Origin of the sequence: Caballeronia cordobensis (assembly GCF_001544575.2) — a bacterium.
GTDB lineage: Bacteria > Pseudomonadota > Gammaproteobacteria > Burkholderiales > Burkholderiaceae > Caballeronia > Caballeronia cordobensis.
The window spans coordinates 283,462-339,773 of sequence record NZ_FCNY02000009.1; the positions used below are offsets into that span (position 1 = coordinate 283,462).

Annotated in this window: 49 protein-coding genes (1 of these 49 running past the window's edge); 28 read left to right on the top strand and 21 right to left on the bottom strand. The window is 65.2% G+C overall.

What is annotated here, in order from left to right:
- The 4 genes from AWB70_RS19515 to AWB70_RS19530 form a co-directional block, all read left to right on the top strand.
- Nucleotides 1-352, top strand: partial view of a LysR family transcriptional regulator gene (locus AWB70_RS19515; protein WP_053569484.1) — the 3' portion only. 566 nt of this gene lie to the left of the window's left edge; only the last 352 of its 918 coding nucleotides appear in the window; its start codon lies off the left edge, out of view; it ends in the stop codon at nt 350-352.
- 121 nt (nt 353-473) lie between these two features.
- Nucleotides 474-1,667, top strand: coding sequence for a CaiB/BaiF CoA transferase family protein (locus AWB70_RS19520; RefSeq protein WP_045454110.1), 1,194 nt, complete (start codon nt 474-476; stop codon nt 1,665-1,667).
- On the top strand, nt 1,664-2,608 hold the full coding sequence (locus tag AWB70_RS19525; protein ID WP_053569483.1) for a hydroxymethylglutaryl-CoA lyase: 945 nt from the start codon (nt 1,664-1,666) through the stop codon (nt 2,606-2,608). The genes AWB70_RS19520 and AWB70_RS19525 overlap by 4 nt, the downstream gene beginning before the upstream one ends.
- 33 nt (nt 2,609-2,641) lie before the next feature.
- Nucleotides 2,642-3,979 carry an MFS transporter gene (locus tag AWB70_RS19530; RefSeq protein WP_014250932.1) on the top strand — a complete coding sequence of 446 codons (1,338 nt, stop codon included), beginning with the start codon at nt 2,642-2,644 and terminating at the stop codon, nt 3,977-3,979.
- A gap of 70 nt (nt 3,980-4,049) precedes the next feature.
- Here the strand turns inward: AWB70_RS19530 and AWB70_RS19535 are convergent, their stop codons facing one another.
- Both AWB70_RS19535 and AWB70_RS19540 read right to left on the bottom strand, forming a co-directional pair.
- Nucleotides 4,050-6,449 (bottom strand): phosphoketolase family protein, encoded by a 2,400-nt coding sequence (locus AWB70_RS19535; RefSeq protein WP_053569482.1) that lies wholly within the window; start codon nt 6,447-6,449, stop codon nt 4,050-4,052.
- A gap of 187 nt (nt 6,450-6,636) precedes the next feature.
- Nucleotides 6,637-7,935, bottom strand: coding sequence for a glycosyltransferase family protein (locus AWB70_RS19540; protein WP_063786703.1), 1,299 nt, complete (start codon nt 7,933-7,935; stop codon nt 6,637-6,639).
- A gap of 165 nt (nt 7,936-8,100) precedes the next feature.
- Between AWB70_RS19540 and AWB70_RS19545 the strand changes: the two genes are divergently transcribed.
- Nucleotides 8,101-12,459 carry a DEAD/DEAH box helicase gene (locus AWB70_RS19545; protein WP_053569480.1) on the top strand — a complete coding sequence of 1,453 codons (4,359 nt, stop codon included), beginning with the start codon at nt 8,101-8,103 and terminating at the stop codon, nt 12,457-12,459.
- A gap of 7 nt (nt 12,460-12,466) precedes the next feature.
- Here the strand turns inward: AWB70_RS19545 and AWB70_RS19550 are convergent, their stop codons facing one another.
- Nucleotides 12,467-12,688, bottom strand: coding sequence for a hypothetical protein (locus tag AWB70_RS19550; RefSeq protein ID WP_014250928.1), 222 nt, complete (start codon nt 12,686-12,688; stop codon nt 12,467-12,469).
- A gap of 433 nt (nt 12,689-13,121) precedes the next feature.
- On the opposite strand from AWB70_RS19550, the gene AWB70_RS19555 reads away from it, so the two are divergent.
- Nucleotides 13,122-15,272 carry a serine/threonine protein kinase gene (locus AWB70_RS19555; RefSeq protein ID WP_053569479.1) on the top strand — a complete coding sequence of 717 codons (2,151 nt, stop codon included), beginning with the start codon at nt 13,122-13,124 and terminating at the stop codon, nt 15,270-15,272.
- A 7-nt stretch (nt 15,273-15,279) separates the two neighbouring features.
- Here the strand turns inward: AWB70_RS19555 and AWB70_RS19560 are convergent, their stop codons facing one another.
- Together AWB70_RS19560 and AWB70_RS19565 are read right to left on the bottom strand one after the other, a co-directional pair.
- Nucleotides 15,280-16,092, bottom strand: coding sequence for a class I SAM-dependent methyltransferase (locus tag AWB70_RS19560; protein WP_053569478.1), 813 nt, complete (start codon nt 16,090-16,092; stop codon nt 15,280-15,282).
- A gap of 71 nt (nt 16,093-16,163) precedes the next feature.
- Nucleotides 16,164-16,703: a phasin family protein gene (locus tag AWB70_RS19565; protein WP_232355443.1), complete on the bottom strand. Its 540-nt coding sequence runs from the start codon at nt 16,701-16,703 to the stop codon at nt 16,164-16,166.
- Between the two features lie 160 nt (nt 16,704-16,863).
- On the opposite strand from AWB70_RS19565, the gene AWB70_RS19570 reads away from it, so the two are divergent.
- Complete coding sequence (locus AWB70_RS19570; protein WP_014250924.1) at nt 16,864-17,055, top strand: DUF2964 family protein; 192 nt, start codon at nt 16,864-16,866, stop codon at nt 17,053-17,055.
- A 19-nt stretch (nt 17,056-17,074) separates the two neighbouring features.
- Here AWB70_RS19570 and AWB70_RS19575 read toward each other — a convergent pair whose 3' ends face one another.
- Nucleotides 17,075-17,449: a DUF3564 family protein gene (locus AWB70_RS19575; RefSeq protein WP_041732201.1), complete on the bottom strand. Its 375-nt coding sequence runs from the start codon at nt 17,447-17,449 to the stop codon at nt 17,075-17,077.
- A gap of 508 nt (nt 17,450-17,957) precedes the next feature.
- Between AWB70_RS19575 and AWB70_RS19580 the strand changes: the two genes are divergently transcribed.
- Nucleotides 17,958-18,953: a zinc-dependent alcohol dehydrogenase family protein gene (locus AWB70_RS19580; RefSeq protein WP_053569477.1), complete on the top strand. Its 996-nt coding sequence runs from the start codon at nt 17,958-17,960 to the stop codon at nt 18,951-18,953.
- 278 nt (nt 18,954-19,231) lie between these two features.
- Here AWB70_RS19580 and AWB70_RS19585 read toward each other — a convergent pair whose 3' ends face one another.
- The 4 genes from AWB70_RS19585 to AWB70_RS19600 are packed head-to-tail and all read right to left on the bottom strand — an operon-like array spanning nt 19,232 to nt 22,364.
- Nucleotides 19,232-19,933: a helix-turn-helix domain-containing protein gene (locus tag AWB70_RS19585; protein WP_041731710.1), complete on the bottom strand. Its 702-nt coding sequence runs from the start codon at nt 19,931-19,933 to the stop codon at nt 19,232-19,234.
- A gap of 59 nt (nt 19,934-19,992) precedes the next feature.
- Nucleotides 19,993-21,339, bottom strand: a complete 1,347-nt coding sequence (locus tag AWB70_RS19590) for an ATP-binding protein (RefSeq protein ID WP_053569476.1) — start codon at nt 21,337-21,339, stop codon at nt 19,993-19,995.
- Nucleotides 21,336-22,049 carry a response regulator gene (locus tag AWB70_RS19595; RefSeq protein WP_014250919.1) on the bottom strand — a complete coding sequence of 238 codons (714 nt, stop codon included), beginning with the start codon at nt 22,047-22,049 and terminating at the stop codon, nt 21,336-21,338. Before AWB70_RS19595 ends, AWB70_RS19590 begins: the two co-directional genes overlap by 4 nt.
- 12 nt (nt 22,050-22,061) lie before the next feature.
- Nucleotides 22,062-22,364, bottom strand: coding sequence for an EF-hand domain-containing protein (locus AWB70_RS19600; protein ID WP_045455698.1), 303 nt, complete (start codon nt 22,362-22,364; stop codon nt 22,062-22,064).
- Nucleotides 22,365-22,612: 248 nt separating this feature from the next.
- Between AWB70_RS19600 and AWB70_RS19605 the strand changes: the two genes are divergently transcribed.
- The 9 genes from AWB70_RS19605 (at nt 22,613) to AWB70_RS19645 (ending at nt 31,131) form a co-directional block, all read left to right on the top strand.
- Complete coding sequence (locus AWB70_RS19605) at nt 22,613-22,960, top strand: hypothetical protein (protein ID WP_045454087.1); 348 nt, start codon at nt 22,613-22,615, stop codon at nt 22,958-22,960.
- Nucleotides 22,961-23,184: 224 nt separating this feature from the next.
- Nucleotides 23,185-23,466, top strand: a complete 282-nt coding sequence (locus AWB70_RS19610) for a DUF3303 domain-containing protein (protein WP_014250916.1) — start codon at nt 23,185-23,187, stop codon at nt 23,464-23,466.
- 172 nt (nt 23,467-23,638) lie between these two features.
- The gene (locus AWB70_RS19615) at nt 23,639-24,475 is read left to right on the top strand and encodes a 3-oxoadipate:acetyl-CoA acetyltransferase (RefSeq protein ID WP_053569475.1); all 837 of its coding nucleotides are present in this window, start codon (nt 23,639-23,641) and stop codon (nt 24,473-24,475) included.
- A 341-nt stretch (nt 24,476-24,816) separates the two neighbouring features.
- Nucleotides 24,817-25,509: a FadR/GntR family transcriptional regulator gene (locus tag AWB70_RS19620; protein ID WP_053569474.1), complete on the top strand. Its 693-nt coding sequence runs from the start codon at nt 24,817-24,819 to the stop codon at nt 25,507-25,509.
- Nucleotides 25,510-26,115: 606 nt separating this feature from the next.
- Entirely contained in the window at nt 26,116-27,219 is a 1,104-nt protein-coding gene (locus tag AWB70_RS19625; RefSeq protein WP_374730245.1) for an ABC transporter substrate-binding protein, read from the top strand.
- A gap of 81 nt (nt 27,220-27,300) precedes the next feature.
- A complete protein-coding gene (locus tag AWB70_RS19630; protein WP_053569472.1) occupies nt 27,301-28,377 on the top strand; it encodes an ABC transporter ATP-binding protein in 1,077 nt (358 codons plus the stop codon).
- Complete coding sequence (locus tag AWB70_RS19635) at nt 28,374-29,237, top strand: ABC transporter permease (RefSeq protein ID WP_045454076.1); 864 nt, start codon at nt 28,374-28,376, stop codon at nt 29,235-29,237. The genes AWB70_RS19630 and AWB70_RS19635 overlap by 4 nt, the downstream gene beginning before the upstream one ends.
- Nucleotides 29,237-30,145 (top strand): ABC transporter permease, encoded by a 909-nt coding sequence (locus AWB70_RS19640; protein WP_053569471.1) that lies wholly within the window; start codon nt 29,237-29,239, stop codon nt 30,143-30,145. The genes AWB70_RS19635 and AWB70_RS19640 overlap by 1 nt, the downstream gene beginning before the upstream one ends.
- Nucleotides 30,146-30,195: 50 nt before the next feature.
- A complete protein-coding gene (locus AWB70_RS19645; RefSeq protein ID WP_053569849.1) occupies nt 30,196-31,131 on the top strand; it encodes an aldose epimerase family protein in 936 nt (311 codons plus the stop codon).
- 113 nt (nt 31,132-31,244) lie between these two features.
- On the opposite strand, the gene AWB70_RS19650 is transcribed toward AWB70_RS19645, so the two are convergent.
- Nucleotides 31,245-31,697 (bottom strand): response regulator, encoded by a 453-nt coding sequence (locus AWB70_RS19650; protein WP_014250908.1) that lies wholly within the window; start codon nt 31,695-31,697, stop codon nt 31,245-31,247.
- A 195-nt stretch (nt 31,698-31,892) separates the two neighbouring features.
- Between AWB70_RS19650 and AWB70_RS19655 the strand changes: the two genes are divergently transcribed.
- A complete protein-coding gene (locus AWB70_RS19655) occupies nt 31,893-32,588 on the top strand; it encodes a response regulator transcription factor (RefSeq protein WP_045454067.1) in 696 nt (231 codons plus the stop codon).
- Between the two features lie 159 nt (nt 32,589-32,747).
- A complete protein-coding gene (locus AWB70_RS19660; protein ID WP_053569470.1) occupies nt 32,748-33,269 on the top strand; it encodes a hypothetical protein in 522 nt (173 codons plus the stop codon).
- A gap of 22 nt (nt 33,270-33,291) precedes the next feature.
- Here AWB70_RS19660 and AWB70_RS19665 read toward each other — a convergent pair whose 3' ends face one another.
- Complete coding sequence (locus AWB70_RS19665) at nt 33,292-33,600, bottom strand: hypothetical protein (RefSeq protein WP_235024290.1); 309 nt, start codon at nt 33,598-33,600, stop codon at nt 33,292-33,294.
- A 449-nt stretch (nt 33,601-34,049) separates the two neighbouring features.
- Between AWB70_RS19665 and mprF the strand changes: the two genes are divergently transcribed.
- Both mprF and AWB70_RS19675 read left to right on the top strand, forming a co-directional pair.
- Nucleotides 34,050-36,644 carry a bifunctional lysylphosphatidylglycerol flippase/synthetase MprF gene (gene mprF, locus AWB70_RS19670; RefSeq protein ID WP_143281661.1) on the top strand — a complete coding sequence of 865 codons (2,595 nt, stop codon included), beginning with the start codon at nt 34,050-34,052 and terminating at the stop codon, nt 36,642-36,644.
- Nucleotides 36,641-37,978, top strand: coding sequence for a virulence factor family protein (locus AWB70_RS19675; protein ID WP_053569467.1), 1,338 nt, complete (start codon nt 36,641-36,643; stop codon nt 37,976-37,978). The genes mprF and AWB70_RS19675 overlap by 4 nt, the downstream gene beginning before the upstream one ends.
- Here the strand turns inward: AWB70_RS19675 and AWB70_RS19680 are convergent, their stop codons facing one another.
- The 4 genes from AWB70_RS19680 to AWB70_RS19695 all read right to left on the bottom strand — a co-directional run bounded on the left by AWB70_RS19680 (nt 37,979) and on the right by AWB70_RS19695 (nt 39,476).
- Nucleotides 37,979-38,293 (bottom strand): helix-turn-helix domain-containing protein, encoded by a 315-nt coding sequence (locus AWB70_RS19680; RefSeq protein ID WP_053569466.1) that lies wholly within the window; start codon nt 38,291-38,293, stop codon nt 37,979-37,981. It lies immediately after the preceding gene.
- Nucleotides 38,290-38,634 (bottom strand): toxin, encoded by a 345-nt coding sequence (locus AWB70_RS19685; protein WP_053569465.1) that lies wholly within the window; start codon nt 38,632-38,634, stop codon nt 38,290-38,292. The genes AWB70_RS19680 and AWB70_RS19685 overlap by 4 nt, the downstream gene beginning before the upstream one ends.
- A gap of 89 nt (nt 38,635-38,723) precedes the next feature.
- Complete coding sequence (locus AWB70_RS19690) at nt 38,724-39,233, bottom strand: DUF1993 domain-containing protein (protein ID WP_014250902.1); 510 nt, start codon at nt 39,231-39,233, stop codon at nt 38,724-38,726.
- Between the two features lie 75 nt (nt 39,234-39,308).
- Nucleotides 39,309-39,476 carry an oxidoreductase-like domain-containing protein gene (locus AWB70_RS19695; RefSeq protein ID WP_053569464.1) on the bottom strand — a complete coding sequence of 56 codons (168 nt, stop codon included), beginning with the start codon at nt 39,474-39,476 and terminating at the stop codon, nt 39,309-39,311.
- A gap of 159 nt (nt 39,477-39,635) precedes the next feature.
- Between AWB70_RS19695 and AWB70_RS19700 the strand changes: the two genes are divergently transcribed.
- The 3 genes from AWB70_RS19700 to AWB70_RS19710 all read left to right on the top strand — a co-directional run bounded on the left by AWB70_RS19700 (nt 39,636) and on the right by AWB70_RS19710 (nt 44,937).
- Nucleotides 39,636-42,095, top strand: a complete 2,460-nt coding sequence (locus tag AWB70_RS19700; RefSeq protein ID WP_053569463.1) for a penicillin acylase family protein — start codon at nt 39,636-39,638, stop codon at nt 42,093-42,095.
- Nucleotides 42,096-42,180: 85 nt separating this feature from the next.
- On the top strand, nt 42,181-43,650 hold the full coding sequence (locus AWB70_RS19705) for a M20 family metallopeptidase (protein ID WP_041731704.1): 1,470 nt from the start codon (nt 42,181-42,183) through the stop codon (nt 43,648-43,650).
- A 177-nt stretch (nt 43,651-43,827) separates the two neighbouring features.
- A complete protein-coding gene (locus tag AWB70_RS19710; RefSeq protein ID WP_053569462.1) occupies nt 43,828-44,937 on the top strand; it encodes a malate/lactate/ureidoglycolate dehydrogenase in 1,110 nt (369 codons plus the stop codon).
- Nucleotides 44,938-44,992: 55 nt separating this feature from the next.
- Here AWB70_RS19710 and AWB70_RS19715 read toward each other — a convergent pair whose 3' ends face one another.
- Nucleotides 44,993-45,889, bottom strand: coding sequence for an NAD-dependent epimerase/dehydratase family protein (locus AWB70_RS19715; RefSeq protein ID WP_053569461.1), 897 nt, complete (start codon nt 45,887-45,889; stop codon nt 44,993-44,995).
- A 108-nt stretch (nt 45,890-45,997) separates the two neighbouring features.
- Between AWB70_RS19715 and AWB70_RS19720 the strand changes: the two genes are divergently transcribed.
- Together AWB70_RS19720 and AWB70_RS19725 are read left to right on the top strand one after the other, a co-directional pair.
- On the top strand, nt 45,998-46,897 hold the full coding sequence (locus tag AWB70_RS19720; protein ID WP_053569460.1) for a LysR family transcriptional regulator: 900 nt from the start codon (nt 45,998-46,000) through the stop codon (nt 46,895-46,897).
- Nucleotides 46,898-46,941: 44 nt separating this feature from the next.
- The gene (locus tag AWB70_RS19725; protein ID WP_053569459.1) at nt 46,942-47,334 is read left to right on the top strand and encodes a RidA family protein; all 393 of its coding nucleotides are present in this window, start codon (nt 46,942-46,944) and stop codon (nt 47,332-47,334) included.
- A gap of 3 nt (nt 47,335-47,337) precedes the next feature.
- Here the strand turns inward: AWB70_RS19725 and AWB70_RS19730 are convergent, their stop codons facing one another.
- Nucleotides 47,338-49,041 (bottom strand): acid phosphatase, encoded by a 1,704-nt coding sequence (locus tag AWB70_RS19730; protein ID WP_053569458.1) that lies wholly within the window; start codon nt 49,039-49,041, stop codon nt 47,338-47,340.
- A 253-nt stretch (nt 49,042-49,294) separates the two neighbouring features.
- The gene (locus AWB70_RS19735; RefSeq protein WP_053569457.1) at nt 49,295-50,089 is read right to left on the bottom strand and encodes a sulfite exporter TauE/SafE family protein; all 795 of its coding nucleotides are present in this window, start codon (nt 50,087-50,089) and stop codon (nt 49,295-49,297) included.
- A 156-nt stretch (nt 50,090-50,245) separates the two neighbouring features.
- On the opposite strand from AWB70_RS19735, the gene AWB70_RS19740 reads away from it, so the two are divergent.
- Nucleotides 50,246-52,495, top strand: a complete 2,250-nt coding sequence (locus AWB70_RS19740; RefSeq protein WP_053569456.1) for an amylo-alpha-1,6-glucosidase — start codon at nt 50,246-50,248, stop codon at nt 52,493-52,495.
- 23 nt (nt 52,496-52,518) lie between these two features.
- On the opposite strand, the gene AWB70_RS19745 is transcribed toward AWB70_RS19740, so the two are convergent.
- Complete coding sequence (locus tag AWB70_RS19745) at nt 52,519-53,700, bottom strand: 4-hydroxybenzoate 3-monooxygenase (RefSeq protein WP_053569455.1); 1,182 nt, start codon at nt 53,698-53,700, stop codon at nt 52,519-52,521.
- Nucleotides 53,701-53,892: 192 nt separating this feature from the next.
- Nucleotides 53,893-54,945, bottom strand: a complete 1,053-nt coding sequence (locus AWB70_RS19750; RefSeq protein WP_053569454.1) for an aldo/keto reductase — start codon at nt 54,943-54,945, stop codon at nt 53,893-53,895.
- A 238-nt stretch (nt 54,946-55,183) separates the two neighbouring features.
- Between AWB70_RS19750 and AWB70_RS19755 the strand changes: the two genes are divergently transcribed.
- A complete protein-coding gene (locus AWB70_RS19755; protein ID WP_053569453.1) occupies nt 55,184-56,182 on the top strand; it encodes an AraC family transcriptional regulator in 999 nt (332 codons plus the stop codon).
- The last annotated feature ends 130 nt before the right edge of the window (nt 56,183-56,312 follow it).

Sequence of the window (56,312 nt, forward strand, 5' to 3'; positions counted from 1 at the left end):
CGTGGCGTTCGCCGACACGCTCGATTTCGATCACATCGGCCTGCACTCGGCCAGCTCCATCAACATGCGCACCCATCTCGCCGCACGACAGGCGGGGCGCGCGCTGCGGCTGCGCATCCACGTACCGGGTTTCGACGCCGTTTGCCGCATGGTGCAGGCCGGCATGGGCGTGGGCGTGCTGCCGCTGCAAGTGTTCGAAGCGATGGGCCGCCAGCTCGGAATTGCCGCCGTAGCGCTCGACGAGGAATGGGCCGCGCGCAGTCTCGTCATCGTCGTGCGCGATTCGGATGCGCTTTCGCCGGTGAGCCGGCTGCTGTTCGATCATCTGCGCACCGTCGAAGCGCGCGGCTAGCTTTCAAAATCCCCGCGAGCGTTCGCGTTTGGCGAACGGTGCTTGCCGAAATGCGGTTGGACGGGGCGTAGCGTTCGCCAATAAGCTTGTCTCACAGCACAAATTTCAGGAGACAAGCAGCATGAGCGGACCCCTTCAGGGCATTCGCGTCATCGAGATCGGCACGTTGATCGCCGCGCCTTTCGCGGCGCGCATGCTGGCCGAATTCGGCGCGGAAGTCATCAAGATCGAAACGCCCAACGGCGGCGATCCCCTTCGCAAATGGCGCAAGCTCCACGAGGGCACCTCGCTCTGGTGGTATCTGCAGTCGCGCAACAAGAAGTCGGTGTGCGTCAACCTCAAGTCGCCCGAAGGCGCCGGCGTCATCAAGCGGCTGGCGGCGGACGCGGACATCGTCATCGAAAACATGCGTCCCGGCGCGCTCGAAAAGCTCGGCCTCGGCTGGGACGTGCTGCACGCCATCAACCCGAAGCTGACGATGGTGCGCATCTCCGGTTACGGACAGACCGGTCCGTACCGCGATCGTCCGGGCTTCGGCGCGATCGGCGAAGCGATGGGCGGCATCCGCTACACGACCGGCGACGCCGAAGGGCTGCCCGCGCGCGTCGGCGTGAGCCTCGGCGATTCGCTCGCCTCGCTGCACGGCGTGATCGGCGCGCTGATGTCGGTACTGCGCGTGAAGACCGGCCAGGGCGACGGCCAGGTGGTCGATGTGTCGCTCGTCGAAAGCGTCTTCAACCTGATGGAAAGTCTCGTCCCCGAATACGACCTGCTCGGCCATGTGCGCGAGCGCAGCGGCGGGGCGCTGCCGGGCATCGCGCCGTCGAACACGTATCGCACGGAGGATGGCGGCTTCGTCGTGATCGCGGGCAACAGCGATCCGATCTACAAGCGCCTGATGCACGTGATCGGCCGCGCCGATCTCGCCGACGATCCCGCGCTCGCCCACAACGACGGCCGCGTGAAGCAGAGCGCGATGCTCGACGAAGCGATCACCGCATGGACTTCGCATCACTCGATGAACGAGGTGCTCGCGACGATGGAGCGCGAGGAAGTGCCGGCGGGCCGCATCTATTCGGTCGCGGACATCGTCGAGGATGCCCACTATCAAGCGCGCGACATGCTGTTGCAGGCGGACCTGCCGGGCGGCGTCGCGGTGAAGATGCCGGGCATCGTGCCGAAACTCTCCGACACGCCGGGCGAAGTGCGCTGGCAGGGTCCGGCGCTCGGCGAGCACACGGCGCCAGTGCTCGAAGCGCTCGGTTTCGATGCGGACGAAGTGGAGCGGCTGCGCGCCGCGGGAGCGGTGCAATGAATTACGAATGCAAAGAACCCTTGATCGTTCAGGAAGTCGCGCCGCGCGACGGCCTGCAGATCGAAAAGCAGTGGGTCGAGACCGAAGACAAGATCGCGCTGATCGACGGCCTTTCCGCGTGCGGCTTCACGCGCATCGAGGCGGGCTCGTTCGTGTCGCCGAAAGCGATTCCCGCATTGCGCGACGGCGACGCCGTGTTCAACGGCATCCGCCGTTCCTTGCGGACGATCTACGTCGCGCTCGTGCCGAACGCGAAGGGCGCGGAACGCGCGCTCGCCGCGCAGGCGGACGAGCTGAACCTCGTGATGTCCGCGAGCCAGACGCACAACCGCGCCAACATGCGCATGAGCTGCGAGGCTTCGCTGGCCGGTTTCGGCGATATCGTGAAGCGGGTTCAGGGCGACGCCGACGTGACGCTGAACGCCACCATTGCCACCGCGTTTGGCTGCCCGTTCGAAGGGCGCATCGATGAAGACCGTGTCGTGTCGATTGCGCGGACGTATCGCGAGATGGGCATCGCGGGCGTCACCCTCGCCGATACGACGGGCATGGCGAATCCGCGTCAGGTCGCTCGGCTCGTCGCCCGCGTGCTCGAACACGTGCCCGCCGCCGATCTGACGCTGCACTTTCACAACACGCGCGGCCTCGGCCTCGCCAACGTGCTCGCCGCCTACGACGTGGGCGCGCGCCGCTTCGACGCCGCGCTCGGCGGTCTCGGCGGCTGCCCGTTCGCGCCGGGCGCGTCGGGAAACATCTGCACCGAAGACCTCGTGAATCTGTGCGACGAAATGGAAATTCCGACGGGCGTCGATCTGCAGAAGCTGATCGCGCTGTCGCGCACGGTGCCCGCGCTCGTCGGCCATGAGGTGTCCGGCCAGGTCGCGAAGGCGGGACGCAACTGCGATCTGCATCCGGCGCCCGATTACGTGCGGGCCATCTGAATTCAAAAGACCAAAACATCATCGGAGACAAACATGAGCGATCTGAGCGTAGGCACGGCTAACGAGCCGCAAGCGACCGAAAACACCGCGGACATCATCCGCAAAGTGGCGTGGCGGCTCATGCCGCTCATCATGCTGTGTTATCTGTTCGCGTTTTTCGACCGCATCAACATCAGCTTCGCGAAGTTTCAGCTACAAAGCTCGCTAGGCTTTTCGGATACCGCTTACGGTCTCGGCGCGAGCCTTTTCGTGATCGGCTACGTGCTCTTCGAAGTGCCGAGCAACATGCTGCTCTACAAGGTCGGCGCGCGCCGCTGGATCGCGCGCATCATGATTTCGTGGGGCATCGCGACCGCGCTGATGGTCTTCGTGCAGACCGAATGGCAGTTCTACGGGCTGCGCTTCATCATCGGCGCGATGGAAGCGGGCTTCGCGCCCGGCGTGCTGTATTACCTGACGCTGTGGTTCCCGGCGAGCTATCGCGGCCGCATCACGTCGCTGCTGTTTCTGGCGTCGGCGTTCTCGGGTCTCGTCGGCGCGCCGATTTCGGGTCTCGTGCTCGGCCACATGAACGGCGTGTTCGGCATCGCCGGCTGGCACTGGCTGTTCCTGCTCGGCGGCCTGCCGTGCGTGCTGCTCGGCTTTCTCGTGCTGAAGGTGCTGAAGGATCGCGTCGATGACGCCGCGTGGCTCACCGCGTCCGAGAAGACGTATCTGAAGAGCCAGATTTCGACGCAAAGCCAGCACACGGACACCGGCCATTCGCTGTTCGGCGCGATCAAGACGCCCGGCTTTCTGATGCTCGGCCTGATCTATTTCCTGATCCAGATCGCGTCGTACGGTCTGAACTTCTGGGCGCCGCACCTGATCCGCGCGGCGGGCACGCAGAATCCGACGATCATCGGTCTTCTGACGGCGGTGCCGTATATCTGCGGCGCAATCTGCATGGTGGTGGTCGGGCGCATGTCGGACCGGTCGGGCGAGCGCCGCAAGTTCGTCGCGATCTTGCTCGTGATGGCGGCGGTGGGTTTCTTCGCGGCGGGCATCTTCGACAAGCAGACGACCCTTCTGATCGCCGCCCTCGGCGTGATGGGCGCGGGCGTGATCGCATCGATCCCGGCGTTCTGGGCGTTGCCGCCCAAGCTGCTGACGGGTGCGGGCGCGGCGGGCGGCATCGCGTTGATCAATACGCTCGGGCAGCTCGGCGGCATCGTCAGCCCGGTGATGGTGGGCCGCATCCGCGACACGATGGGCAGCACGACGCCCGCGCTGTACGCGATCGGCGCGATGAGCGTGATCTGCGCGCTGCTGCTGCTGTTCGGCTTGCCGCAATCCCTCAGGCAGCGGGACCACTCGGAGCACAAGGCTTGAGGCTTCGGCGAGTGTAAGCGTTTCTCAAAGTCAAAGCGCCCGGCGGACACTCCCCCGGGCGCTTTGCGCTTCAACCCTTCCAGGTCCACTCGCGGATCTCGTCGCGGTCGATGCCTTCCTCATGCGCATACCGCACGCTCTCGATGATCTGATTCTTGAGCCATTCCTTGGTATGCGCGCTGCTGCCGGCGATGCGCGGCACGCGGTCGATCACGTCGATCGCGAGCGTGTAGCGGTCCACGCCGTTGATGATCGCGAGCTCGAACGGCGTGTTGATATTGCCGCGCTCCCGATACCCATGCACGTGCATGTTCGCGTGATTCGTGCGGTTGTACGTGAGCTTGTGCACGAGCGTCGGATATGAATGGAAGTTGAAGATCACGGGCTTGTCGCGCGTGAAGATCGAATCGAAATCGCGATGCGACAGGCCGTGCGGATGATCGGTGTCCGGCAGCAGCCTGAACAGATCGACCACGTTCACGAAGCGAATCTTGAGGTCGGCGCAATGCGCCTTCAGGATCTCGACGGCGGCGAGCGCTTCCATCGTCGCGATATCGCCCGCGCACGCGATCACCGCGTCCGGTTCCGCGCCCTGATCGGTCGAGGCCCAGTCCCAGATGCCGATACCCTTCGCGCAATGCACGATCGCGTCGCGCATGCTCAGGTACTGCAAATGCGGCTGCTTGTCCGCGACGATCACGTTGACGTAATCGTGCGTGCGCAGGCAGTGATCGGCGACGCTCAAGAGGCAGTTCGCATCGGGCGGCAGATAGATGCGCACGACGCCCGGGCTCTTGTTGGTGACGACATCGAGAAAGCCGGGGTCCTGGTGCGTGAAGCCGTTGTGATCCTGCCGCCACACGAGCGACGTGATGAGCAGGTTGATCGAGGGAACCGGGCGGCGCCACGCGAGTTCGTTTTTCGCTTTTTCGAGCCACTTCGCGTGCTGGTTGAACATCGAGTCGATCACGTGTACGAAGGCTTCGTAGGTCGCGAAGAGGCCGTGGCGGCCCGTCAGCACATAGCCTTCGAACCAGCCTTCGAGCGTGTGCTCGGAGAGCATTTCCATCACGCGGCCATCGATGGACAGCGCGCCGCCGTCGTCGTCCTCGGGCAGCGTTTGCGCGAGCCAGCGCTTGCCGGACGCCTCGTAGACGCCATCGAGCTTGTTGCTCGCGGTTTCGTCCGGGCCGAAGAGACGGAAGCGCGTCATGTTGCGGCGGATCACGTCGCGCAGGAAGGTGGCGAGCACGGCCGTCGGCGACTGATAGACGCTCGCCGCGCGCTTGAACTCGAACGCGTAGTCGCGGATATCGGGCAGATCGAGCGATTGCGGCAGCACGCCGCCATTCGCGTGCGGATTCGCGCTGATGCGCCGCGTGCCTTCAGGCGCGAGCGCGCGCAGCGTGTCGACCGGGCGGCCGTCTTCGTCGAAGAGTTCCTCGGGCCGGTAGCTGCGCAGCCAGCTTTCGAGCAGCGCGAGATTGCGGTGATTGCTGGCCGGATCGGCGATCGGCACCTGATGCGAGCGCCAGTAGTTCTCGACCTTGTGGCCGTCCACTTCCTTCGGGCCGGTCCAGCCTTTGGGCGTGCGCAGGACGATCATGGGCCAGCGCGGGCGCGTCACGTTTTCGGGATTTGCGCGCGCGTTCGCCTGAATCGCGCGGATTTCGCCGATGCAGCGTTCGAGCGTCGCCGCCATGCGCTGATGCATCGCCTCGGGCTCGTCGCCTTCGACGAAATGCGCCGTGTAGCCGTAGCCCTTGAAGAGCGCGTCGAGTTCGTCGTGCGGAATGCGCGCGAGAATCGTCGGATTGGCGATCTTGTAGCCGTTCAGATGGAGGATCGGCAGCACCGCGCCGTCGGTCGCGGGATTGAGAAACTTGTTCGAATGCCACGAGGTGGCGAGCGGGCCGGTTTCCGCTTCGCCGTCGCCCACAACGGTCGCGACGATCAGATCGGGATTGTCGAACGCCGCGCCGAACGCATGCGAGAGGCTATAGCCGAGCTCGCCGCCTTCGTGGATGGACCCCGGCGTCTCCGGCGTGCAGTGCGAGCCGATGCCGCCCGGCGATGAAAACGCGCGAAACAGCTTCAGCATGCCGCGCTCGTCGGCGCTGCGATCGGGATAGATTTCCGAGTAGTGGCCTTCGAGCCAGGCGTTCGCGAGCGTCGCCGGCGCGCCGTGTCCGGGGCCGGAGACGAACAGCACGTTCAGATCGTCGCGTTTGATCAGGCGATTCAGATGCACCCACACGAACGACTGGCCCGGATCGGAGCCCCAGTGGCCCAGCAGACGCCGTTTGATGTGTTCCGGCCTGAGCGGCTCGCGCAACAGCGGATTCGCGCGCAGGTAGATCATGCCGGCCGAAAGATAATTGCAGGCCCGCCAGTACGCGTCGATTTTCGCGAGGAGATCGGGGGCGAGAGGGGTCTCGAGAGCGGTCGAGGGCGTGACGTCGTCGTTCAATTGCTTCTCCTTGGCAAATGAAAGGATGGGTCGAGCGTCGTGCGTGCGGCTTCGCGCAGGATTGGCTCCTGCGCGCGGTTCCATGATCGAGGGTGTATGTGGCGTGACGGTTGCAGCGAGCGCGACGCCGGTTTCAAGCGTCGCAAACCATCTTAAAGCGGTTCGGCCGGATCGACAGCGGGGCGCGTCATTCCATCGCGGTGTGCTTGAGGTCGTAGTCCATCAGCACGGCGCGGTTGTCCTGCCACATGCCGATGTAATGAACCATGAAGCTGTCCGGCCGGCGGTAGACACACGGCGTATTCAGATCGATGAAGCTGTGAATCTGTGCCGTGTCGAAGCCGGACTGCGCCTCGAAGGCGCGAATGAAGAAGTGCTGGTCGCCCTGGCTTGCGTAGACGTGCGACTTGTCGTCCACCTGCGCGCACTCGTTCATGATGTGCGCCAGCGCGTCGTAGTTTTCCTGATTGCGCTGAAAGCCCATGATGCCGGAGTTGAAACTCCACGTGCCGACGTCGCGCGCAAGCACGGTGTTGCGCTCGTGCGTGAGCGGTTCGAGCCGCCGGTTCATGTCGTTGATGAGCACGTCGGCGTCGAGCCAGAACACCCATTGATGATGCGGCAGGTATTCGCGCAGCAAGGCGGCCTTGAACCAGTTGCCGGAGCTTTTGCCGTCGTTCAGTTGAGGCGGAATATCGCGATGCACGTACAGCGTATAGCCATGACGCTCGCAATAGCGCCTGAAGTTGGCCTCGGCGATGCGCCCGTAACGCGCGATGTTCGGCGTATACAGCATGACGAGCGCGATCGCGCGGCCCGGCTGCGAGACGCTATGCGTGGCTGTCTCGCGCACGCCGTTATCCGGGAAAGAGAGATACGGCAGCCCGCGCGCGGTGCATTCGTTGATGTGCTCGAACGCGGCGGCGCGAAAACGCCGGTGGTGCTTTTCGTCGCGAAAACTGGCGGCGAACGCATTCCAGGTCGCCCAGACGCTTTCGAGATTGGCCGCCACCGGCGCGACGACACAGACGTCGCCGATGCGAAAGTGAGCCGGGCTGGCGTCGAAGGCTTGCAGCAAGCCGGCTTCGTGCTCCGGCAATGCGCATCCGTAGCGGCACGTGCCGAGGAGATCCGCAATCTGCTGGCGCACGGACTCCGTGTTGCGGAAGAGGAGCACGTCCGTCTGCGCATGCTCCGATTCGGTGCGCACGACGAGCCAGTCCCGGCCCGCCATCAGGAGCGGCAATTCCACCGGCTGAAGAATGGCGGCGTTTTCGTTCAGCAGCAGCACGATTTCATGCGGCGCGGCTTCGTGCAAGTAATGCAGCAGCGTTTCGTATTTATAGACCCAGCGAACGCCCGGGTTGCTGCCGGACAGGTCCGACATATCGATCTCGACGTGGCGATACCCCTGCGCGCGGGCGTAGTGCCGATGATTGGCGAGCGCGCCGGGCGCGCGGTCGAACAGAAGGCTGATGACGATCATGAAAGCGAAAACGAGAAGAAGCGACGGTGCGTCGCACGATGCGCTCGCGGACGGGCCGCGCGAGCTAAACCGTCTAGCATCGCTGCCGCACGCCCCGGTTCGCATCGGAGCCGTCTGAAAACTGACGGAAAGACGCGATTTCTCAAGCGCTCATAAAATGTCCGAATGATCCGAAAAGCCCGTTCCGCCGATGACCCCCTGCGCGGCTTCCATCCCGCCGTCGCGGGCTGGTTCCGCTCGCGCTTTGCCGCGCCGACCGCGGCGCAGGCGCGCGCGTGGCCGCTCGTGCACGCGCGCCGCTCGACGCTCGTCGCCGCGCCGACGGGCTCGGGCAAGACGCTCACGGCCTTTCTCGCCGCCATCGACGAACTCGTGCGCGACGGCATCGCGCTCGGCGGCGCGCTGCCGGACGAAACGCGCGTGGTCTATGTGTCGCCGCTGAAGGCGTTGTCGAACGACATACACGTCAATCTGGAAGCGCCGCTCGCGGGCATCGCGCAGACCTTGCGCGAATCCGGCGTGGCCGCGCCCGAGATCCGCGCGGCCGTGCGCACCGGCGACACGACGCAGCAGGAACGCAACGCCGTGAAGAAGCGCCCGCCGCATATCCTCGTGACGACGCCGGAATCGCTTTACGTGCTGCTTTCGTCCGATTCGGGACGCGCGATGCTCTCGACCACGCGCACCGTGATCGTCGACGAGATTCATGCGGTCGCGGGCAGCAAGCGCGGCTCGCACCTGAGCCTGTCGCTCGCGCGCCTCGATGCGCTGTGCGAGGACGCGGGCGGAGCGCGCCCGGTGCGCGTCGGCCTCTCGGCGACGCAAAAGCCCATTGAACTGGTCGCGAAGTTCCTCGTCGGGGAGCGCAATGCGTGCGAAATCGTCGATGTCGGTCATGCCCGCGCGCGCGATCTCGCCCTCGATATCCCGCCGATGCCGCTCGAAGCGATCATGTCCAACGACATGTGGGAGCGCGTCTACGACCGTCTCGCGGATTTGTCGGCGCAGCACCGGACCACGCTCGTGTTCGTCAACACGCGGCGCATGGCCGAGCGCGCGGCGCGACATTTGACCGAGCGCCTCGGCAAAGAGGCGGTCGCGGCGCATCACGGCAGCCTCGCGCGCGAGCATCGGCTTGCGGCGGAGCAGCGCCTGAAGCGCGGCGAGCTGCGCGTGCTGATCGCCACGGCGTCGCTCGAACTGGGTATCGATATCGGCGACGTGGATCTCGTCTGCCAGATCGGCTCGCCCGGTTCGATCGGCGCGTTCCTGCAGCGCGTCGGGCGCTCTGGGCATCACGTCGGCGGCACGCCCAAGGGGCGGCTTTTTCCGACTTCGCGCGACGATCTGATCGAATGCGCCGCGCTGCTCGATTGCGTGCGGCGCGGCGAGCTCGACGCCCTCTCGATCCCGCACGCGCCGCTCGACGTGCTCGCGCAGCAGATCACCGCCGAAGTGGCGTGCCGCGAATGGAGCGAGGACGCGCTTTTCGAGCGCATCACGCAGGCGTATCCGTATGCGACGCTGGATCGCGCGCATTACGAGGCGGTGCTGCGCACGCTCGCGGAAGGCTACACCGGGCGGCAGGGCGTGCGCGCGGCCTACGTGCATCGCGACGCCGTGTCGCGCACCCTGCGAGGCCGGCGCGGCGGCAAGCTGACGGCGGTCACGTCGGGCGGCGCGATTCCCGACAACGCCGATTTCGCCGTGCTGCTCGAACCACAGGGCTTGCAGATCGGCACGGTGAACGAGGATTTCGCCGTCGAGAGTCTCGCGGGCGACATCTTCCAGCTCGGCAATACGTCGTACCGCATCGTGCGAGTGGAAGGCGGACGCGTGCGCGTGGAAAACGCGAACGGCCAGCCGCCGAACATTCCGTTCTGGCTCGGCGAAGCGCCCGGCCGCAGCGACGAGCTTTCGCACGCCATTGCGCGGCTGCGCGGCGAGATCGACGCGCGGCTCTCGCAAGGCAGTGCCGATGCCGCGATCGCATGGCTCGCGGAAGAAACCGGCATCGACGAAGAAGCTGCGCGGCAGATCGTCGATTATCTGGCGCGCTCGCGCGCCGCGCTCACCGTGCTGCCGACGCAGGACACGCTCGTCATGGAGCGCTTTTTCGATGAATCCGGCGGCACGCAACTCGTCATCCACGCGCCGTTCGGCAGCCGCGTGAATCGCGCGTGGGGCCTCGCGCTGCGCAAGCGCTTTTGCCGCACCTTCAACTTCGAGCTGCAGGCGGCGGCGACGGAAGACGCCATCGTGCTGTCGCTGACGGGCAGCCACAGCTTTGCGCTCGACGAGGTCTGGCGCTATCTGAAATCGGCGACGGCGGAGCATCTGCTGATTCAGGCGCTGCTCGACGCGCCGCTTTTTGGCGTGCGCTGGCGCTGGAACGCGACCAACGCGCTCGCGCTGCCGCGCTACACGGGCGGGCGCAAGGTCGCGCCGCAGTTGCAGCGCATGAAAAGCGAGGACCTGCTCGCGGCGGTGTTTCCGGATCAGGTCGCGTGCGCGGAGAACATCGCCGGCGAGCGCGATGTGCCGGCGCATCCGCTCGTTGAGCAGACGATCGACGACTGCCTGCACGACGCCATGGATAGCGAAGCGTGGCTCGCGCTTCTGCGACGCATCGAAACGGGCGCGGTGCGGCTCGTCACGCGCGAACTGCCCGCGCCGTCGCCGCTCGCGGCCGAGATTCTCTCGGCGCGGCCCTACGCGTTTCTCGACGACGCGCCGCTCGAAGAGCGCCGCACGCAGGCGGTGCTCGCGCGCCGCTGGACCGATGCGCAATCCGCGGACGATCTCGGCGCGCTCGATCCCGAAGCCATTGCGAGCGTGCGCGAGGAAGCGTGGCCGGACGTCACGAGCGCCGACGAAATGCACGAGGCGCTGACGACGCTCGCCTGCATCACCGAAGCCGAAGCGCAACGCAATCCGCAGTGGGAAGCATGGCTCGATGGGCTCGCGCGTTCGGGCCGCGCAACGCGCCTGCAGATCGCGGACCACGACGCGCTATGGACGCCCGTCGAACGGCTCGCGTGCGTGCGCGCGGTCTACGAACATGCGCCGATGCATCCGGCGCTGCGGCCGCCTCCCGGCTTCGACGACGCCTGGGCGCCCGACGATGCGCTCGTCGAGATCGTGCGCGCGCGGCTGTCGGGCGCGGGGCCGTCGACCGTGCCGGACATCGCGCGTCCGCTCGCGCTGCCCGCCTCGGCGATCGCGCTGGCGCTGACGCGGCTCGAAGCGCAGGGCTATGTCATGCGCGGCCGCTTCACGCCGGGCGCCGGGACCGAAGAGTGGTGCGAGCGGCATTTGCTCGCGCGGATTCATCGCTATACCGTGCGGCGGCTGCGGCGCGAGATCGAGCCGGTCGAGCGGCAGGATTTCATGCGCTTTCTGCTCGAATGGCAGCGCGTCGCGCCCGATGCCCACGGCGAGGGCCGCGATGCGCTCGGCGCGGTGCTCGAACAGCTCGAAGGTTTCGAGGCGCCGGCGGTTGCGTGGGAAGACGAAATCCTGCCGGCGCGCATCGCCGATTATTCCGGCATGTGGCTCGACGAGCTCTGCCGCGCCGGCAAGCTCGTCTGGACGCGTCCCGCGGGACGCGCGCGCGCGTCGGGCGGGCCGGTGCGCGGCACGCCCATCGTGCTGCTGCCGCGCCGTCATCTCGGCGCGTGGAACGCCTTGATGGCGCCCGACGAAGCGCCGCAGCTTTCATCGCGCGCCGATCGCGTGTTCGACGCGCTGAAAACCCACGGCGCGATGTTCTTCGACGAACTTCTCGCCGACGTGCGGCTGTTGCGCACCGAACTGGAAGACGCGCTCGGCGAACTGGTCGCGCTCGGCCTCGTCAACGCGGACAGCTTCGCGGGCTTGCGCGCGCTGCTCGCCCCAGCGGCGAAGCGCAACGCGTTTGCGCGCCGTCCGCGGCGCGGCGGCCTGTTCATCGGCGGAATGGACGATGCCGGCCGCTGGGCGCTTCTGCGCCGCGCGACACCCGGCGAAGCGCGCGACGACGGCGATATCGAGCACGTCGCGCTGACGCTGCTGCGGCGCTACGGTGTCGTGTTCTGGCGTCTGCTCGAACGCGAAGCCCAATGGCTGCCGCCGTGGCGCGATCTGCTGCGCGTGTATCACCGGCTCGAAGCGCGCGGCGAGATTCGCGGCGGGCGCTTCGTCGCGGGGCTCGCGGGCGAGCAGTTCGCGCTGCCCGACGCCGTTCCGCTTCTGCGCGACATGCGCAAGCGGCCGAAGGACGGCGCGCTCGTGGCGCTGTCGGCGGTCGATCCGCTCAATCTCGTCGGCACGCTTTTGCCGGGCGAGAAAGTGCCGGCGCTGGCGGGCAATCGTGTGCTGTATCTGGATGGCGTGCCGGTCGGCGCGGTCATCGCGGGCAAGACGCGCTATCTCGGGGAATTCGAAGGGGAAGGGCGCGAGCGCGTGCGGCTCGCGCTGGTGAAGCGCAGCGCGCGTTCGCTCGGCGGTGCAAGCGCGGGAGCGAGCGTGGCGCTGCGCAATTAGCGGCGCGTCAGGTCTTCTTGACGAGCTTCGTCGTGAATGGTCCGCTCTGCGCGGCCGGCACGTCCTTTACCGGCACGCCCGGATAATCGACGACACGGTTCACGTTCGACGCCAGCCGGATGCGAAACGACGGACGCAAGCCGTCGCGCGCGCCGCCGACGATCGTGTTCATCGCCTGTCTGTCGAGCTCGACGCTGTCGGCGAGATCCCTGATTTTGATGACTGGCATGAGTGTTCCTCCATGATGGGGAGTCGACGTCTCCGATGAGTATAGGCAAACTGCCGTAAGCGTTCATCGGTCGGAAAAACGCCAATGGCGGCGAAAGGCGCGAGCCTTCTGCCGCAAGGACGTTTGCAAAATCGATGCGAGAGCCATGCCAGATCGTCGCGCCGCCGCACGCACATGCGCCAACGCGTTGATTTGCCGAAGTTTTCACCAACGCCGTCCACGCCACGCGAAACAAAGCTCCGAAGAATCTGCCGCTCGTGCGCCGACACTTCCTCTCGATGTGTCGGTCTCCGAACGACATGTGCGCGACGCCGCGCATGATCGAAAACGCCATTTGCACAAGCGCCATGCGAAGGCTAGTATCGACAGAGCACCGGGGGTTTGTTACGACAAGTGGATTGTCGATCGATTGGAGCCGCGTCGCGTCCCACAGATGACAAGTTTTGCGCAAGCGATTCGACTATATCGGGGCGACGGCGGGTCGCGCGACGAGTTCTTTGCCGGCGTGGACGGGGCGTTGGCGACCGAGCAGACTCCGCCGCAGCGGCTCATGGAGATCCTCGACGCGGAGCACGCGGCGCGGCCGTTGCCGCCCGATATCTATGCGGCCATCCGGCGGCGCATCGAGCACACCGCGCGCACGCGTCCCGACGCCGATTCCGCGACCGGCCCCGCCGGCCGTGACGAAACGCGCCTGCAGACCACGCCCGGCTTCTCGCCGCCGCCATCGGGCGATGCGAGCAGCGGCACCGGCGGCACCTTCGGCCAGGCGACTCAGGTGATCGTGGACCGCGATCAGCAGATGAAAGGCGTCGGCGACACGCTCAACAGCCGCTTCGTGCTGGAGGAGTGTCTCGGCATCGGCGGCATGGGCACCGTGTACAAGGCGCTCGATCTGCGCAAGCTGGAGGCGTCGGACCGGCGGCCGTACGTCGCGATCAAGGTGCTCAATCTTCAGTTCCGCGGCAATCCGAAATCGCTGATCGCGTTGCAGCGCGAGGCGCGCAAGGCGCAGCAGCTCGCGCACCGGAACATCGTCACCGTGTACGACTTCGACCGCGACGGGCAGGTCGTTTATCTGACGATGGAATATCTCTCCGGCCAGCCGCTCTCGCGGTTGCTTCGGAACCCGAATTTCAAGGGCATGCCCTTCGCCGAGGTTTTTCCGATCTTCAAGGGCATGGCCAATGCGCTCGCGTATGCGCACGAGCGCGGCTTCGTTCACTGCGACTTCAAGCCCGCCAACGTGTTCTTGACGGACACGTCGGAAGTAAAGGTCATCGACTTCGGCATTTCGCGCGTGATTCAGCGTCCTGAAGAAGAATCCGAAGCCACCGTGTTCGATCCCGGCAGCCTCGGCGCGCTGACGCCCGCGTATGCGAGCCCGGAAATGCTGGAGCATCGCGAGCCCGATCCGCGCGACGATATCTACGCGCTCGCCTGTATCGCGTATGAACTGCTGACGGCGAAGCATCCGTTCGAGCGCGTGCCCGCGTTGCAGGCGAAGAGCGCGGGCATGAAGCCGCAACGCCCTGAAAATCTCGGCAGCAAGCAGTGGAAGGCGCTCAAGGCCGCGCTCGCGTTTGAACGCGAAGCGAGAACGCCGAGCGTCGCGCAGTTTCTCGATGAAATCAGCGAGGAGCACGCCGCGACGCCGGCGGGCCGCAAGGCGAAGAAAAGCGCCGCACCCAAGATCGCGATCGGCGCGGCAGTGGTCGTGGCGGCGGCGATCGCGGGCGCGGGCTACTACTTCTACGAAGAGTCCAAAGGCGGCGAGCAGACCGCGCACGAAGCGCCGCCACCCCCATCCGAAGGCAGCGCATCCGGCACGGTGACGCCGCATGCGCCCGGCGCCGTGCCGGCTTCCGCTGTGGTCGTCACGCCCGCCTTGCCCGCGACGCCCGTGCCCGAACTTACCGTGGCGGCCGTCACGCCCGTGCTGGCGAGCGTGCCGTGCTCGGCGCTGGTTGCGTCGGTGCACGATCAGACCGTGGACGTGCAAGGCTTCGTGTCGCAGAAATACGGCCTCGCGCGGCTCAAGGAAGCGCTCGGCCGCGTGCCCGGCGTGAAGACGACGAACTTCGGCGTGCAGCAGGTCGCCGACGACAAATGCGATCTGCTCAAGGTGTTCGGCCCGTACTGGACGACCAACCGGCAATCGGGCAGGCCGGCGTCGGTGCATACGCGTTCGCGCGTGACGCGCCTGACCGAGGGCGATCCGCTCATCGTCGAGTTGATGACGCCCGCGTTCGATTCCTACGTCAACGTTGATTACTACATGCTCGACGGCAGCGTCGTGCATCTCGTCCCCAATGCGCGCTCGCGCGACAATCAGGCGCCGCCGAACTACACGGCGACCATCGGGACGATGGGCGACTGGGTCGTCGGCAAGCCGTTCGGCTCGGAGATGATCGTGCTGACCGTTGCGCCCGCGCCGCTCTTCGATGCGCCGCGCCCCGACAGCGAAGCCAAAACCGAATACCTGCGCGCCGTCGAGAAACGGCTGTCCGCGCTCGCGGGCAAGTACGGACAGGATCGCGTGGCCGTCGATATCTTCCAGATCACGACGCAGGCGAAGAAGTAAGTCCGGCTCAGGGCTTGGCAGCGGAGGCCAGTACGCACGGCATCGGCACGAGCAGCTCGCCGTGCTGCGAATACGCCATCACGCGCGTCTTCACTTCCTGTTCGATCGATGCGAGCGCGCTCTTCGATTGCGCGCGCAGCAGCGCCGCCATGCGTACTCCGCCATGCATCAGGCCGTCGAACGGCGTTTCCGGCAGCACGAGATGCCAGGTCTGCTCGACCTCGTCGGCGCGCGCCGCGGCAAAGCCCGCCCCGGTGAGCACGCGCACGCACTCCTCGGGATCGCTGAAGCGGAAGAAGGGCGGCGACGGCGGCAGACCGACATCGAGCTTGCCGTGAAGCTGGATCGCATCGAGCACCATGCCGAAGCCGACGGCGCGCTCGGGCGGCGTCCATGCGGTGAACGCGACGCGCCCGCCCCGTCGCAGCACGCGCGCGGCTTCTTCCAGCGCGCGTTCGGGTTCCGGGAAATGCAGCACGCCGAAGCTGATGCCGACCGCATCGAAACTTTCGGCATCGAAGGGCAGATGCTCGGCGCCCGCAATCTGGAATTCGACCTCGGGATGAAGCTGGCGCGCATGCGCGATCATCGATGCGGAGAAGTCGACCGCCGCCGCGGTCGCGCCACGCTCGATCGCCGCGGCGGCCAGATTGCCGGGCCCGGCGGCGACATCGAGCATGCGCGTGCCGGGACCGACCTGAAGCGCATCGAGCAGCGCCGGATGCGACTGAACAGTAAGCCTTCCGAAATAATCCTCGTACGACTGGACGACATGCTCCCAGCCGTCCTTCTCGAACGCCGCGAAATCGTCGAATTGCATGACGCACCTCCGCCCGCCGCTCGCGCGGCCTGGGTCGTTGCCGGAGGCCGGGCCCCGCGAGCGCCGCGAGGCTAGGTCTTGGGCTTCTCGATAGAAGCTTTCAGCTCGTTCAGCGCGTCTTCCATGCGCTTGCTGACGAGCGCATAGGCTTCCGCCTGAGTCTGCTGGGTGGTGCGCGCGATGTCCTGCATATCGGCGAGAGCGTTGTGCAGCGCGCGTTGCACGACTTCGTTGGCGTTGAAGGGAGGCTGGGTCGACGTGGTGGCGAATTGTTTTGCGATGGATTCCAGATCGCCCAGGGTCCGGCGCAGGATTTCGAGCTGTTTGTCGCGCAGCGCTTCCATGCCGCCGAACGCGACGCGGTTGGTCGCCGCGAGCGCCTCGACGTCCTTGCGCCGCGACTCCATGATCGCGGTGACGTCGAACCCCGGAAGCTGGTACTGCTGGAACATGGCGGCGAACTGGCTGAACGGATCGCTGAAGTTTTGATTCATCGTGCCTCCCCAGGTTCTTTCGGTCGAATGCGAGCCACGCTTGCGGGCAAAAGGCGAGCCTGACCCGGCCGGTATGGGCCGCGCGCGAAACCATGCCAACGCGCGCGCGGCCGGCACCTGATACTACCAATATAAGCCGTGGATTTGGGGCAAGGGAAAACACCAGAACGACCGGTCTGGATTTGATGCAGGTCAAATCGCGGCGCACGGCCGGAGCGACCATTGAAGCATGGCGGCGGCGCACGCGAGCACGCCGCCCGACCGTCGGGAGAACATCATGATCAGGGGTGAAGGGCGCATCGTCGCGGCTCTGGGCGCCGTGTTCCTCACGTTGGGCGGCATCCATGCGGCTTTGCGCGGCTTGCTGTTCGACGAGACGGCCGTGACCTACTACGGCGTGCTCGCGATTCTCATCGGGGCTGCGTCGTTCGTCGTGATGCTTACACCGCTGCCGAGCGACGAGCCCTGACGATTCCTGTACGCACGGGTCAGCTGTCCTCCTCGCCAGCGAAGACGCCGTGTTCCGCCTTGATCTGCTCCCGGTCGATGCACTGCACGTGCCAGCGGCCGGTGGTCTTCACGCCCGCGCCGTCCGCATACCAGAGCACGCGTCCCGCGAGACCTTCGCGGGGGCCGTTGGGCGCGTCGAAATCGAGACGTTCGAGCACGCAGATGGGATCTTCGACGTGCTGTCCGCAGATCATCGTTCCGTTCGAGCCGGAGCGCAGTCCGCCCCAGTCAGGCACCTCCACCGCCTGGTGTCCCTCGCGCGACCAGCGGCGTGTTTCCTTGTCGAGCCACAGGATGGCGAACGCAGCGGATTGAGCGCCTTCGAAGCCATCCAGCTTGACCGTGATACGCATGTCATCCTCCATGAAGAATTCGATGGACCCGAGACGCTCAGCACGTTTGCGCCGGCCATGAGCGTCGTCGATTGAATGGCGGCTTGCACCGCGCGTATTGTTAGGGCGTTACGGCGGCCGTGACGGGCCGCGATGTCTGGTTCGAACTGCCTGCGGAAGATAAGTTTAATCGTGCCGCATGTAATGGGTTCCATCGCCGGGGTGTTCGTCATGCATGCCGACGTTCGGATCAGACAAGCAAGACGGATGCCGAATTACGTTTGTGGCGTAGGTTCGCTTCGTGCCTGCTTGTATGAAGTTTAGTACCACATTCTGACGGCTTGGCGACAAGTATCGGAGGCATTTCGACGCACGGATCGCTGATTCGCACCGGATGAACGCAGTGCATCATCGGGTTCGAAGCCCGCTCGCGCAACGTGCATCGGTGCACCACGACGGCTTTTCGTGCCCCACGGCATTGCACCGCAAGAAATCGAATTTTCTTTGCATCGAAACAGGGGAAGCATCCATGCGAGCAATGGTCTTCGAGGGCGGCGCGCCGCGCCTGCATCCGCGCGATCTGCCGGACCCGTCGCCGCGTGCGGGCGAATTGCTCATCGATGTCCACGCGTGCGGCGTGTGCCGCACCGATCTGCATGTCGTCGATGGGGAACTCGCTCACCCGAAGCGGCCCGTTATTCCCGGGCATGAAATCGTCGGGACGGTCGCGCGGCTCGGCGCGGGCGTGAGCGGGTTTTCGCCCGGCGAGCGCGTGGGCGTGCCGTGGCTCGGGTCCACCTGCGGACATTGCCGCTATTGCGCGTCGGGCCGCGAAAATCTTTGCGATACGCCGGGTTTCACCGGCTATACGATCGACGGCGGCTACGCGGAGCGCGTCGTTGCGGATGCGCGATATTGTCTGCACCTGCCGGAGCGTTATTCGGACGTGGAAGCGGCGCCGCTGCTGTGCGCGGGACTCATCGGCTATCGCACGCTTGCGATGGCGGGCGACGCGCAACGTATCGGCATCTACGGTTTTGGCGCTGCAGCGCATATCGTGGCGCAGGTTGCGCGGCATCAGGGGCGTGCGGTCTATGCGTTCACGCGTCCGGGCGATTTCGCCGCGCAGAAGCTTGCGCTCGATCTGAACGCGTATTGGGCGGGTGGCAGCGACGAGGCCCCGCCCGAGGAGCTCGACGCCGCGCTCATCTTTGCGCCAGCCGGTGCGCTCGTGCCCACGGCGCTCAAGGCGGTGGCGAAAGGCGGGGCCGTGGTGTGTGGCGGCATCCACATGAGTGAAATTCCTTCGTTTTCTTATGATCTGCTGTGGGGGGAGCGGCGTGTGGTGTCGGTCGCGAATCTCACGCGTGAGGATGGGCGGGCGTTTATGCGCATCGCGGGGGAGGTTCATCTCGATTTGCATACGACGTGCTATGCGCTCGATGATGCTAATGCTGCGCTTGATGATCTTCGCGAGGGCAGGGTGACGGGGGCGGCGGTTCTGGGCGTTTCGTTGAGAACTTGAGTTCGTGTCGGTCTATTAGCACTGCCCCTCCCCGGGGCGGGGGTAACTTTCTTTGCTGCTGCAAAGAAAGTCACCAAAGAAAGCAGCTCTCCCCATCCAAAGTGCTTCATGCCGGCCGCGGCACAGGCGATTGGCTGAATGGCCCGGCAGTAGCGAGTGCCCTCATCGCCGGGCCGGGCTTGGATCGCGCACGGTCCGTCTCATCGCAGCGCATGACTTGTTGGCTCAGCCCTCGCTAGCTCCGGCCCCGCTGCGCGGCCGCAGGGTCGTTCGGGACTTCAGTGGTGGGCGAGCATCGCGCGGTCGACTATGCGTACCTGACGCCCGTTCAGGCCGATTGCGCCTTCGCGTTGCAGCTTCGAGAGCATGCGGCTCACGGTTTCCAGTTCGAGTCCGAGATAGCTGCCGATATCCGCACGCGTCATCGGGAGGAGCAGTTCGGATGCCGCGCCCGCTTCGAGCCGCTCCGAAAAATCCAGCAGGAAGGCGGCGACGCGCTCGCGCGCGGGCATCGTGCCAAGCATCAAAGCGAGACGCGACGCGCGCACGATTTCCGCACTCATAATCGCGAGCAGTTCGTGCTGCATTGCAGCGTATTCGCGGCACAGCGGTTCCAGAATGCCCACCGGCATGATGCGCACGACGCTCGTTTCGAGCGCGACGGCGTCGCTTTCATGACGGCTCGTGCACACGCCGTCGAGGCCGAGCGTTTCATTGGCGAAGTGAAAGCCGGTGACTTGCGTGTGCGGGGCGCTATCGTCGTCGGTGCTGGGATAGGTCGCCACGGTCTTGAAGCAGCCGCTTTGCACGGTGTACAGGCTTCGCAGCGGTTCGCCCGCGCAATACAGCGCGTCGCCGCGCTCGACGGTGCGCGTCGGAAATGGAATGGCGTCGGCGTCCGAGAGACGGACGTTCAAGGTCGGCGCGCTTTCCCGCACCCCGCGCCTGAGCGAAGCGCCTGAGTCGATTGACGGTTCCATGAGGTTTCCTCCTACAGACCAGTATGGTTCACGGATGGAGGAAAGGAAAATCCGTCTCGCTAGCGCGCGGCGTCGCCCGAAAGCGGCAGCACAATGCACGATTGCGCGCCGCCGCCTTCGCGCGCGCGCAGTTCGAGCGTGCCGCCGTGCAGCCGCGCAATGCGCTCGACGATCGCAAGGCCGAGGCCCGTGCCCTTCGGCTGGCCTTCGCCGCCGCCGCGCTTGAACGGCTGCTTGAGCGCTTCCGGGTCTTGGCCGCCGAGCCCCTTGCCGCGATCCGCGATCACGACGCATGCGGTGTTCGCCTGCCTGTCGGTCCACGTGCGCACCTCCAGTCCGACGACGCCGTACAGCACCGCGTTCTGCATCAGATTCATGAGCATGCGCATCATGCTGATCGGACGAAACGGAAACGGCCCGATCTCGCCGAGATCGAGGGCGAATTCGTGTCCGAGTCCGGCGAAATCGGCCGCGAGGTTGGCGATCAGCGCGTTGAGATCGCCGACGACGGGCGTCTCCTTCGCGCCGCTGCCCGCGTAATCCATGAACTGCTGAAGAATCGTGTCGATGGTGTCCAGATAGCCTTCCGCCGATGCCGCGAACGCCGCGTCCGTCGACGGGACGGAGGACATCGCCATCGCGAGGCGCAGCTTGGTCATCGGCGTGCGGATGTCGTGCGAGACGCCCGCGAGCATCAGCGCGCGCGTGGCTTCGGCTTCCTTCAGCGCGGCCGTCATGCGATTGAACGCGCCGCTGACCTGCGCGATTTCGGTCGGGCCGTCGGTCGGGAGGACGCCCGGTTCGCCGCCCGCCGAGACGAGCCGCGCGGCGTCGGCAAGATCCGCGAGCGGGCGGTTCAGGTGGCGCTGGATCAGATAAGCCGTCGCGAACGCGAGCGCGCCCAGTCCGAGCGACAGCAGAAGCGCGGTGGCGAGGCCGTCGTCGTGCGCGGCTTCGGGCACCGGCAGCGCGAGCCAGCGCGGTTCGCCCGACAGATGCGCGCGTATCCACAGACGCTGCTGGCCATCGTCGGAGGTGTCGCTGCCTTGCCAGCGCACCAGCATGTCCGCGGGCAGATGACGCCGCAGACTCTCGACGAAAGTTCGCCGCCAATATGACTGATAGAAGCGCAGCCGCGATTCCGGCGGCGTCGCGCTCGCGCCAGCGGGCAGATCGGCGCGCAAATCGAGCTGCGGGGAGACGGTTTTCACCGTGCCGGGCGGCGTGGTTTTGAGCAGCGTGTCGAGCGTAACGATATAGCTCGCGAACGCGCCCGCCGCCCGCTCGATGCGCGGCGTCTGAATGAAGTGCAGCAGTGCCGAGATCGCGCAAATCTGGCTCACCGCGACCAGCGCGACGAGCAGCAGCACGTTGCGCGCGAAAAGAGAGCGCGGCACGACGCTCACGATTCGACTTCGGCGAGCAGCATGTAGCCCACGCCCCACACGGTCTTGATGAAGCGCGGCTTGCCCGGATCTTCCTCGACGATCTGCCGCAGCCGCAGCACCTGCACGTCGATGCTCCGGTCGAGCGCGTCGTGGTCGCGGCCGCGCGTGCGGGCGATGAGGTTGTCGCGGCTCACCGCGCGGTTCGGCGACGAGCCGAGCGCGCCCAGCAATTGCATCTGCGCCGAATGAATCTCGAACGGCTCGTCCTTCCGATACAGCTTCTGCTTGCTCAGATCGAGACGGAAATCGCCGAAGCGGATGATCTGCTGCGTATGCGTCGGGTCGCCCGCGGCGATCTTCTGGCGGCGCAGCAACGCGCGCACGCGTGCGACGAGTTCCTGCGGCAGAAAGGGCTTGGCGAGGTAATCGTCCGCGCCGGTTTCGAGGCCGACGACCTTGTCGACGGGGTCGCCTTTGGCGGTGAGCATCAGAATCGGCAGCGTCTGGCCTTCGGCGCGCAGACGCTTGCAGACCGAGAGGCCGTCTTCCGGCTCCATCATCCAGTCGAGCACCAGCAGATCGAAAGGTTCGCGCTGAAGGTAGCGGTCGAGCCGCTTGCCGTTCTCGACCACGCGCACCTCGAAACCCTGCGAACTCAGAAAACGCTGCAGCATGTTGCGCAGTTCGGCCTCGTCGTCGAGCACGATGATTTTCGGCAGGGTGTCCATGGGGTCTCCGGATCAGCGTTGCGCGGCGTGCTCGCGCATGAAGGCTTCGATCTGCGGCAGGGTGACGTAGCCGTTCTTTTGCGTGTCGATTTCGTCGAAGTGCTTCGCCACCATTGGCATGCCCGTCGATGCCTGTTCGCGGGTGAGCTTGCCGTCGTGCGTCGTGTTGGCGCTCGAGAAGCGGGTTTGCAACTGGCCGAGCGCGTGTTCGACGCGCGGGCTCGCGCCCATCGGCTGCGTGGCGGTTTGCGCGAACGCGGCGCCTGGGGCGACACACCCCGCGCATAGGGCAAGGATGACGAGGATCTTTCGCATGGCGCTCTCCCTGATTCGATTCGAATGATCGTGAAACGGTGATGCCATTCTATTGAGCCGCGTGGCGAACGCAATCTCGGGGATGCGATGAATCGTGTCGCCGCATTTCATCGAGATTCTGCCGACATCGCCTGAAATAAGTTAGGTCTCACGCTGCCCGTGGCGCTTCGCTATCGTTGTCATCGCCGGCCCATGAGCGATTCGCGCTCCGCCGAAATGACCACCTTGCGAGGCATGAGGACATCACCATGAATATTCGTTTGCTCAGCGTTTCCGCCGTTGCCGCCATCAGCCTGACCTGCGCGAAGACCGCGTCGGCTGGAACGAGCGTGCAGGTTTCTTATGTCGCGCCCGCGATCGTCTATGCGCCGCCGCGCCCCGTGTATTACTACGCGCCGCCGCCCAGGCCGACGTACTACTACATGCCCGCGCGCACCGTGGTGGTCGAACCGGTCGTCGCGCCCGTGGCTGTTGCTGTGCCCCCGCCGCCGCCGAGGCCGCCGGTGGTGGCCGTATCCGCCTATGCCCCCGCGCCGGCGGTCCGCGTGATGTATGCGCAGCCGGTGCTCGCGGCGCCCGTCGTCGTGGTGCGCTGAACGACGCCGCTCGCGCGTGGCAAGAGCATAGTGCATCGGGCGCTTTGAATGCGTCATGCAATACGCAAGATGCGAGGCGCAAGATGCAATACGCAAGATGCAAAGCGCGGTGACCTTGGGCGCTGCCTTCTATACTGGATGAACCGCATCGGCCGACGCGCCGATGCGCCGGCGAGCCCGGCGCGGCGCGCCGTTTCATGGCGTTCCAACAGGAGGATCGAGCCATGCTATTCATCGTCAACTGGACGGCGCAACCCAATGTCGAAAGACAGGCGGCCGAGCGATTCCTGCAAACGCGCGGCGCGCCGCCGGACGGCATCCATCTGCTGGGACGCTGGCACGCGATCGGCTCCATCTGGGGCATCGCCGTGTGCGAATGCGACGACCTGGATCCGCTCGCGCGCTGGGCGCACGAATGGGCCGATCTCTTCATGTTCGACATCAAGCCGGCGATCACCGACGAGCAGGTCGGCCGAATGCTCGCCGATTACGCCGAACGGCAATAGCCGGGCAGGGGCGCGATTCATCGTACGAACACGCGGCATCGGCTTAGGGTTTGCGTGGCTTGCAGCGCGGAGCACGATGCTTCAACATTACAAACGTACTAGTTAGTTCAAATTTGAGTGCTGTCCGCGGTCCCCGCCGTGTCCGAAGGATGGCGCCGTCAAGGAGCGAAGTGTGACCCAATCCCCAACGAAAGAACCCTGCGTCATATCGGTTGCCATTACCGGCTCGGTGCCGCGCAAGAAGGACAATCCCGCCGTGCCGATCACGATTGCGGAGCAGATCGAGAGCACGCACGAGGCGTATGAAGCGGGCGCGACGCTCGTCCATCTGCACGTGCGCGACGAAGACGAGCGTTCGAGCTCTGACCGTCATCGCTTTGCGGAATTGCAGGAAGGCATTCGCAAGCATTGTCCGGACATCATCATCCAGTTTTCGACGGGCGGGCGCGGGCGTTCCTTCGAGCAGCGCGGCGCGATGCTGGATCTGAAGCCCGACATGGCATCGCTTGCCACGGGTTCGGTCAATTTTCCGACGATCGTCTACGAGAATCCGCCCGACTTCGTGCGCTCGCTCGCGCAGACGATGCTCGATCACAACGTGAAACCCGAGATCGAGATCTTCGATCTGGCGATGCTCTATAGCACCGTCGATCTCGTGAATCAGGGCTTGCTCAAGTCGCCGGTGCATGTTCAGTTCGTGCTCGGCGTGAAGAATGCGTTGCCCGCGCGGCTCGAGATTCTCGAGTTCGAGGTCGAGCAGTTGAAGAAGAATCTGCCCGATGCGACGTGGACGGCCGCGGGCATCGGTCGCCATCAACTCGAAGTGAATCACTGGACGTTGCAGTTGGGCGGACATTGCCGCACGGGGCTCGAGGACAACGTGCGCTGGGACAAGGACACGCTCGCGAAGAGCAACGCGCAACTGGTGAGCCGCGTGGCGTCGCTGTGCGCGGAGTACGGGCGGCCGGTGGCGAAGGCGAAGGAAGCGAGGAAGTTATTGTCGCTTTGAGGTACAGGGTGTTGAACGAGGCGCGCTGGAGGGGGACCGCAGCGCGCTTTTTTTGTTTGTGGCTATGCGGATGATTGGGCCGCTCACGTATGCCGCTCTGTTCTTTCGGAATCGATGATAGTACTGCTAATCGGTGTGGAGAAACATGCTAGGTTTCTTCAACATCGGCTTCGAGGGGATTACACCGTCCAGTATGACAATCCCGCGCACACCAGCGTCACTTTCGGCGTGCCCGCAAAGTCCGTTACGCTCAAGAACGCATCCATACGCACCGCCGAATCCCGCAGCCGAAAATCTGCCTTACAATTCATGTCCACCCTGACAAGCACGTCACGCGCGACATGACCGAGCGTAAGTTATCCGGGCTCGCCGACCGGATCTACAACGACATCCTCAACAGCATCGTGGAAGGCGAATTCAAGGAGGGCGACCGGCTGCTCACCGAACATGCGCTCGCCGAACGCTTCGCGACTTCGCGTCCCACGGTGCGCGAGGCGCTCGCACGGTTGCGCGCGGACGGCATCATCGTGACGCGGCGAGGCTCGGGCACCATCGTCGGACGCCGTCCCGATCCGGACGTGCGCCGTTTCGCGCCGCTCGAAACATTGTCCGACATTCGCCGTTGCTACGAATTTCGCGTGGTGACGGAGTCCGGCGCGGCGGAACTCGCCGCCATCAAGGCCGACGACGACGATATCCGCGCGATCCAGCACGCCTGGGACCAGCTCGAACGCGTGGTCGAAACACAGCAGGGCATTGGCGCGAAAGACGACTTCGCGTTTCATCTCGCGGTGGCGCGCGCATCCAAGAACCCGTTCTTCATTACCGTGCTGTCGTTCATCGAGGAACACGTCGAGTTCAGCATGAATCTGTCGCGCAATCTGTCGTTCGTGAAGATGCTCGAACGGCAAAAGCTCGTTCAGCGCGAGCATTTCGAGGTGCTGGAGGCCATCCGCGCGCGAGACCCCGCGCGGGCTGGAAAAGCCATGAAAACGCATCTCGAAAACGCGGTCGATCGCATGTTCGGCAGCTAAGCGCCTGCGCTGCGGTTGTCACACAACCTGTGTGACTGCGCGCTCCATCCCGCTTTTTATGGCGAAGTTGTTTGACAACTTTGCGGTGCTTGTTGCTGCGGTTGCGGGCGCGAATGTGGCCCAACCGATATCGGAAACGGAAAGCGGCGACTGCGCGGGTCGTCGGCGAGCGCCTCAGCAAGCGTCACGTACGCAAAAACCACTCATCCCGTCAACGTTCGGGGAAACCTCCAGGAAACCCAGGTTAAAAGCAGGTTAAAACGGGAGGTAACACATTGTCGGGGTATATCCCGAGGCGTCGAGCAAAGCGCTATCGGCAGAGGAAAAAGCGCGTGTTTGCTTTCGGTAACAGCGTCGACAGGCCGCGATTTGCTTGACATCCTATAACCTCGTTAGCTATTTTTCAGCATCCAGCCGCAACGAGGACGCACGCGCACAGACTCGACACATCAAAACCAAGCATAAACAGGCCGGCGATCCCGACGATCAGCCCGGACCTTTTCCCGACCACGGTTGCGAGAGAAGTGAGGAGACAAAATGGCTTTCAAGGCAGGACTGACGGTGAAACTGGCGGCGGTGTGCGTCGCCGTGAGCGCGGCATTCGGCATGAGCGCGGCGCGCGCGGCCGATCCGGTGTCGATCAACATCGTCGATGTCGCAGGCAATCTGCAACTGACGCAAAAGGGCTTCGAAGCGTTCAAGGCGAAGCATCCCGATCTCGTTTCGAGCATCACCTTCACGAACGCGCCCGCGCCGCAACTGCCGGGCAAGATCAAGGCGATGCAGGCGGCGGGGCGCTCGGACATCGACCTCGTCGTGACCGGCACCGATGCGCTCGCGGCCGGCATCCAGCAAGGTCTGTGGGAAAAGCTGCTGCCCGAAAACGCCAAGGCCTTCGCCGGCGTGCTCGACAAGTACGCCCCCGGCCCGCGCAAGATGCAGGATATCGCGCAAGGCTACGGCCTCGAAGTCACCTACATGCCCGCCGGGCCGCTGCTCGAATACAACCCGGCCAAAGTCACCGATGTGCCGAAAACGCCCGATCAACTGCTCGCGTGGTGCAAGGCGCATCCGAACAAGCTGATCTACGCGCGCCCGGCGAACTCCGGCCCCGGCCGCACGTTCCTGATGGGCCTGCCGTACGTGCTCGGCGACAAGGACCCGATGGACCCGATCAACGGCTGGGACAAGACCTGGGCCTTCCTCAAGCAACTGAATGACTGCATCCCGTATTACCCGGGCGGCACCTCGGCCGTGATGAAGGAACTCGGCGAAGGCACGCGCGACATGACCGTCACCGTGACGGGCTGGGACATCAATCCGCGCGCGCTCGGCATCGTGCCCGCCGAATTCAAGGTGGCCGCGTTCGACAACATGACCTGGGTCAACGACGCGCACTACATGGTGATCCCGAAGGGCGTGCCGAAGGAAAAGCTCGACGTGCTCTACAAGCTGATGAACTTCATGCTCGAACCGGCACAGCAGGCCTTGACGTATGACGACGGCTATTTCTATCCGGGCCCGGCGGTGAAGGACGTGCCGCTGTCGATGGCGCCGGCGAAGAGCCAGGAAGTCATTCAGAAGTTCGGCCGGCCCGAGTACGCGAAGCTGCTCGCGGACCGTCCGCACGTCCTGCCGCTCAACGCGCAGGCGATGGTCGCCGCGTTCCAGAAATGGGACCGCGAAATCGGCGCGGCGAAGACGAAGTAAGCCGGCGTATCGCTGCCATGAGACGGCGACGTTCCTCGCGAGGAGCGTCGCCGCTTGTACAAAAAAGCGCAGGAAATTGTCATGAAGCACACTTTTGAGCAGTTGCGCCTCGACTCGGTCTCGCGCAGCTTCACCAACGCGGAAGGGCAGCAGCTCGCGGCGTTGAAGGGCCTCGATCTCAACATTCAGCGCGGCGAGTTCATCGCGCTGCTGGGGCCGTCGGGCTGCGGCAAGTCGACCGCGCTGAACTGCATCGCCGGATTGCAGCCGCTCACGGGCGGCGGCATCTGGCTCGACGACAAGCGTATCGACGTGCTGCCGCCCGAAAAGCGCGGCTTCGGCATGGTCTTTCAGAATTACGCGCTGTTTCCGCATATGTCCGTGCTGGATAACGTCGGCTTCGGATTGAAGATGCGCGGCATGCCGAAGGCGGAAGCGACGAAACGCGCGAAGGCCGCCTTGCAGTTGGTGCAATTGATCGGGCACGACGCCAAGCTGCCGGGGCAATTGTCGGGCGGCCAGCAACAGCGCGTGGCGATCGCGCGCGCAATCGTCATCGAGCCGCCGCTCGTCTTGATGGACGAGCCGCTTTCGAATCTCGACACCAAGCTGCGCATCGAGATGCGCGCGGAGATTCGCCGCATCCACGGCAAGCTGGAGCGCGCGACGATCTACGTTACGCACGACCAGGACGAGGCGCTGTCGATGGCCGACCGCATCGTCGTGATGAAGGAAGGCGTCGTGCAACAGGTTGCCGCGCCGAAAGAAGTGTATTCGCGGCCGAAAAACCTGCATGTCGCGCGCTTCATGGGCTTTCGCAATGTCGTGCCGGCGACGCTCGAAGGCACGCAGGGCGAGTGCGTCGCGGTCAATGCGAACGGCGTGAAGCTGCTCGGCACGCCGATGGAAGGTTTCGACAGCAAGAGCGTTTCTGTCGCGCTGCGTCCGGAAGACATGGAACGCGCCGCGCCCGGCTCGGAGAACGCGTTCGATGCGCACGTCGAAGTCGTCGAATATGGCGGGCGCGATTCGCTCATCATCGTGAATACCGCGTTCGGCAAGCTGTGGGCGCGCATCGCGGGCGAATGCAGCGAAGGCGAGCGCATTGCGTTGCGCGTCGCGCCGTCCAAAACGCTCGTCTACGGAGAAGACAAATGATCGCGCTCCCTGCAGAGCGCGATCCGAAGGGCTGGCTCGTCGCGCCTGCGCTCATTTTCATTCTCGCGCTCTTCATCTATCCGTTCGCCTACGGGCTGATGCTGTCGTTCAGCCCGATGAACGGCGGCGGCGTCTGGGCCAACTACGTCACGTTCTTCACCGACTCGTCGATGTGGCCGACGATCATCGTCACGTTGAAGCTCGCCGTGCCCGCGACGATCATCAACGTTGGCGTGTCGGTGCCGGTCGCGTTTGCGTTGCGGCGCACGTCGCCGTGGCAGAAATTCGTGACGACGCTGCTCGTCGTGCCGGTGACGCTCGGCACCGTGCTCATCGCGGACGGCATGCTGACGTATTTCAGTCCCAACGGCTGGTTTCCGCAGGCCTTGCAGGCGCTGCATCTGTACGGCGATGAAGTGCGCCTCACGCACAACTACTGGGGCGTGCTGATTTCGCTGATCGTGTCGGGCTTTCCGTTCGCGTTCTTGCTGACGCTGTCGTACGTGACCGGCATCGATCCGACGCTCGCGCGCGCCGCCGCGACGCTCGGCGCGAGCCCGTGGCAGCAGTTCCGTCAGATTTATCTGCCGCTGCTGTTGCCGGGCCTCACGATGACCGCGTGCCTGTCGTTCGTGCAGGCGTTTTCGGTGTTTCCATCGGCGGTGCTGCTCGGCGCACCGGCCGGCCCGACGCGCGTGATTTCGATCGCCGCATCGGAAGCCGCGTTCGAAAGCTACGACTACGCGCTGGCATCGACCATCGCGATCGTGATGGGTTTCGTGCAACTGCTGGTGGTGGGCGGCATGCTCGGCGCGCGCCGCTTCTTCTACACGGGTCCGGTGACGGGAGGCAAGGGATAATGACGACGGATAACCGCGCCGCGTCCGGCTGGCAAGCCGCCGCGCCGACCTCTGGCAAGGGCAGACAGATGAAACAGCAAGCGAGCCTGCGCGACAAATTATGGAAGGTCTTCGTCTGGACGACGATGGGCTTCTTCCTCGTCAACGTGCTGCTATTGATCGCGACCGTGGCCGTGAACTCGGTGGCGACGCGCTGGTTCGGCACGCTCCTGCCGCAGGGCTTCACGCTGCACTGGTACGCGCAGGCATGGAGTGACTTCCAGCTTTCGAGCGTGCTGCTCGTCACGCTCGAAGTGGTGGGCGCGGTGGTGCTGCTGTCCATCGTGCTCGGCGTGCCGGCGGCGTATGCGCTCGCCCGCGTGCAGATCCCCGGCAAGCGCTTCGCGATGCTCGTGTTCCTGCTGCCGCTCATGGTGCCGCCCGTGACCTACGGCATTCCGATGGCGACGGTCATGTACAAGTTCCATCTCGCGGGCACGCTGACCGGCGTGATTCTCGCGAACCTGGTGCCTGCGCTACCGTTCGTCATTCTCGTGATGACGCCCTTCATCGAGCAGATCGATCCGAATCTGGAATCGGCCGCGCGGATTTTCGGGGCGAACACGTTCCGCTACTTCCGCTACGTGCTGCTGCCGCTGCTCGTGCCGGGCATGCTGGCGGCGGGGCTGCTCGTGCTGGTGCGCACCATCGGCATGTTCGAACTGACGTTCTTCACCGCGGGGCCGACGACGCAGACGCTCGTCGTCGCGCTGTACTACGCGGTGTTCTCGACAGGCGTGCGCGCGCCGCAGTCCATCGACGCGATGGCGATGATCTACATGGCCATCACGATGGTCTGGGTGCTGATCGCGCTGCAGTTCGTGAGCCCGACGCAGCTCGTGTCGCGCGTGAAGGAACAGAAGCAGTGATGTCCGCCCGCGCCGCCGTGCGCGGGCTCCATTCATACCGAAGCCGAGTCGTGACGAAATTTCGTGAAGTCGTAACGTTGCAGGCCGAGCCGCGCGTCTCAATCTCGAGCGGGGCGCATGTCGTCGAAGTCGCGCCGGCGGCGGGCGGGCGCATGACGCGCTTCGCCACGCACGGCGAGCGGGGCCTCGTGGATTGGCTCGCGCCCGTGACCGTCGACAGTTGGCCGTGCGACGCGTGGCCGAAAGGCGGGAGTTATCCGCTCGTGCCGTTTTCCAACCGCGTGCGCGACGCGCGCTTTCCCGCGCCGGACGGTTCGGTCGTCGAACTCGCGACGTTTCCCGGCATGGCGCACGCGCTGCATGGCTTCGGCCAGTTCGCGGCGTGGCGCGTCGAGTTGCAGGAGGCGGATTGCGTCGTGTTGCGCTACGTGCACGGCGAGGGCGAGCACGGCTGGCCGTGGGCGTTCGAAGCCGTGCAACTGATCGAGGCGAACGCACGCGGCGCGCGCCTGTCGATGCGCATCGTGAACCGTTCATCGAGTCCGATGCCGGCCGGGCTGGGTTTTCATCCGTACTTCGGCGCAACCGAAGCCGAGCTTCACACGACGACGCACTGGCGTCACGAAGCGGAAATCGCGATCGAGCCGACCGACGAACGTCCCGCGCATCGCCATGGGCGGGAAGCGGAAGGCTACACGCGTTATCTGAGCGGCTGGGACGGCCGCGCGATGCTGCGCTACGCCGACGGCCGCACGCTCGAACTCGTCGCTGGCGACGCGCTGAGCCATGTCGTCGTGCATTGTCCGGCGGGCGCGGGTTATTTATGCGTCGAGCCGGTCTCGCATGTGAGCGACGGCTTCAATCTCGCGGCGCGTGGACTGCCGGGGACGGGCATCGCCGTCATCGAGCCAGGTAGTGAAATACAGGCGTCGCTCTCGATGGCAGCCGGCGCGATCCCGGCCCGACACGCCGGCGCCGCCGCCTGACGCGCGCTTCGACACAAGCGCGCTCGCGAACCGCGGGACAGCGCGACGCATGCGCCGGCACGATTCCCCCGACGATGCAGATATCCGTGTTCATGGCGCACCTCCAGTGACATTCAGCGCGTGAGCGGCATCGAAAAAAACGATTCGACGAGATCGACGATGCGCCACGTCGCGCAGGGCCGGCGGCAATGGGCGTCGAAGCCGGCTTCCTTGAGCGTCTGCACGGGATCGGCGGGCCAGACGTTGCTCATCGCGACGAAGAGCCGCCCGGTCACATCCGCATCCATGCGCAGCGTGCGGGAAAAGACGTAGCCGGATTCGTTGTCGAAACTCGTGTCGAGCAGGAGCGCGTGCGGCTGCCAGCTTTGCACCAGCGCGCGCACCGATTTCAGATCTTGCGAATGGATGACCTGCAAGCCTTTGAGCCGAAGTTGCACGGCGAGCGAATCGCCGATCGACTTGTCCTTGTGGGCGATCAGCACGCGGCGCGATGCATCGCCGGTGCGGGCCCGCTTGATACGCCACAACGCGAATTCACTTTCGTTGTCGGCCAGACGGCTTGACATCTCATCCTCCATTCTCGTATTGGGTAACGTGGTCGATTCGATGCAGCCAGTTTCGACCGGACGTGCTTATCGGAAAACCCGGCACGGGGAGGGGGCGCGGAGGATTTTGGGAGACTGCCGAATGTATCCCTGCGAAAGAGGGGTGGAAGTACGGCCGTGCGCGCGTAATATCGGAACCGTTCTCGGAGCGTCGCAATGGAAAATGGCTATTTCAAAACTGTGTTGCTGGTAGAGGACGAAGGGCTCACCCGGAGCGCCATGAAGAGTCTCATTCTGGCGAACGAACCTTTGCTCGAAATCGACGAAGCCGATGGGTTCGAGCAGGCGAAAGCCAAGCTTTCCGCCAATACCTACGATCTGATGTTTCTCGACTACCACTTGCGCGGCCAGGCCACGGGCCTGGATCTGCTCAATTGGATCCGCGAGGAAGAGCGAGAGATTCAGACGATCATGCTGTCCGCGCAGGACGACCGCGACACGGTGCTCGAATGCATCAAGAACGGCGCGTGCGGGTTCATCTCGAAGGGCAGCGAGCAGGGCGCGGGCGTGTTCCGGGAGGCGCTGAAGACCATCCTCAACGGGCGCGTCTATCTGCCGAACACGGTGCTCGGCAAGGGCGGGCACAGTCCCAAGCCGGTGTCGCCGCATGCGGGCGTGACGGTCGAATCGCTCGATCTGCCGCCGCGCCTGACTGAAACGCTGCGCTATCTGCTGCAGGGACTGTCGAACAAGGCGATCGCGCGCAAGATGAATATCAGCGAAAACACCGCCAAGGAATATTCGAGCGATTTGCTCGCGCGCTTTCACGTGACGCGGCGAACGTTTCTGATCGTCGAAATGGCGCGGCGCGGAATCGAAATGCCGATGAGCAATACGTCGTCGGCGTCCTGAGTCATCGATTTATCCTCTTTTCGACGCGGGCGCACCCGAAAGGGCGCCCGCGTCGTCGCGTGCGCGCCTTTTTCGGATCGTTCCGAGGAATACATCCCGGGATGGTAAGGTAGAGCCCGGATCAATTTCGAGATGAGGTCGGCGCAGGTGATTCGCAGGATGACGTTCATAAAAATGCAAGGTGCTGGCACGGCATTCACGCTGACGGCGGCGCTCCTTCTCGGTGCATGCGCGCCGCTTCCGCAGCAGAGCGACGCCGATGCCGCCGCGGCGGCCTCCGCCGCATCGGCTGCGCAGGCCGCCCAAGCCGCGCCCAGGCCCGCAGCGCCGCCCGCTGCGCCGGGCGAACAGCGCATCATGGTCGGCACCGCGAACGGCTACCATCTGATGATCAAGACGACGCCCCCGCCGCAAGTCTGCGACGGCGATGCTTTCGCCGACGGCGTGCGCTACGGCTACGCGCTGACGTGGAACCGGCTCGTCGGCGAGGACATGCGCAATGGCGGCAAGGCGAAGCGCAAGTTCGACGCCTCGGCGGTCCACTCCCAGGACGACCAGTACAAGATCCAGTGGGACGGCAAGGAGCGCGTCAATGCGTGTGCGTCGGACGGCTATCTGGTCGGCCGGGTCGTCGGGACGCATCTGGCGGGCGTCGACATGCGCGGCGGCAAGCCGTCCTGAGCGCGACGAACGGCGAACGCGATCAATCGCAGGTGTGCGTGGCCGCGACGTAGCGGCCCGCGATGGCGACGTCGCCGTAGATCGTGTAGCCCGTGCCGTTCGCCGATGCCTGCGCGATCACCAGCACCACCGAATTGCTCGTCAGGCCGCCGCTCGGAATGGAAACGGCCTGCGTGTCGCTGCTCGGCGAGTATTCGCGCACGCGCCCGGCGATCGGCGTCCATTTTTCCTTCACGCACCGGACGAAATCGTACGGCTTGAATTGCGACGTGCCGGAGCCGATCGGCACGGTCTTGAGCAGGGCGTCGTCCGTCGCAACGCACGCGCTCAACGCGCACGCACCGATTGCAGCCAACCAGGTTGTGATGCTTTTTCTCATAGTTCCGATGCCCTTTTTTACATTATCCGCTTAGACTTCCGCCCCGTATTCCTTCGATGCCGGCAAAGCGCGGGCGTCGATCCTAACCGCTAACCCGACAAACCGTAAAGCGTGCGCGACCGGTCGTTCGTGCAAATTCGATCGCCCGGAAGACGCGCCAAATCTGAAAGCAAGCTTTCGATTAGTAGTTTTCCCAATATTAGTCAAGTCGGGTCAACCGTCGCCGTTATATAGGCGTTTCACACGTTAAAGCCTTTTGTATGGCGCGAGCGCGGGCGGCGGGAGCCGAGTGTGGCGCTCACCGGCCGCGTGCGTTGCGCGGGCCCCCGATAAACCGTGATGTAACGCTGTCATCGACCGTTCGCGGCCGCTGTGCAGCGTGAGCCAGTTTGATAGAACGCATGTCTCGCACAAAGTTGCTCGCCCGGCTTCGCGCCATGTCTGCCTTCGGACGCCCGTCCGGCAGCGTCGATTTTCAGCGGTTCGCCGCGCCCGTGCTCACGGTCGTGATCTGCGTGCTGCTGCTGGTGGTTTTCCAGCACCTTTCCCGCGCGGTCGATTACAAATCGGTGATCCACTCGCTGCGCGTCATGACGCCGCAAGCCTGGGTCGCCGCGCTGTTCGCGACCGCGCTTTCGTTTGCCGCGCTGGTCGGGCGCGACGCGGTGGGACTGCGCCACATCGGCGTCGCGGTGCCGCGCTCGCTGCTGTGGGTCGGCGCGACGGTCGGTTCCGCGCTCGGCAACGTGACGGGTTTCGGCGCGCTGACGGGCGGCGCTGTGCGCTGCCGCGTCTACGGCGCGGCGGAAGTCACGCCGGCGCAGGTCGGCCGCCTCACCATTTTCACGAGCGTCACGCTCGCGCTTTCGCTGGCATTCATGGCCGCCGCCGGCATGCTGTTCGGCGCGGGCACGCTTTCGCCGATGATGCATCTTCCGCCCGCCGCCTTGCGTATGACCGGCGCGGCGCTGCTCGCGGTGTTCGCGGCGATGGTCATCGTCTGCGGCCGTGAGCCGCGCACGCTGCGCTCGCGCTGGAAGTGGCTCGCGTTCACCGTGCCGGCGCGCCGCGATTTCGTCGCGCAAGCCGCGCTCGCCGTCGTCGATGTGCTCGGCGCCGGCCTCGCGCTCTGGGCCTTGCTGCCGAATCCGCAAGTCGGCTTCGGCGAGTTCATGACCGTGTTTTCGGCGGCGATGCTGCTCGGCATGATCGGCCATACGCCGGGCGGCGTCGGCGTGTTCGAGGCGGCGATGGTCTTCGCGCTCGGCGGCAGCGCCCAGACGCCGGATGTGCTCGCCGCGCTGCTCGCGTATCGCGCGATCTACTTCGGCCTGCCGCTGATCCTGTCGGCGGGCGTGATGGCGGCGTTCGAAGGCCGCGCGCTCAAGGGCCGCTTCGGCTTCCTGCATCCGCGTCACGTTTCGCAACTGGCGCCGGTGTTCCTGTCGATCATCACGTTCGCGGCGGGCTCGATGCTCGTTATCTCCGGCGCGACGCCCGCGTTCAAGATGCGTATCGCGCTGTTGCAGACCATCGTCCCGCTGTGGGTGCTGGAAAGCTCGCAACTGCTCGGTTCGGTGCTCGGCGTGCTGCTGCTTTTCGTCGCACGCGGCCTGATGCGCCGGCTCGACGCAGCCTGGTGGCTCGCGCTGATTCTCGTCGTGACGAACCTCGCGCTGTCGCTGGCGAAGGGGTTGGCGTTCGTCGAAGCGGGCGTGCTGGCGTTTCTCGTCGTGCTGCTCGTCGCGACGCGCGAGCGTTTCAATCGCCGTTCGTCGCTGTTCGCCGAGCGCTTCACCGCGACCTGGCTGATTTCCATCGGCGTCGTGATGGCGCTCGCCGTCTGGATCATGTTCTTCGCGTTCCGCGACGTGCCGTACAGCCGCGATCTCTGGTGGCAGTTCGCCTTCGACGAGCGCGCTCCGCGTGCGCTGCGCGCCACGCTCGCGGCGGCGGTGTTCGCGTCGGCGTTCGGTCTGTGGCAATTGCTCCGTCCGGCGGCGGGCCGCTTCGTGAAGCCCGCGCCGCAGGATCTCGCCGACGCCGCGCGCATCTTCCGCGCCCAGGAGCGCAGCGACGCGGGCCTCGCGATGATGGGCGACAAGAGCTTCCTTTTCTCCGAGTCGCGCGAAGCCTTTCTGATGTACGCGAAGCACGGCCGCACGTGGGCCGCGCTGCATGATCCGGTCGGTCCGCGCCGCGAGTGGGCGGAACTGATCCGCAAGTTCGTCGAGCTCGCGCATGCGCACAATGGCCGCGCGGCGTTCTATCAGGTGCGCGCCGACGCGCTGCCGCTCTATCTCGACGCCGGCCTCACGCTGATGAAGCTCGGCGAGGAGGCCCACGTCGCGCTGTCCGATTTCGATCTGAAGGGCTCGCACCGTTCGCATCTGCGTTATGCGCTGAAGCGCGGCGAGCGCGATGGCTTCGACACGGAGGTGATCGGGCCGGCGCACATCGCCGAGAGCCTGCCGATGCTGCGCGCGATCTCCGACGACTGGCTCGAAAGCCGCTCCGCGCGCGAAAAGAGCTTCTCGGTCGCCGCGTTCAATGAAGAGTATCTCGCGGCGCAATCCGTGTTGCTCGTGCGTCAGGAGGGCAAGCCGGTCGCGTTCGTCACCTTCATGACGACGGACATGAACACCGAAGCGACCGTCGGCGTGATGCGGCATGTCGCGCAAGCATCGCCGTACGCGATGGAATACCTCTTCACCAAGCTCGCGCTGCATCTGAAGGAAGCGGGGTTCAGGTCGCTGTCGCTCGGCATCGCGCCGTTGTCGGGCATGGAGCCGACGCCGCTCGCCTCGCACTGGCATCGGCTCGCCGGGCTCGTGTGGCGTTTCGGCGGACGTTTCTACAACTTCCGCGGTCTGCGCGGATTCAAAAGCAAGTTCCAGCCGCGCTGGGAGCCGCGTTATCTGGCGGCATCCGGTTCGGTTGGCGTATTTTTTACTTTGGCGGATCTTTCGCTCCTCGCGGGCGGCTGGCGTTCATGAAATTCCTTTGCAAGACAATCGTGGCGGCGCTTTGCGGCATCGCCACGTTCGGCGCTGCGCATGCGGCCGAAACCATTTCCGGTGGACGTTACGGAAATGTGCACCTGACGAAACCGACGGGCGCGATGACAGGCATCGTCGTGCTGTTCTCGGAAAAAAGCGGCTGGAGCCCGGCCGACAGCCAGGCCGCCGACGCGCTCGCCGCCAAGGGCGCGATGGTCATCGGCGTCGATACGATGCGTTACGCCGCGCGCGTGAAGGCCGACAAGGACCCCTACGAGCGCAAATGCCACAACCTCGTCGGCGATGCGGAGAACATGAGCCATCAGCTCGAACGCACCGTGCAGACCGATCACTACTACGCGCCGATTCTCGTCGGCGCGGGCCAGGGCGCGACGCTCGCCGAGAGCGCGCTGAAGCAGGCGCCGGACAATACGGTTGCGGGCGCGGTGTCACTCGCGCCGGATGCGAAGCTCGACGCGCGCTTCAATCCGTGTCCGCCTGACCCGACGATCATCCACGCGGCGGGCCTGCCGGGCTTCATGGAGCGCGCGGCCACGCTCGAAGCGGGGCGCTCGAAGGCGGATGCGCTCGTCGCGATGACCGCGCCGCATCTGAAGAAGCCCGCGGCGCCGGCCGCGGCAGCGACGACGCAGCCGGCGGCCAAAAAGTCCGACGCCGCGCACGACAGCGACGTCTCGGATCTGCCGCTGATCGAATTGCGCGCCGCGCAGCCGACCGATCTCCTCGCGATCGTCATTTCCGGCGACGGCGGCTGGCGCGATCTCGACAAGACGATGGCGCTCGCGCTGCAAAAGGATGGCGTGTCGGTGATCGGCATCGACTCGCTGCGCTATTTCTGGAGCGAGAAGACGCCGCAGCAGACGGCCAACGATATCGCCCGCGTGATCCGCGCGTACAACGCGCGCTGGCATACGAGCCATGTGGCGCTAGTCGGCTATTCGTTCGGCGCGGACGTGATGCCGTTCGCGTACAACCGTCTGCCGGACGCGGTGCGCAGCCAGGTGTCGTATATCTCGCTGATGGGCTTTTCGCCCGCGGCGGACTTCCAGATTCGCGTGACCGGCTGGCTCGGCATGCCCGCGAGCGAAAAGGCGCTGAAGGTGCGGCCAGAATTCGACAAGCTGCCGCCGCCGATGGTGCAATGCATCTACGGCGAGAAGGAGGAGGACACGCTGTGCCCGCAGCTCACGAAGACGGGCATCGAAGTCGTGAAACTGCCGGGCGATCATCACTTCGGCGGCGATTACGACGCGCTCGCGCGCCGCATTCTGGCGGGGTGGCGCAAGCAGATCGCGGCGCGGCAGGGGTGATTAAAGCGCTTCGAGCAATCGAAGCGTTTCGGGGTGCTTCTCCACCAGACGGATAAGCACCGCCGCCTGTGCGTTCGGTCGTGCCTTTCCCTGTTCCCAGTTTTGCCATGTTCGCACATTGACGCGAAGCCGGTGTGCCATGACGGCTTGCGAAACGTGAGCCGTTTCGCGGACATGCCGTATTTCGTCCGCGCTGACTTCGACGGGATCAGGCGCTTCGACGCTGACCTTGCGTAAAGTCATCTTGCCTTGCCGCTCGGCGGACAGCGCTTCGAGTCCTTCGCTGAGTTCGGAAAACAGGCTTCGCTTCTTCATATCGCATTCCTTCGGCTGACCTCTATTGCCAGCAACCGCGCCAGGACCGCGCGCTCGCTGCTGGACAGGTCACTCATTTCATCCTTGTCATAAAGCGTGAACATCCAGAACTGGGCGCCCTCGAACCACCGGTAGTGGATCACTCGAAGCCCGCCTCGCTTCCCCTTGTTGCGTCGCTTGTCGCCGAAGCGGATCTTCCTGAGACCGCCGGTTCCCTTGATGAGGTCGCCCGCCTCGGCATTCGCCAGCAATAGGAGTTGAAGTTCGCGGTACTCGTCGTCCGTGAGATAGTCGGACCTGTGACGCTGGAACGGTGGCAGCTCGACAAAAATCGCTTGCATGAACGAAAGAAAATATACGCAATCTGCGTATATTAAGCAAGCGATGCACGAGCGCAGCGCGTTTCACAAAAATTGAATCTTTCCCGCCTTCAATTAAACGGCCCCAGATAATCCCGCTTGCCGATCGGCGCGCCGAGATGCCTCAGAATGTCGTGCGTCGTGACCACATGAAAATAAAAGTTCGGCAGCCCGAAGCCGAACAGATAATCGTCGCCTGAAAACGACGGCGAGAAGTCGGGAAACTTCAGCGTGACCGTGCGCGTCTCGCAACCGGCGAGCGACGCCTTGTCGATGCTCTTCAGAAACGCGATGGTCTTGTCGATGCGCGCCTGCAGCGACACGAAACTGTCCTCGTTGTCCTCGAAGCGCGGCGCTTCGATGCCGGCAAGACGCGCGGCCGATAGCTTCGCCGTGTCGCTCGCACGCTGGATTTGCGCGACGAGTGGCAGCATGTCGGGCGCGAGACGCGCGTTAATGACATCGCCGTGAGCGAGGCCTTTCTGATCCGCGAAAGCGGCGCCCTTTTTCAGCAGATCCGCGCACACTTCGAGTCCGCGAATGAAGACGGGAATCGATGCGCGATACATCGTAAGAGACATGGAATTGCGCTCCTTGAGTTTTTGGTTTCGACTGCGGCAGGGCTGACAAGCATAGCGCCCCGCGCCTGAGCCCGCTCAACCCGACGCGTGCCGCGCTTCCCACGCGCGCAACGCCGCCTCGTAACGTTCGAGCGCTTCCTGATAAAGATCGAACACGCACGGATTGCAGCCGCTCTGACAGCAATCTTCCGGCAAGGGTCGCTCGGGCGGGCTCGGGCGCGGGTCGTCGTCGTGATCGGGCATCGGCGTAGGAAAGGCGTGGACGGTCCATTGTGCATCGGCTTCGCGAGGCGGACGCGAGCGGCTAGACTTTGGCGGCGGATCGCGCCGCGCGCAATGCGATACTGCGCGCGGGGCACTTGTCCGCCCGTCATCACGTCGACAGGACCGAGGACTCACGCGATGAATCAGATCGTCAGCCTTGCGATCTCCGGCGCGCTTGCGAGCGCCTTGCTGGCCGGCTGCGCCGTGCCGCCGGATACCCCCGCGACGACTGCGTCGAGCGCCGCGCCGCAGGGCGCGTACTCCGCCGAAATCCGCCGTACGCAGGACGGCATTCCGCACATCCGCGCCGCCGACGTCGGCAGCCTCGGCTTCGGATTCGGCTACGCGCAGGCGCAAGACAACCTCTGCACGCTCGCCGATGGCTTCGTCACGTATCGCGGCGAGCGCTCGGCCTGGTTCGGACCGGACGCCCGCCCGGCGTCGGCGGCGACGTTCGGTCAGCCACGCAACATCGACGCTGATTTCTTCTTTCGCCTCGTCGGCGATCAGGTCACCGTCGAGCGTTACCGCGCGGCGCAGCCGGCCGATTTGCGCAGTCTGATCGACGGCTTCGCGAGCGGCTACAACCGCTATCTCGCCGATCTGAACGCGGGCCGCTTTCCGGGCGCGCACGCGACGTGCCGCGGCAAGCCGTGGGTCGGCAACATCAGCGCCGGCGACGTCACGCTGCGGCTGATCGCGGCGAATCTCGCGAGCGGCTCGGCGCGCTTCGTGACGCCGATCGCGACGGCGCATCCGCCCAGGCCTGCCCCAACGACGAGCCCTCGCACTGATAAAGGCGCGCCGCAAACGGCGCTCGACGCGCTGCGCTATTCGATCGGCGAGCATCCGGGCATCGGCAGCAACGCGCTCGCATTCGGCGCGCCGATCACGCGCGACAAGCGCAGCATCCTGTTCGGCAATCCGCACTGGTTCTGGCGCGGGCCCGACCGTTTCTATCAGGCGCAATTGACGATTCCCGGCCAGATGAACGTCGCGGGCGTGTCGTTCCTCGGCGTGCCGCTGATCGTGCTCGGCTTCAACGAAAACATCGCGTGGACGCACACCGTCTCGAGCGCGCGGCGATTCGGCATCTTCCAGTTGACGCTCGATCCCGCTGATCCGACGCGCTATCTCGTCGATGGCCAAAGCGAAGCGATGACGCCCGTGCCGCTCTCGGTGCGCGCCCGCCGCGCCGACGGCAGTGTCGAAACCGTGTCGCGCACGCTGTACCGCACGCGTTTCGGGCCTGTCGTCGATCTCTCCGCGATGGCGCAGGGTCTCGGCTGGAACGCGCAGCGCGCGTATGCGCTCGCCGACGTGAACGTCGACAACACGCGCGTGTTCCAGAACTTCTTCGCATGGAATCAGGCCCGCTCGCTCGCCGACTTCATGGCGATCCAGAAGCGCTACGCGGCGATGCCGTGGGCGAACACTTTCGCGATCGGGCGCGGCGACGAGCGTGTCTGGTTCGCCGATATCGGCCCGATTCCGAACGTGCCCGATGCGCTCGCCCAGTCATGCACGACGCCCGCCGGCCGCGCGTTCGCGGCGCGCGTGCCGGGCGTGCCTTTCCTCGACGGCTCGAAGAGCGCATGCGCGTGGCGCGTCGATCCGGCGAGCGTGCAGCCGGGCGCGCTGCCGCTGGATCAACTGCCGAATACCGTGCGCGGCGATTACGTCGGCAATTTCAACGACAGCTACTGGCTCACCAATGCGAACGCGCCGATGTCGGGCTATCCGCTCATCGCGGGCGCGACGCGCACGGAGCAGTCGCTGCGCACGCGTTATGGCCATCTGCTCGCCGCGCGATTGCAGCGCGAGCGCGGCGGCGTGACGCGCGAGGCGCTGGAGACGGCCGTGCTGGAGACGAACTCGATGTCCGAGCGGCTCTTTCGCAAGCCGCTGCTCGACGCGGTCTGCACGGTCAACGAAGCGGGCGGCCCGCTGCACGAGCCCTGCGAAGTGTTGCGGCGCTGGAACGGCACGGCGGAGATCGACGCGCGCGGCGCGAATCTGTGGGACGAGTTCTGGCTGCGCGTGACGCGCATCGCGCCGGAGCGTCTGTACGAGTCGGGTTTCGATCCGAACAAGCCGCTCGCGACGCCCGGCGGCTTCAACGTCGACAATCCGGCCGTGCTTCAGGACTTGCGCCAGGCGCTCGGCGGCGCGGCGCTCGCGCTCAGGCTCAACGGCTTCGCGATCGATTCGCGGCGCGGCGACATTCTCTATACGACGCGCAACGGCGCTCGCGTGCCGCTTTACGGCGGCTGCGACGAGGCGGGCTATTTCACGATCGTCTGCGCGCGGCGGCCGCTCGACCGGCAAGGCTATCCGATGGACGCGAGCGGGCAGGGCGACAGCTACGTGCAGGTCGTGACGTTCGGCGAGAACGGCGTGGAAGCGGACACGATGCTGTCGCATTCCGAATCCGACGATCCGGCCTCGCCGCATTCCGGCGACGCGACGCGCGCGTTCGCCGCGAAACGCTGGCTGCGCTTTCCTTTTAGCGAACAGGCGATCGATTCTGACCCGGCGGTGACGCGCGCCGTTGTATCGGCCACGCGCGATCAGGCGGCGAGCGCGGCGGGACGCTAACAATTCGCTTCAAAAGGCGCGCGTCCGGTCGAGCGGCGAGCAAATCCCGTCTATCATGGAAGTTTGCTCGAATGGAATTACGGTCATGACTATCGGCGACAGCACGCAACACGACGAAGCGGTGCGGCTCGATTCCGCCGCGCTGCGGGATTTCGTGGAACGCAAGTGGAACGACGAGATCGTGCCCGCACTCACCGACTACATCGCGGTGCCCGCGAAAAGCCCGATGTTCGACAGCGACTGGGCGCGCCACGGCTTTATCGAGCGCGTGGTCACGGACGCGGTGGACTGGGTCAAGACACAGCCGGTGAAAGGCCTGAAAGTCGAGATCGTGCGCTTGCCCGAGCGCACGCCGGTCATTTTCTTCGAAGCGCCCGCGACGCGTTCCGGCAGCACGGAAACGGTCGTGCTGTACGGCCACCTGGACAAGCAGCCGGAGTTCGAAGGCTGGCGCAGCGATCTCGGCCCATGGACGCCGAAACTCGAAGACGACAAGCTCTACGGCCGCGGCGGCGCCGACGACGGCTACGCGACCTACGCCAGCATCACCGCGCTCGCGGCGCTGGACGCGCAGGGCGTCGAACGGCCGCGCTGCGTCGGCATTATCGAGACGTGCGAGGAATCCGGCAGCTACGATCTTCTGCCTTACATCGACGCGCTGCGCGACCGGCTCGGCGACGTCGGCCTCGTGATCTGTCTCGATTCCGGCGCGGGCAACTACGATCAGCTCTGGCTCACGACTTCGCTGCGCGGGCTCGTCGCGGGCGATCTCGAAGTGCAGGTGCTCGACGAGGGCATCCACTCGGGCGGCTACGGCGGCATTGCGCCCTCGGCGTTCCGCATTCTGCGGCAACTGTTCGAGCGTCTGGAAGATTCGAGCACCGGCGATCTGTTGCCGAAGGAATTTCACTGCGCGATCCCGATGATGCGCCGCCGCGAAGCCGAAACCACCGCGCGCATTCTCGGCGACGACGTTTGGAAGAAGCTGCCGTGGGCCTGCGGTCAAGACGGCGGCAGCGTGCTGCCGACGACGACCGATCCGCGCGAAGCGCTGCTGAATTCGACGTGGCGTCCATCGCTCACGGTGACGGGCGCATCCGGCCTGCCGCCGCTCGCCGATGCGGGCAACGTGCTCGCACCGCGCACGGCGTTCAAGCTGTCGCTGCGCCTGCCGCCGCTCGTCGATGCGACCGAGGCCGTCACGCGGCTGCAACGGCTGCTCGAACGCGACGCGCCGTACAACGCCAAGGTCACGTTCAAGCCGGAAGCGGGCGCGGCCACGGGCTGGAACGCGCCCGATCTCGCGCCGTGGCTCGCAACCTCGCTCAACGAGGCGTCGAAACGTCACTTCGGCGCGAATGTCGCGTATATCGGCCAAGGCGGCACGATTCCGCTCATGAACACGCTGAAAGAAGGCTTTCCGCGCTCGCAGTTCATGGTGTGCGGCGTGCTCGGCCCGCGATCGAATGCACACGGCCCGAACGAGTTCCTGCACATTCCGTACGCGAAGAAGCTGACGGCTTCCGTCGCGGAAGTGATCGCGGCCGCGCCCTGAGCCGCCGCAAGTCGTTCGATGAATCTGCAAGCCCGGTTCGACCGGGCTTTTTTTCGGCCGTTTTCAGCGATTTTGTAAAAACAAACTGGTAAGGCCAGTTGATCGTCTGTAAAGTGGGAGGCCCGCGTGTCTCGAAAAGGACGCGCGCGCCATCTAACTACGGAGACGAGTGTCGCAATGAATGCATCCCCCACGTCCAATCTTGCCGCCAACGAACGACGCATCGCCGCCGACACGCTGCACGCCTACGTGCGCGCGATCTGGGAATCCGCCGGCAGCGCGCCGCGCGAGGCGGAACTGGTCGCGGATCACCTCGTGATGTCGAATCTGTCGGGCCATGACTCGCACGGCGTCGGGATGATTCCGCGTTACGTCGCGTCGCTCGGCGAGGGGCAATTGAAGCTCAACACGCACGCCGAGATCGTGCGCGACGCCGGCGCGGTGCTCACCGTCGACGGCCGTAAGGGATTCGGGCAGGTCGTCGCTTACGAGGCGATGGAACACGGCATCGAGCGCGCGAAGAAGCTCGGCGTGTGCGCCGTGGGCTTGCGCAACGCGCATCACATCGGGCGCATCGGCCACTGGGCGGAGCAGTGCGCGAAGGCGGGGCTCGTGTCGTTCCACTTCGTGAACGTGGCGGGCGATCCGCTCGTCGCGCCGTATGGCGGCATCGACCGGCGCTTCGGCACGAATCCGTTCTGCGCGGCGTATCCGCGCGCGGGCAAGAGCCCGCTCGTGCTCGACTTCGCGACGGCCGGCATCGCGTACGGCAAGACGCGCGTCGCCTACAACAAGGGCGTGAAGGTCGCGCCGGGCATGCTGCTCGATCACGAAGGCAAGCCGACCGTCGAGCCGAAGGTGATGCACGAAGAGCCGTTCGGCTCGCTCACCGCGTTCGGCCTGCACAAGGGTTCGGGACTCGCCGCGCTGTGCGAGATTTTCGGCGGGGCGCTGTCGGGCGGCTATACGACGCACGAGAGCACGCTGGAACAGTCGAGCGCGATCATCAACTGCATGACCTCGGTGATCGTCGATCCGAACGCGTTCGACGCACCCGCCGCGCAAGCGGAAGCCGAGGCGTTCCTCGAATGGATGAAGGCGTCGCCCCGCGCCGAGGGCATCGATGCGATCTACGCGCCGGGCGAGCCGGAAGACGCACGTCGCGCGGACCGCAGCGCGAACGGCATCGCGATCGACCCGACGACGTGGACGCAAATCCGCGATTCGGCGACCCAATCGGGCATGGCGGAAGCGGACATCGAAAAGTTCGCGAGCGCGCTGAAGTAAGTTTCGATGCAGGGCGCGGCAAATTGGTCAAGCCAGTTTGCCGCGCCGCGCGCGATTACGCGGTCATGTCCTGCGCGATCCAGTCGATGACCGACGTGCGCTTCGGATTCCAGCCGAGCACTTCACGCGTGCGCTGGCTGCGCACGCGGCTGTTCGAACCGAGACCGTACGACGCCATCTCGTAGCCCCATTCCTCGATCGCCTGATCGAGCGGCCAGTCCTCCGGCCCGCGCAGCCCGAGCGCCTTCGCCATGGCGGCGGTCATATCGCGAAACTGCGCTTCGCCGCTCTCGACGAAGTAGAACGTGCCCGCCGGTGACTTCTCGAGCGCGAGGCGGTAGATCTCGACGACATCGTCGATATGCACGTTCGACCAGATGTTCAGCCCGCGTCCCACATGCCGCACGATGCCGCTCTTCTTCGCCTGCCGTTCCAGGCGCGGCAGCTGCACGCTCGACGTATCCGGCACGGCGCCGTGCCCGTAGATCAGCGTGTTGCAGAGCACGGCGGAACGCACGCCGCGCTTCGCGGCGTCCAGCACGAGCTTGTCGATGGCGACGCGCGGCGCCTTGTCGGGCGTCGGTTCCGGCAAATCGTTCTCGGTGTAGATCTTGTCCGATGCTTCGCCGCCCGACGCGTCGCCGACGATGCTCGACCCGCTCGTGTGCAGAAACGGCTTGTTCGAGCCTTCGAGCGCGGCGATCAGCGCCTCGACCGCGCCGCGATGATCGCTGCTCGCCGCGTTGATGACCGCATCGGCGGCGCGCGCTTCGGCGGCCAGCAGGGCGGTGTCGTCCAGACTGCCGATCACCGGCTCGATATTCAGACGCTTCAGGTCGTCGGCCTGCTCGGCGCGCCGGATCAGCCCGCGCACGCGATGGCCGTCGCGCGCGAGTCCCGCCGCAATCGATCCGCCGATGAAACCGCCCGCGCCCGTAATGAAAATGTTCATATTCCTGCTCCGTTGAATGTTCAAACTGCGATGAATGCAGTATGGACCGCTTCGACTTTCGCAAAAACAGTGATAGTCTCAAATGAAACTTGACTTCGAATCAATAATTTGAAGACCAACACGGATGAACTGCTCGTTTTCGTCACGGTGATCGACGCCGGTTCGATGACGGCCGCCGCCGAAATGCTTCAGCAGACGGTATCTGGCGTGAGCCGCACATTGACGCGGCTGGAGAAGAAGCTCGATGCGACGCTCGTGCGCCGCACGACGCGCCGTCTGCAACTGACCGACGAAGGCGAGCTTTTTCTCGCGCGCGCCCGTGCCATCCTCGCGGCGATGGAAGATGCCGAAGAAACGATGGCGCGCCATCGCGAGCGGCCCGCCGGAAGGCTGCGCGTGGACGCGGCCTCGCCGTTCGTGCTTCACTGCATCGTGCCGCACGTGCAGGCGTTCGCGGCGCTGTATCCGGAGATCACGCTGGAATTGACGAGCAACGAGCGCATCGTGGACTTGCTGGAGCAGCGCGTGGATATCGCCATTCGCATCGGCGCGCTCCAGGATTCGACGCTGCGCGCCCGCGCGCTCGGCAGCAGCCGTCTGCGCGTGCTGGCGAGTCCCGCTTATCTCGCGGAACACGGCGAGCCGCGCGACATCGACGAACTGATGCGCGCGCGCCTGATCGGTTTCACCGCGCCCGAAAGTCTCAACGACTGGCCGCTCGCCGACACGCGCGACGGCCGCGGCGCGTCGTTCGTGTCGATCCGCCCGGCGATCGCGGCATCGAGCGGCGAGACGATACGGCAGCTTGCACTCGATGGCGGCGGCATTGCCTGCCTCGCCGAGTTCATGACCGCCGCCGACGTGCGCGCGGGCCGCTTGCGCACGATACTCGACGACATCCTCGAAGACGTGCGCCAGCCGGTCAACGCGGTGTATTACCAGAGCGAATCGATGGCGGTCCGCTCGCGCGCATTTCTCGATTTCCTCGCGAGCAGGCTCGAACTCTGATGCGCGCTGCCCGCCGATTCAACCCAACCCACCCGAACCCGACCATGCCACCGATCGAAACCATCACCGCGCCCGGCCTGCCCATTCCCGCCGGCCACTACAGCCACGCTACGCGCGCGGGCAACCTCGTCTGCGTCTCCGGTCAGTTGCCGGTCCGCCCCGACGGCACGCATACCGGCGACCTGCCGTTCGAAGCGCAGGCCGAGCAGACGCTGTCGAACCTGCGAACCGTGCTCGAAGCGGCGGGCGCGGGTTTTTCGGACTGCATCGAAGTGACGGTGTATCTCGTCGGCGTCGAGCACTGGAAGGCCTTCAACGAGATTTACGCGCGCCACTTCGGCGCGTGGAAGCCGGCGCGCGCCGTCGTGCCCGTCGGCGCGCTGCACTACGGCTATCTGCTGGAAATTTCCGCGCGCGCCTGGGTCGAGCGCGCGTAGCCGTTAGGCCAGATCCAGCGGATTCGTCAGGTCGCCGAGTGGCGTCTCGCCATTCGCCGCGAACGCGCGATCCCGCGCCGCGACGCCTTCGAGCGGTGCGAGATCGTGCACGCGCGAGATGAAGCGCAGGATCGAGTTCGTGTCGTAGACCGTGTGATCGACGTAGCCCTTTTTGGCGAAGGGCGAAATCACGAGCGCCGGAATGCGCGAGCCGGGACCCCAGCGATCGCCCTTCGGCGGCGACACGTGATCCCACCAGCCGCCGTTTTCGTCGACGGTGACGACGATCACGGTGTTCTGCCACTGCGGCCCGCGCCGGATGTGCTCGATCACGTTCGAGATATGGCGGTCGCCCGAGGCGATGTCGGCGTACCCCGCGTGCATGTTGAGATTGCCCTGCGGCTTGTAGAACGTGACGGTCGGCAGGCGGCCTGCATCGATGTCGGCGAGCAGCTTGTTCGTCGATGGATCGTCGCCGAGACCGGCGTCACGCAGATGCTGTGCGCGCGCGGCCGTACCCGGCGCGAAGTTCGCGAAGTAATTGAACGGCTGATGGTGATACTGAAAATCCGGCACGGCGCCGGTGTCGCGATGCTCCAGCGCATACTGCCAGGCGCCGGAATACCATGCCCAGTCGACGTTCCTCTCCGACAGACGATCGCCGATGGTCGCGTAGGTCTGCGGCGGCAGCACGAGCGCGTTCGATCTGTCGGCGAAACGCGGATCGCCGCCTTGCGGGGGCGGCACGTTGCTCGGCTGATACGGCGGAAACATGGTGTTGACCGCGTAGCCGTCGGCGGTGAGCGCGCCGTCGCGCACGTATTTGGGCGGTCCCTGGAGCGCTGATTGGGGCGAATCCGGCGCGAGCTTCAGGCGCGTGCCCTTGGGGTCGTCGCCCTCGATGACCGCGAGCAGCTTCGCCGCCGGTCCGCTCTTCGCATCCGGATAGAAGGGCGCCTGCGCCGAAATCAGGAAGATATGGTTCAGCCACGAGCCGCCGAATGCCGACATGAAGAAGTTGTCGCAGAGCGTGTATTGCTGCGCCAGCCCCCACAGCCTGAGCGTGTCGGGCGAGTTCCGGTAATGGCCCATGACGAGTCCGCCCGAATCGCCCCAGGCCGCGAACTGATTGTTGCGGCCGGCGTTGATCTGCATCTGGTTCTGGTAAAAGCGATGCACGAGATCCCGCGTGATGACGGAATTGGGCAGCGGCGCGCCCTGCGCGTCCATGATCTGAAAGGGCGCGTTGCGCAGACCGGCGATCTGCGGCTCGGTGATCGCGTAGCGCTTGCCGTCGACCTCTTGCGCCTGCGGCACGAGCCCGCCCCAGATTTTCGGCAGGGTGGGCATGGGCGTGGCGCCGTCGCGATCGAGTTGCACGTAGCGAGAAGCGGGCACCGCCGACAGCGGATACTGCACGCCCGGATAGTCGCCGTAGAGATTCGTGAAGCTGCGATTTTCGGCGTAAATCACGACGATGTTCCGCACTTTGGCCGCGAGCGTGCGATCGAGCGCGAGGTCAGCCGCGGTCTTGGGCGTGGCCGGCTTTTGGTCGAACAGATTGCACCCGCCGAGCGACAGGCCTGCGATGCCGACGCCCGCCGCGAGCAGCCGGCGCCGTGCGGGGTCCGCAGGGGCGTCGCCGGAAGGGGTGTCGTTGTCGTTGCTGGAGGGAAGCTCGTTTTGCGGATGGTCGTGCTCATTCATCGCCTGACTCCTCGTGAATAGGCGCACACGCCGATGGCGCGCGCCTGCATGATCGGCACCGAAAGATGACGCGCCTGTACACGGCGCCCCCATTCGACCGTCCTGCGGCTGACGGGTCGATTGAGCGGCAATGATGCCGCAACGGCCGGTTGCGTGAAAGCTGGCCGAACGGCATAGGAGAAAAATCAGAACGACGTGCGACTCGGCCTATGTCTTTTGGCCGACTGGAAACCGCAATGCAGGGTGACTAACATCAACTGAATACGAGCTTAGCTCCGACGAGAACCAGCGTCGCGGCGAGCACATGGCGCAGCAGCGCTTCCGGCGCCTTGGAGGACAGCATGCTGCCAATGGCAATGCCCGGAATCGAGCCGACGAGAAGCGAAGCGAGCAGCGACCAGTCGACCGAGCCGAGCATCCAGTGGCCCGCGCCGGCAATCAGCGTCAGCGGCACGGCGTGCGCCACGTCGGAGCCGACGATGCGCACCGTCGCGAGACGCGGATAGAGCAGGAGCAGCACGGTCACGCCGATCGCGCCCGCGCCCACGGAGGTAATGGAGACCAGCATGCCGAGTATCGCGCCGGTCGCAACGGTCCAGGCGGCGGTGCGCACCGGGTGTTCGGGGCGGCCGTGGCCCTTTTTATAGGCGAAGCGCGCGAGTTGCGGCCGGAAAATCAGCGAGACGGCGGTAATGAGCAGCGCGGTGCCGAGAATAAGCTGGATGAGCCGCGCGGTGCCTGGCGATGCAATGCCGTGCTCATGCAGGAAATACAGTGTGATGGCGGCGGCCGGCACGCTGCCCGCCGCGAGACGGCCGGTGATGCGCCAGTCGACCGAGCCCTTGATGCCGTGCACGAGCGTGCCGGCGGTCTTGGTCGCGGCGGCGTACAGCAGGTCGGTGCCCACTGCCGTCGCGGGGTGAATGCCGAACAGCAGCACGAGCAGCGGCGTCATCAGCGAACCGCCGCCCACGCCCGTCAGGCCGACCAGGAACCCTACCGCGAGCCCTGAGGCAGAATAAAGTAAGTCGATATGCGGAAATGACATTGCGCGCGGAGAACCCGTCAGGCGTGGTTGGGTCGAAAAACCGTCGATGATAGCGGGTAAGCGGCTCACTTGCTTCAGGAAGCGCGCGAGAGAGGCATGGGCGCGCATTTGCGGAAGCTTACGAAACACCCTGCAGATCACTTTCAGGAAGGTGCGATGAATACACAGCAACAGACGCAGGAACAGGTGCAGGAACAGATCCAGCAGTCGCAGGCCAGACTGGCGGACGAAGCGTTCATCCCCACCGAGCACGCCAGCATGCCGAGCGAGCGCCAGTTCGTGCTGAAGTCGGGCAACACCTTCGCCGTGTACGACGCGAACGGCGACATCCGCGGCCACGACGACGGACTTTTCGTCAACGACACGCGCGTGCTCTCGGAACTGGTGCTGACCTTCGGCGGCCGCGCGCCGTCGCTGCTTTCGGGCAGCGTATCGAGCGACAACGCCGTGTTCACCGCGCACCTGACGAACCGCCCGTTGCCGCCGATCGGCGGGGCGCGCACGCCCGAGGGCGTGATTCACGTCGAGCGCAAGCGCGTGCTGTCGGGGCATGTACTGCACGAGAGCATCGTGCTCACGAACTACGGCACCGAGCCCTCCACCGTGCCGCTTTCGATTTCCTTCGCGGCGGACTTCCTGGACATGTTCGAGGTGCGCGGCGCGACGCGCGGCAAGCGCGGCACTCTGCGGCCGCCGGAGATCGAGAACGGCGAAGTGGTGCTGCGTTATGTCGGACTCGATGAAGTGGAACGCACGGCGCGTATCCAGTTCACGCCCGCGCCGGACGTGCTCTCGCCGACGCGCGCGGATTACGCGCTGCATATCCAGTCGGAAACCGCGATCTCCATGTATCTGTCGGTGACGGCTGTGACGCACGCCCTGTCAGACGCCAGTGAGGAAAGCAAGCGCAACGCGGCGGAAGCGGCCGAGTGTGCGCCCGAATCAGGCCGCCCGGCGATTCGCGAGGCGCTCGTCGAGGCGCATCGCCGCATGCGGGACCGGCGCCGCGCCAGCGCGCGCGTGCGCTCGAGCAATCCGCTCTTCAGCGAATGGATCGACCGTTCGCTCGCCGACCTGGGCCTGCTCACCACCGATCTCGAAACCGGCCCTTATCCGTACGCAGGCATCCCTTGGTTTTCGACGGCGTTCGGCCGCGACGCCATCATCACGTCGCTGCAGATGCTCTGGCTGCATCCCACGCTCGCGCGCGGCGTGCTGCGCTTTCTCGCCGCCCATCAGGCGCGAGAGGACTCCGCGTTTCGCGATGCCGAAATCGGCAAGATCATGCATGAGACGCGCAAGAGCGAAATGGCCGCGACCGGCGAGGTGCCGTTCGCGCTGTACTACGGCGGCGTGGACAGCACGCCGCTCTTCATCGTGCTGGCGGGCGCCTACGTGGAGCGTACCGGCGACCGCGAGCTGATCGATGAAATCTGGCCGGCGCTGCAACTCGCGGCGCAATGGGTCGCGCGCCATTGCGACAAGAACCCGCACGGCCTGCTCGACTATCAGCGCGCGTCGGAGCACGGTCTCGCGAATCAGGGCTGGAAGGACAGTCAGGATTCCGTTTTCCACGCGGACGGCAAATTCCCGATCGGGCCGATCGCGCTGGTTGAAGTGCAGGCGTACGCGTCCACCGCGTTTTCCACGATGGCGCGCCTCGCCCGCGAGCGTGGCGAAGACGAGCAGGCGGGCGACTACGAGCGGCGCGCGCGGCACATTCGCGAACGCGTGGAGGAGATGTACTGGATGCCGGAGATGGACTTTTACGGCATCGCGCTCGACGGCAAGGGCGAACTGTGCCGCGTGCTCTCATCGAACGCGGGGCATCTGCTTGCGTTCGATCTCGTCGAGCGCAAGCGTGGCGAAGCCGTCGCGCGTCAGCTCGAATCGACGCTCTTTCATACCGGCTGGGGCGTGCGCACGCTGGCCGCGAGCCAGCCGCGCTTCAATCCGATGTCGTATCACAACGGCTCCGTGTGGCCGCACGACACGGCGCTGTGCGCGCGCGGTCTCGCGCGTTACGGCGAGCGCGGCGCGGCCGTGGGCTTGCTGCAATCGCTGTTCGAAGCGGCCGTCACCTTCGACATGCGTCTGCCGGAGCTGTTTTGCGGATTCACGCGCCAGCGCGGCGAGCGGCCGATTGCATATCCGGTCGCATGCCTGCCGCAAGCCTGGGCGGCGGGTGCGCCTTTCATGGTTCTGGAAGCGTGTCTCGGCGTGACCGTCGACGCCATTAACGACGAAGTGCGCATCGACCGGCCGCAACTGCCCGAGGGTATCGACTGGCTGGAAATCGGCGATCTGCGCCTCGGCGACAAGATCGCCACGATCACCTTCCGGCGCGTCGGCGGGCAGGTGATTCCGTCGGTGGACGGCGACGTGCGGGTCGTCGCCGTGCTCTGAAGCGGCGAGCGGTTTAAACCGGCTTAAACCGCCACGCTGCCGACGTAGTTTTCCGCGAGCGCCGTGGCGGCGGCGCGCGAGGTCGTCACGTGTTCGAGTTCCGCCACTTGCAGCCGCTGCTCGAACGGCGAGGTGTCGTCGAGCTTGTGCAGCATGCGCGTCATCCACCACGAGAAATGCTCGGCGCGCCACACGCGCTTGAGCGCCGTCTCGGTGTAGCGGGCGAGCTTGTCGCTGTGGCCTTCCTTGTAGAAATCGACGAGCGCGGCGTTCAGCACGCGCACGTCCGACACCGCGAGGTTCAGGCCTTTCGCGCCGGTCGGCGGCACGATGTGCGCGGCGTCGCCGGCGAGAAAGAGCTTGCCGGACTGCATCGGCGTGGAAACGAAGCTGCGCATGCCGACGATATTCTTCTGGAAGATCTTGCCTTCCGTGATCTGCCAGCCATCGGCGGTATCCACGCGTGCGTGCAGTTCGGCCCAGATGCGGTCGTCCGACCAGGCATCGACGGAATCCTTCGGATCGCACTGGAAATACATGCGCTGTACGCCCGGCGAGCGCGTGCTGATGAGCGCGAAGCCGCGGTCGTGGCGCGCGTAGATGAGTTCGTCGGAAGAGGGCGGCGCTTCGACCAGAATGCCGAACCAGCCGAACGGATAGATACGCTGATAGTCCTGCCGCACCGCCTCGGGAATGCACTGGCGCGCCACGCCCTGCGAGCCGTCGCAACCGATGATGAAATCGCATTCGAGTTCTTCGTCGCGGCCTTCGTGCTGATACTTGATGCGCGGATTGCGGTCGCTGCCCTCGTGGAAGTCGTGCAGCGACACGTTCGACACGTTGAACTTGAGCGCGCCATTCGCCGCCAGCCGCGCCGCGACGAGATCCTTGATGACTTCGTGCTGCGCGTACACCGTGATCGAATGTCCGGTCAGTTCGGTCAGCGCAATGCGGCGTCGCTGGCCCTCGAACGCGAGCTCGAAGCCGTGATGCAGCGCGCCTTCGGCCTGCATGCGTGCGCCGAGGCCGGCCTGGCTGAGCGTGTCCATCGTGCCTTGTTCGAGCACGCCGGCGCGAATGGTCGATTCGATATCGTTCTGGCTGCGCGCTTCGAGCACGACCGATTCGATGCCGCGCAGATGCAGCAGATGGGAGAGAAGGAGTCCGGCGGGGCCCGCGCCGATAATGCCGACTTGTGTACGCATGATGTCTCCGTGAGGCAGTGGTGATGTTGTGCGTACAGTGTCGGAAAAGCGGCCTTATGCCGCAATGCGATAGCGAAGATAGGGTCTATCTGTTTTTGAGATAAAGGCCCAAAATGGGCCGAAAACGTCCCGAACTGAGGGTAAATCCCTACGTTAAGCGGGCGGCGTTGGACGCCGCCCGCGCCTTGACACTCACTCCGCGCGCTCTTCCTTCAACTGATTGCGCCGGTATTCGCCCTGCCGCGTGAGCATCCAGCCGGGATATTCGGCGGGCAACTGGCTCACTTCGTCGAGTGCAGCGAGTTCGTCCGCGTTGAGCCGGACCTTCGTCGCTGCGATGTTGTCGTCCAGTTGCTCCACGCGTTTCGCGCCGATGATCACGCTAGACACCGCCTTCTGATGCAGCAGCCACGCCAGCGCGACCTGCGCGACCGACACGCCTTTGGCCTCGGCCACGCGGCGCATCACGTCGACGCAGTCATGCGCGCGTTCGACATTGACGGGCGGAAAATCGAACTTGGTGCGGCGGCTACCTTCTTCCTTGCCGCCGTCGCGCGTGTACTTGCCGGACAGCAGGCCGCCCGCGAGCGGACTCCACACCATCAGGCCGACGTTCTCGCTTTGCAGCAGCGGCACGATCTCGCGCTCCAGGTCGCGGCCCGCGATCGTGTAATACGCCTGGAGCGACTCGAAGCGCGCGAGCCCGAGCCGTTCCGAAATGCCGAGCGCCTTCATGATCTGCCACGCGGCCCAGTTCGACACGCCGATATAGCGCACATGCCCGTGCTGCACGAGATTGTCGAGCGCGCGCAGGGTTTCCTCGATCGGCGTCGCCGGATCGAAGCCGTGAATCTGGTACAGATCGACGTGATCGAGTTGAAGGCGCTTCAGACTCGCCTTCACGCCGTCGATGATGTGATAGCGCGACGCACCCCGCGAATTCGCCCCCTTGGTGCCGGTTTCGCCGAGAATCTTCGTCGCGACGACCACGTTTTCGCGCGGCACCTTCAGGTTCTTCAACGCCTGACCGGTGATGATTTCGGAGCGGCCGTCGGCATAGACATCGGCGGTATCGATGAAATTGATGCCCGCGTCGAGCGAGCGCCCGATCAGCGCGTCCGCCTCCGCCTGCTGCAACTGCCCGATGTTGTCCCAGATTCCGCCGGTGCCGCCGCCGAAGGTCATCGTGCCCAAGCACAGTTCGGAGACGAAAAGACCGGTATTGCCGAATTTCCTGTAGCGCATGGTTGCTCCCGAGTGACGCCGAGTGACGCCGGGTGACGGATAGGGCGCGGCATCGCACGAGCAAGACGAGGCGATCCGCACAGGCAATGCAGTATCGTCCCGGCGCGCGGCCGGGTCATAGCCTGATCCTGTTCGATCCTTGCCTGTTCCTGCAAACGCGCAGGGCGGCCCCGAGCAATCCCGCGCGGGCGCGAGTAAGCTAGTCGGACTCCTCCCATCTCGAAATAGTCCGCGAATCATGGCTTTGAACGACACGCCCGGCCTCGCCGGAAAAGACAGTCACGACCAGCCGAGAGAGGGCCGCCACGGCGGCACGGCCGATGCCGCGCTGGATCAGGCGCGGCTCGACCTCGTCGCGCTGCTCGACCGTTTCACCATCGGTTGCGAGGGCTCGGTCGAAACGCCGGTGCCGGGACTTTTCCTGCATCGCATCATGAATCCGGGCGGGCCGAAGCATGGCATCCAGACACCGGCGCTCGCGCTGATTGCGCAAGGCAGCAAGCGTCTCATGGTCGGCGACGAGGTCTATATTTACGATCCGATGCACTATCTGGTGTCGTCGGTGGATTTGCCCGTGTGCGGGCAGGTCTCGGTGGCGAGCGAATCGGAGCCGTATCTGGGCATGCGGCTCGATCTCGATGTCGACGAAATCACGTCGCTGATCCAGGACGAACACCTGCCGCCCGCGACGCAGGCCGACGCATCGCGCGGCCTGTACGTGAACCGCCTCGGCAACACGATGCTCGACGCGGTCCTGCGCCTGTTGCACCTCGTCGATCACCCCGAAGATGTGCCGATTCTCGCGCCGCTCGTGAAGCGCGAGATTCTCTATCGGCTGCTGATGAACGGCTCGGGCGCGCGGCTGCGTCAGATCGCGCTGCAGGACAGCCAGACGCAGCGCATCGCCAAGGCCATTCAGTTACTGCGCCAGAATTTCGATCAGCCGCTGCGTGTGGAAGATATCGCGCGCGACGTGCACATGAGCGTGTCGTCGCTGCATCATCATTTCAAGGCCGTCACCGCCATGAGCCCGCTGCAGTATCAGAAGCAGTTGCGGCTGCAGGAAGCGCGCCGCCTGATGATGCTCGATATTGTCGACGCCGCCACGGCCGCGCATCGCGTGGGCTACGAGAGCGCGTCTCAGTTCAGCCGCGAATACAGCCGCCTGTTCGGCGCGCCGCCGCTGCGCGATACCCGCCGCTGGCGCGATGCGACGGCGGCCGCGGCCGGCGCCTGAACAACAATATTTCGATGAACCCCTGGCCGAGCGCGCGCGAATGGTCTTGAATGGATTGCCGACAGCCGATGCGAAGGCGCTGCCGCATCGATTTATTTCATCGTCCGCGGAATAGTGCAGCGCTTACGAA

What these genes read in the sequence shown, in the direction of transcription:
- AWB70_RS19520 (WP_045454110.1), top strand. Translation starts at nt 474, where the DNA reads ATGAGCGGACCCCTTCAGGGCATTCGCGTCATCGAGATCGGCACGTTG.
- AWB70_RS19525 (WP_053569483.1), top strand. Translation starts at nt 1,664, where the DNA reads ATGAATTACGAATGCAAAGAACCCTTGATCGTTCAGGAAGTCGCGCCG.
- AWB70_RS19530 (WP_014250932.1), top strand. Translation starts at nt 2,642, where the DNA reads ATGAGCGATCTGAGCGTAGGCACGGCTAACGAGCCGCAAGCGACCGAA.
- AWB70_RS19540 (WP_063786703.1), bottom strand. Translation starts at nt 7,935, where the DNA reads ATGATCGTCATCAGCCTTCTGTTCGACCGCGCGCCCGGCGCGCTCGCC.
- AWB70_RS19545 (WP_053569480.1), top strand. Translation starts at nt 8,101, where the DNA reads ATGATCCGAAAAGCCCGTTCCGCCGATGACCCCCTGCGCGGCTTCCAT.
- AWB70_RS19550 (WP_014250928.1), bottom strand. Translation starts at nt 12,688, where the DNA reads ATGCCAGTCATCAAAATCAGGGATCTCGCCGACAGCGTCGAGCTCGAC.
- AWB70_RS19555 (WP_053569479.1), top strand. Translation starts at nt 13,122, where the DNA reads ATGACAAGTTTTGCGCAAGCGATTCGACTATATCGGGGCGACGGCGGG.
- AWB70_RS19560 (WP_053569478.1), bottom strand. Translation starts at nt 16,092, where the DNA reads ATGCAATTCGACGATTTCGCGGCGTTCGAGAAGGACGGCTGGGAGCAT.
- AWB70_RS19570 (WP_014250924.1), top strand. Translation starts at nt 16,864, where the DNA reads ATGATCAGGGGTGAAGGGCGCATCGTCGCGGCTCTGGGCGCCGTGTTC.
- AWB70_RS19575 (WP_041732201.1), bottom strand. Translation starts at nt 17,449, where the DNA reads ATGCGTATCACGGTCAAGCTGGATGGCTTCGAAGGCGCTCAATCCGCT.
- AWB70_RS19580 (WP_053569477.1), top strand. Translation starts at nt 17,958, where the DNA reads ATGCGAGCAATGGTCTTCGAGGGCGGCGCGCCGCGCCTGCATCCGCGC.
- AWB70_RS19585 (WP_041731710.1), bottom strand. Translation starts at nt 19,933, where the DNA reads ATGGAACCGTCAATCGACTCAGGCGCTTCGCTCAGGCGCGGGGTGCGG.
- AWB70_RS19595 (WP_014250919.1), bottom strand. Translation starts at nt 22,049, where the DNA reads ATGGACACCCTGCCGAAAATCATCGTGCTCGACGACGAGGCCGAACTG.
- AWB70_RS19600 (WP_045455698.1), bottom strand. Translation starts at nt 22,364, where the DNA reads ATGCGAAAGATCCTCGTCATCCTTGCCCTATGCGCGGGGTGTGTCGCC.
- AWB70_RS19605 (WP_045454087.1), top strand. Translation starts at nt 22,613, where the DNA reads ATGAATATTCGTTTGCTCAGCGTTTCCGCCGTTGCCGCCATCAGCCTG.
- AWB70_RS19610 (WP_014250916.1), top strand. Translation starts at nt 23,185, where the DNA reads ATGCTATTCATCGTCAACTGGACGGCGCAACCCAATGTCGAAAGACAG.
- AWB70_RS19620 (WP_053569474.1), top strand. Translation starts at nt 24,817, where the DNA reads ATGACCGAGCGTAAGTTATCCGGGCTCGCCGACCGGATCTACAACGAC.
- AWB70_RS19625 (WP_374730245.1), top strand. Translation starts at nt 26,116, where the DNA reads ATGAGCGCGGCGCGCGCGGCCGATCCGGTGTCGATCAACATCGTCGAT.
- AWB70_RS19630 (WP_053569472.1), top strand. Translation starts at nt 27,301, where the DNA reads ATGAAGCACACTTTTGAGCAGTTGCGCCTCGACTCGGTCTCGCGCAGC.
- AWB70_RS19635 (WP_045454076.1), top strand. Translation starts at nt 28,374, where the DNA reads ATGATCGCGCTCCCTGCAGAGCGCGATCCGAAGGGCTGGCTCGTCGCG.
- AWB70_RS19640 (WP_053569471.1), top strand. Translation starts at nt 29,237, where the DNA reads ATGACGACGGATAACCGCGCCGCGTCCGGCTGGCAAGCCGCCGCGCCG.
- AWB70_RS19650 (WP_014250908.1), bottom strand. Translation starts at nt 31,697, where the DNA reads ATGTCAAGCCGTCTGGCCGACAACGAAAGTGAATTCGCGTTGTGGCGT.
- AWB70_RS19655 (WP_045454067.1), top strand. Translation starts at nt 31,893, where the DNA reads ATGGAAAATGGCTATTTCAAAACTGTGTTGCTGGTAGAGGACGAAGGG.
- AWB70_RS19660 (WP_053569470.1), top strand. Translation starts at nt 32,748, where the DNA reads ATGACGTTCATAAAAATGCAAGGTGCTGGCACGGCATTCACGCTGACG.
- mprF (WP_143281661.1), top strand. Translation starts at nt 34,050, where the DNA reads ATGTCTCGCACAAAGTTGCTCGCCCGGCTTCGCGCCATGTCTGCCTTC.
- AWB70_RS19675 (WP_053569467.1), top strand. Translation starts at nt 36,641, where the DNA reads ATGAAATTCCTTTGCAAGACAATCGTGGCGGCGCTTTGCGGCATCGCC.
- AWB70_RS19680 (WP_053569466.1), bottom strand. Translation starts at nt 38,293, where the DNA reads ATGAAGAAGCGAAGCCTGTTTTCCGAACTCAGCGAAGGACTCGAAGCG.
- AWB70_RS19685 (WP_053569465.1), bottom strand. Translation starts at nt 38,634, where the DNA reads ATGCAAGCGATTTTTGTCGAGCTGCCACCGTTCCAGCGTCACAGGTCC.
- AWB70_RS19690 (WP_014250902.1), bottom strand. Translation starts at nt 39,233, where the DNA reads ATGTCTCTTACGATGTATCGCGCATCGATTCCCGTCTTCATTCGCGGA.
- AWB70_RS19695 (WP_053569464.1), bottom strand. Translation starts at nt 39,476, where the DNA reads ATGCCCGATCACGACGACGACCCGCGCCCGAGCCCGCCCGAGCGACCC.
- AWB70_RS19700 (WP_053569463.1), top strand. Translation starts at nt 39,636, where the DNA reads ATGAATCAGATCGTCAGCCTTGCGATCTCCGGCGCGCTTGCGAGCGCC.
- AWB70_RS19705 (WP_041731704.1), top strand. Translation starts at nt 42,181, where the DNA reads ATGACTATCGGCGACAGCACGCAACACGACGAAGCGGTGCGGCTCGAT.
- AWB70_RS19710 (WP_053569462.1), top strand. Translation starts at nt 43,828, where the DNA reads ATGAATGCATCCCCCACGTCCAATCTTGCCGCCAACGAACGACGCATC.
- AWB70_RS19715 (WP_053569461.1), bottom strand. Translation starts at nt 45,889, where the DNA reads ATGAACATTTTCATTACGGGCGCGGGCGGTTTCATCGGCGGATCGATT.
- AWB70_RS19725 (WP_053569459.1), top strand. Translation starts at nt 46,942, where the DNA reads ATGCCACCGATCGAAACCATCACCGCGCCCGGCCTGCCCATTCCCGCC.
- AWB70_RS19730 (WP_053569458.1), bottom strand. Translation starts at nt 49,041, where the DNA reads ATGAATGAGCACGACCATCCGCAAAACGAGCTTCCCTCCAGCAACGAC.
- AWB70_RS19735 (WP_053569457.1), bottom strand. Translation starts at nt 50,089, where the DNA reads ATGTCATTTCCGCATATCGACTTACTTTATTCTGCCTCAGGGCTCGCG.
- AWB70_RS19740 (WP_053569456.1), top strand. Translation starts at nt 50,246, where the DNA reads ATGAATACACAGCAACAGACGCAGGAACAGGTGCAGGAACAGATCCAG.
- AWB70_RS19745 (WP_053569455.1), bottom strand. Translation starts at nt 53,700, where the DNA reads ATGCGTACACAAGTCGGCATTATCGGCGCGGGCCCCGCCGGACTCCTT.
- AWB70_RS19750 (WP_053569454.1), bottom strand. Translation starts at nt 54,945, where the DNA reads ATGCGCTACAGGAAATTCGGCAATACCGGTCTTTTCGTCTCCGAACTG.
- AWB70_RS19755 (WP_053569453.1), top strand. Translation starts at nt 55,184, where the DNA reads ATGGCTTTGAACGACACGCCCGGCCTCGCCGGAAAAGACAGTCACGAC.